This is a genomic window from Arcobacter rhizosphaerae (assembly GCF_049472155.1).
Classification (GTDB): domain Bacteria; phylum Campylobacterota; class Campylobacteria; order Campylobacterales; family Arcobacteraceae; genus Arcobacter_B.
The window spans coordinates 1-48705 of the sequence record NZ_JBMOVW010000012.1 but is presented as its reverse complement, the minus strand read 5'-3'; the positions used below and the strand labels follow the sequence as shown (position 1 = coordinate 48705).

Genomic DNA, 48705 nt, shown 5'->3' with positions numbered 1-48705 from the left:
TTCTTTAGAAATAAAGGATATGATATTTAAAAACATAATGTTAAAGTCTTAAAATTTTTCTAGCGAATATTTAAATGAGAGTTTAAATATAAACTAAAAAACGAAACAATTTTAAAAACACAACTTTTTTATTAGATGTAGCAATATATTTAATAAGATAGTAGCCAAGGAATAATTATTCAAAACGGTGAAGTAATGTAAATTACTTTATCAACAAAAATAAGCTATTAAGGGCTAATGGTGGATGCCTAGACTGTAAGAGGCGAAGAAGGACGTACTAGACTGCGATAAGCTACGGGGAACTGTCAAGAAGTTTTGATCCGTAGATTTCCGAATGGGACAACCCAGCATATAGAGATATATGTTACCTTTCGAGGGGCGAACGTGGCGAAGTGAAACATCTCAGTAACCACAGGAAGAGAAATCAAATGAGATTCCGTTAGTAGCGGCGAGCGAACGCGGATTAGGACAAACCCAATGCTTGCATTGGGGGTTGTAGGACCATAACATGAGACTAAAGAAGATAGAAGAAATAGTTGGAAAGCTATAGCATAGAAGGTGATACTCCTGTAATCGAAATTTTCAATAGCTCTAATGGTATCCTGAGTAGGTCGGAACACGTGATATTTTGACTGAATCTAGGGGGACCACCCTCTAATCCTAAATACTACTTACAGATCGATAGTGAACAAGTACCGTGAGGGAAAGGTGAAAAGTACTCCAGTGAGGAGAGTGAAATAGAACCTGAAACCATTAGCTTACAATCATTCGGAGCCCTATGATTTATCAGGGTGACGGACTGCCTTTTGCATAATGAGCCTGCGAGTTGTGGTGTCTGGCAAGGTTAAGTCAAGTACGAAGCCGTAGCGAAAGCGAGTCTTAATAGGGCGAATTAGTCAGATGCTGCAGACCCGAAACGAAGTGATCTATCCATGAGCAGGTTGAAGCTGGTGTAAGAGCCAGTGGAGGACCGAACCGGTGGGCGTTGAAAAGTCCTCGGATGACTTGTGGATAGGGGTGAAAGGCCAATCAAACTTCGTGATAGCTGGTTCTCTCCGAAATATATTTAGGTATAGCCTTGTGTAGTAGCATATAGGGGTAGAGCACTGAATGGGCTAGGGCTGCTTACCGCGGTACCAAACCCTATCAAACTATGAATACTATATGTGTAATCACAGGAGTCAGGCGTAGGGTGATAAAATCCTATGTCGAGAGGGGAACAACCCAGACTAACAGCTAAGGTCCCAAAGTCATATCTAAGTGGAAAACGATGTGGAGTTACTGTGACAACCAGGAGGTTGGCTTAGAAGCAGCCATCCTTTAAAGAAAGCGTAACAGCTCACTGGTCTAGTGATTCTGCGCGGAAAATATAACGGGGCTAAGATATGCACCGAAGCTTTAGACTCAAGTTTACTTGAGTGGTAGGAGAGCGTTCTATTCAGCGTTGAAGGTGTACCGGCAAGGAGCGCTGGAGCGGATAGAAGTGAGCATGCAGGCATGAGTAGCGATAAAAGAGGTGAGAATCCTCTTCGCCGAAAACCCAAGGTTTCCTACGCGATGCTCGTCATCGTAGGGTTAGTCGGGACCTAAGTCGAGTCCGAGAGGGGTAGACGATGGCAAATTGATTAATATTTCAATACCAACAAATAAGCGCGATGTGGGGACGCATAGAGTTAATCGAGCACACTGATGGAATAGTGGGTCGAAGGACGTAGGCTGTAACTTAGGCAAATCCGGGTTACATGAAGCCGAGATCTTACAGGCTCTTGACACTCTTCGGAGGAGATAGAGAATCGATGATACTGTCGTGCCAAGAAAAGCCACTAAGTATATTATTTGTTGCCCGTACCGTAAACCGACACAGGTGGGTGGGATGAGTATTCTAAGGCGCGTGGAAGAACCCTGGTTAAGGAACTCTGCAAACTAGCACCGTATCTTCGGTATAAGGTGTGCCTACTTTGGTATAGAGATTTACTCTCAAAAGCTAAAGAGGTTGCAACAAAGAGTCCCTCCCGACTGTTTACCAAAAACACAGCACTTTGCTAACACGTAAGTGGATGTATAAGGTGTGACGCCTGCCCGGTGCTCGAAGGTTAATTGATGATGTTAGCATTAGCGAAGCATTTGATCGAAGCCCGAGTAAACGGCGGCCGTAACTATAACGGTCCTAAGGTAGCGAAATTCCTTGTCGGTTAAATACCGACCTGCATGAATGGCGTAACGAGATGGGAGCTGTCTCAACCAGGGATCCAGTGAAATTGTAGTGGAGGTGAAAATTCCTCCTACCCGCGGAAAGACGGAAAGACCCCGTGCACCTTTACTACAGCTTGACACTGTAGCTTGGATATTCTTGTGCAGGATAGGTGGGAGGCTTTGATTCATAGACGCCAGTATATGATGAGCCATCCTTGAGATACCACCCTTGAATATTTGAGTTACTAACTGTGTATAATTATCTTATACCAGGACAATGTCTGGTGGGTAGTTTGACTGGGGCGGTCGCCTCCTAAAAAGTAACGGAGGCTTACAAAGGTTAGTTCATGGCGGATGGAAATCGCCAGTTGAGTATAATGGCATAAACTAGCTTGACTGTGAGACATACAAGTCGAACAGAGACGAAAGTCGGTCATAGTGATCCGGTGGTTCTGTGTGGAAGGGCCATCGCTCAAAGGATAAAAGGTACGCCGGGGATAACAGGCTGATCTCCCCCAAGAGCTCACATCGACGGGGAGGTTTGGCACCTCGATGTCGGCTCATCGCATCCTGGGGCTGGAGCAGGTCCCAAGGGTATGGCTGTTCGCCATTTAAAGCGGTACGCGAGCTGGGTTCAGAACGTCGTGAGACAGTTCGGTCCCTATCTTCCGTGGGCGTAGGAAAGTTGAGGAGATTTGTCCCTAGTACGAGAGGACCGGGATGAACGTACCACTAGTGTACCAATTGTTCTGCCAAGGGCATCGTTGGGTAGCTATGTACGGATGTGATAAGAGCTGAAAGCATCTAAGCTCGAAGCCAACTTCAAGATGAACTTTCCCTGAAGATCCCAGCAAGACTAGCTGGTTGATAGGCTAGGTGTGTAAGCGTTGTAAGACGTTTAGCTGACTAGTACTAATAGATCGTTTGGCTTTTTTTAATAAATTTCTTGGTTTACTATCTTATTAAGTATATATCTGTTGCTTTAAAAAACTTGTTTTTTAAAGGGAACACTACTTAATAAATGTGTGAATTGTTTCACAAAGCGTTTCCTTGAAAAGATGAACATCTTTTTAAGAAGCTCATTTAAGACTTTAACATTATCTTTACACTCATTACCCTAATGTGAGTATAAAGAGTTTATTTGAACTTTTTATACTCATATTGCTGGTGGTTATAGAGAAGTGGAAATACCCAGCCCCATTCCGAACCTGGAAGTCAAGCACTTCATCGCTGATAATACTGCAGGTTTCACTTGTGGAAACGTAGGCCGCTGCCAGCTCTTGAGTTTTATCTAAAAGCTTTTATCTATTTGAACTTCTTTACAGTTCCTTTAGGTAGAAGCTTTTTTTTTAGCCCTTTTATTTATATTTTTCTTTTATTTTATGTATTCTATTACTTTTTTGCCGCACATTATTTTTTCTTCTCCTATATTTAATTTGTGTGTTTTTATTTTATCTTTTATATATATATCAAATTTCATTTTTTTCATTGTAAATAGTCTACATTCATCTTTTTTAAATTCAAATATCATTTTTGAATTACATACTCTTTTGAACTCTTCTATTGTATTAAATCTATTTAATCCTATTTGCATCTGTTTATTTGTATTTACTACACAATGACCTTTTTTTGTAAAATAATTTGGCTCTTTTATTTTGCTACAAGCACTTATTGATAGTGAAGATATTATTAGTATTAAACTAATTTGCATAGTTTTAGATATTTTCATTTATATCACTTTTATAGGAATATTTACTTCTATTTTAAAATCAGTATTATCTATTAAATGATTTTTTATGTATTTTATATAAATAGGTAGAGTTGTTATTTCAAAGCCATTTCCTTCTTTTAAAATCCATTCTTGATGAATGTATCTAATAAAATCTATTATATCTCCATATTTACCATCTAGTTTAAACACAGCACATAAAGTTTTAGGAATAATAAAAGTTGAAATATTAGATTTTATTGAAATATCTTTATCAATAGTTATTGCTGCAATATATTTGCATTTTTCAAGTGGTGTTATTGATGGATTGTCATGATGTAAACCAATTTCTTCATAGTGTAATATATTGTTTTGATATGCTAGTGCTCTTAATTTTTGCCATGTATTTTTAATACTTTTATCATAACCTTTATGTCTAATATAAGCACAATGTATTTCTTGGTTTACTTTAATTTCAAAATCTAAATTTTTTACACTTGTAAACTTTTTAATATTTAATTTATTACTATATTCATTAAATGCTCCCTTTCTCCATTGGGTAGGTGTATATAAAAATCTTTTTTTAAAAGCTTTTATGAATGAAGAATGTGAACTATATCCACATAGTTTTGAAATTTCTGTAATTGTTGAGTGTTTATTGGAAATTAATAAATTTGCCGCTTTTTGTAATCTAATAGAGGTAATTACATTTGAAAAGTTTTCACTTGTTTCTTCTTTGAAAATTCTATGGAAATGAAATTTTGATATTTTGTTTATTTTTGCTAAATCATCAAGAGTTATTTCATGTTCTATATTTTTATAAATATAAGAAAGACTTTTATTTACTATATCTGAGTGTTCTTGGATTGTTTCTTTTTTCATATTATATTATAACAAAAAAATAAGCAATATAAAACAAATATAATGCAAGATAAAATAAAGATATTTTTCTTTGTTTAAAATATAATATAATAAAAAAGGCTTATAATGAGTAAAGAATTTAAAAGATCATATATAAGAGAGATTTTGGATGTAATTAATGATAGTACAATTTCTTTTGCAGGTGGTTTACCTGATGAGAGTTTATTTCCTAAAGATGAATTAATAAAGGCCACAATGCTTGCAATGAATGATACAAAAGCTTTACAGTATTCATCTTCTCATGGCTTAAAGTCATTAAGAGAAAAAATTGCGGCTTTTTATAATGATAAATTAGATTTCCCAACTAACAGTAATGAAATTTTGATAACTAGTGGAAGTCAACAAGCTTTTGATATTATTTTGAAAGCTTTTAATACTAATGTTATCGTAGAAGAGCCATCTTATATTGGAGCTTTAGCTTCATTTAGGGTTTTAAATAAAAAGATAAATTCTTTTTCAAAATTATCTAATTTAAAAAATATGATTGATAGTAAAACAAGTGTTTATTTAATTAGTGACTTTCAAAATCCTTCTACATCTTCATATAGTTTATCTCAAAGACAAACCTTAGGGGCTATTATAAATAAAAAAGATAGTTTTCTTATAGAAGATGGTGCGTACACTTTTTTAGATTTTGATAATTGTTTTAAAACACCAATTTCAAAGAGTGTAAAGAAATCTTTTCATTTAGGATCTTTTTCGAAAATTGTTGCTCCTGGTCTTAGAGTTGGTTGGATTCGTGCAGATAAAAAATTGATTGAAAAACTCTTGTTTATTAAGGAGTCATTAGATTTACATACTGCAACATTAAATCAAATGATTTTAGATGAGTATTTAAAAAGTAATGATATTTTTAATCATATAAAAAAAATAAATTCTATTTATGAAAATAAAATGAATTTTATGGCAAATAGTTTAGAGAAATATATTCCTTCATTTTCTTTTGAAAGACCAAAAGGAGGAATGTTTATTTATGGAAGTTTACTTTGTGATAGTATGGAAGTAGCAAAGAAAGCACTTGAAAAAAATTTGGCTATTGTTCCTGCTGAAGTTTTTTACTTAAATAAAAAAAGTAATGAAATTAGATTAAATTTTACAAATTCTACAAATGAAGAAATAGAAAAAGGAATTAAAATTTTAGCAAAAATAGTGAATAAGTTTAAGATGGAAATAAAATTAAAGTAAGTCAAAAGAATTTTATTTCAAAATTATATTATAGTTTATATTATTTGTCTTGTTTTTTATTATATTTTTATTAGAAAAAGACACTTTTTTACAAACAATTTACAACTTTTATGTATAAAAACTATGTTTTTATATTAAGTTTTACTTAAATTTTAGTATAATTCGGCCTTAATTTAAAAATAAGGACTAGCTTATGAACTTTTTTAAACTAAAAGAGCATAATACAACAGTAGGTACTGAATTTTCTGCTGGTTTTACAACATTTTTAACAATGATGTATATCGTTCCTGTAAATGGTTTTATTTTAGCTGATGCAGGCTTACCAATGGATGCAGTAGTTACTGCTACAGCATTAATTACAATCTTAGCTACACTTTTCTCTGGGCTTTGGTCAAATACTCCTATTGCTATGAGTGTTGGAATGGGACTAAATGCATATTTTTCTTATGGCTTAGTGCTTGGAATGAAGCTTCCATGGGAAACTGCTTTAGGTATTGTTTTTCTATCAGGATTACTTTTTGTAATATTGTCATTAACAAATTTTAGAATTTGGATAATGACTTCAATTCCAATGAGTTTACGTAGAGCTATTAGTGCGGGTATTGGATCATTTATTGCTTTTATTGGTTTAAAACAAATGGGTATGATTAGTGCAAATGAAGCTACACTAGTATCATTAGGTGATTTTTCAAATCCAAATGTACTTTTAGGAGTTCTAGGTTTAATTTTATCTTTCTTATTCTATGCATATAGAATAAAAGGTGCATTTATTTTATCAATTGCTATTACTTCTATTGTTGCTTGGACATTTGGTTTAGGTGACTTACCTAAAACTGTAGTTTCAATGCCTGCTTCAATTGAACCAATATTCTTTAAACTTGATATTATGAGTGCCTTAAGCTTGTCTTTATTACCTGTTATTATCACTTTTTTAATTACTGATATGTTTGATACATTAGGAACTTTAACTGGTGTAGGAACTAGAGCAAAACTTTTTCAAGAAAATAATAAAGAAGATAAGTCTTTACAAAAAACTTTAGAAGCAGATGCTATTGCTACAACAGCTGGATCTATGATTGGTGTATCAACAACTACTGCATTTATTGAAAGTGCCTCAGGAGTTGAAGAAGGTGGTAGAACAGGTTTAACTGCTGTATTTACAGCAATGTTTTTTGTAGCTACATTATTTATGCTTCCTTTATTTAAATCTATTCCTTCTAATGCTATTTATCCTGTACTAGTTGTAGTAGGAGTTTTAATGTTTACAGAACTTGGAAAAATAAATTTTGAAGATTCAGATTTAGCTACAAGTGCAGGAGCATTTTTAATTGTTATTTTAATGCCACTAACATTTTCTATTACAAATGGAATTGCAGCTGGTTTCTTAGTTTATACAATTATCAAAATTGGTAAAAAAGATTTTGAAAGTTTAAATTTAGGTATATTAGTAATTACATTTATTAGTGCATTAGCATTTATTTTATAAGGAATATTTTTTGGAAAAACTTTATTATAGTTATGAGTTGTTTAAAGAAGACACACAGAAGTTAGTTGATAGTTGTAGAGATTATGAACCAGATATTTTATTGGCTGTAGCAAGAGGTGGATTAACACTTTCTCATTTAATGGCACAAGCTTTAGATATGAGAAATTTATATTCATTAAATTCTATTCATTATGAGGGTGATTTAAAATTAGATACTTTTAATATTTTTAATATTCCTGATGTTTCTCATGCTAAAAGAGTATTAGTTATTGATGATATAGTTGATTCAGGTGAAACAATGGAGGAGATTTTAAAAATATTAAAAGAAAAGTTTCCTACAGTTGAATTTAAACTTGCAACTCTTTTTTATAAAAAAACAGCAGTATTACAACCTGACTATACTGTTAGAGAAGCTACTCAATGGATTGATTTTTTTTGGGAAGTTGACGTTAAATAATCCTTTAGGCCAAAAGTTTTATTTTGGCCTAAAAACTATATAAAATATTACTTTTATAAATAAATTATAAAAAATTTAGCTAATTTTTACAAACTTACTAGTATAATCTAAAAAAAAATAATAATGGACATAAACAATGACATTTATTGAATTTAAAAAACTACTTTTAGATGCTGAACTTACAATACCAAAATTTACTGCTTTAATTAAAGTGAGTGAAAAGAATATCCAAGCTTACAAAAAGAAAAAAGAAGTACCAAATGCAATTGCTACTATTGCAGCTTGTTTTGCTAAAATGAACCAAGAAGGTATAGATTATAAAACTTTAATTAATGATTTAGAGTTAAAGAAAAAAGAGAAAAAAGGTGCAGGATTTTCAAAGAAAAAAGAGTTAAAAGATAAAGAACCTCAATAGTACTACTTATTGTTAACATTTTTTTGATATACTTCGCAAAAAATTAAAATTGGGAAGTATATAATGTTAATTAATGAAAATTCAAAAAAATTTCTTGCAATAGCAAGTTTTTTATTTGCATTGGCTATAGCTATAGGTGCCTTTGGTGCACATGGTTTAAAATCTATAGTTTCTGAAAAAATGCTACTTACTTATAATACAGGTGTGGAATATCACTTTTACAATACTTTAGGTCTATTTATAATTGCTATTATCATGAACTTTAAAGAAAATTCAAGAAAGTTACTAATTGCTGCATGGTTATTATTAATTGGTTTAATTATATTTTCATTTTCTTTATACGCACTTGTTTTATTAAATATGCCAATTCTAGGTGCAATAACACCTATTGGTGGGACTCTTCTTATTATTTCATGGTTAATTGTAACTTATTGTATTTTAAAGGAATAAAGTATGACAACAATTGAAAAAATTGAAGAAGTTAGAGATTCTAGATGGTTCTCAAATTTAACTACTATAATTATTATTGCTTATGCTTCAATTTTAGGCTTTAAGACTTTAGATGAAGTTGAAGGTAATTATGATTTATTTTTAAAGTTTGCTGATTATTTTGTAACTATTTATTTTGTGTTTGAATTAGCAATTAAAATGGTTGCTGAAAAAAAAATCATTAACTTTTTTAAATCAGGCTGGAATGTATTTGATTTTGTTATTGTAGTTATTACTCTTTTACCTCTTGAGTCATCGAGTTTTGCTGCTATTGCAAGGCTTATGAGAGTATTTAGAATACTAAGGTTATTTACTGCAAGGCCTGAATTAAAAGCTATTATTGATATGCTTATAAAGGCTATCCCTGCTATCATTGATATTGTTATTTTGATGTTTATAATTTTCTATATATATGCAATTATAGGAAGTTTTTTCTTTGTTGATTTACCATCAGGTTTATGGAAAGATTTTTTAATTTCTATGCTTACTTTATTTAGAGTATTGACTTTCGAAGATTGGACTGATGTTATGTATGAAGCTATGGAAGTTTACCCTTGGGCTTGGGTATATTTTGTATCTTTTGTTATAATTGCTGCCTTTGTATTTTTTAATCTTTTTGTTGCAGTTATTATTGGTGAAATGCAAAAACTTCAAGAAGCAGAGATGAAAGAAGAAATTCATGAAGATAGTAAGAAGTTAGATATTTTACTTGAAGAAATGAAAAGTTTAAAGCAGGAAATTAGTAAATTAAAAGAGCAAAACAAATGAAAAAAACTTTTACGATATTAGGTACAGGTTGGTTAGGCTATGCCCTTGCTAATAAAATGAAAGATACATATAATGTGAAAGTTTCTTTAAAAGATGAACTTAAATATGAAGATATGAAACAAAAGGGCTTTTATCCTTTTGTTTTAAATGAAAAATATTTAAAAAATTTAGATGAACTTTTAATGTGTAATTTTTTATTTATAAATTATCCTCCTTCAAAAATTGATAATTATCTTGATTTTCTTCAAAAGATTTATTCTCATCCAAATATTAAAAATATAGAAAAAATATTTTTTATTAGTTCTACTTCTATTTATCCTAATGTTGAGAATACTTATGATGAAACTTTTGAAATAAAAAAAGAAGAATCAAAACTTGTAGTTTTTGAGGCTGAAAAGATTGCTTCATTAAGTCATATAATATTTAGATGTTCGGGACTTATGGGTTATGATAGAATTGCAGGTAGGTATTTTAGTGGTAAGAGTTTAACAAGTTCTAATAAAAAAATAAATCATGTACATAGAGATGATGTAATAAAAGCCACTTTATTTTCTATAAAAAATGATATAAATGGTATTTTTAACCTTTGTTCACCAATTCATCCTTTGCGAGATGATTTATATGAGTTAAATTCTAAGAAGTATGGTTTTGAAAAACCTATTTTAGAGTATAAAGATAAAAAGGTTTTAAATAGAGTAATAGATGGGAGTAAAATTGAGAGTTTAGGATTTAGGTATAAATACCAAAACCCTATGCAATATCTTTAACCATTTGTATTAAAGGCTCTATCTCCAGCATCACCAAGTCCTGGTCTAATATATTTATTTTCATCAAGTCTTTCATCAATTTGTGCAATATAAATATCTACATCAGGATGAGCTTCTTGAACATTTTTAATACCTTCTGGACAACCTAGAATATTAAGTGAAATAATTCTTTTTGCACCTTTTGATTTTAAATAATCAATACCATCAATTAGTGAACCACCTGTTGCTATCATTGGATCTAATAATAAAACTGTTTTATCTTTAATATCTGGAATATTTTCATAAAATAGTTTACTTAATGCAGTTTCTTCATCTCTTTTCATAGCTAAAAAACCACTTCTTGCATAAGGAAGTGTTCTTAAAATACCTGTAAGCATTGGTTCCCCAGCTCTTAAAATTGGAACTAACACTAACTTTTGAACTTCAATCATTTCAACATCTAATGCACCTTGCCACGTATTGATATTTTGTGTTACTGTTTCAAAATCGCTTAAAGCTTCAGCTGCAATAATTCTTGATATTTCTTCAATTGTTAATCTAAATTCATTTGAAGCTGTTCTTGTATCTCTTAATCTGTTTACTAAATGTTTAACAACAACGTTAGAGCTTTCTTTATACATATAAAATCCCCATTTTTTATTTTTAAAGTTTATATAATACTGAAAAATTACTTATAAATTGCATATAAATTTAATTTTTATTAACTATTAATTTGTTATCATTTCAGGTTAAATTTTTTATAAAGAGGTTTTATGAACGCCACCGATTATAACTTTAGAGTCAAGGATTCAATTTTAGGTTTACAATTTTTATTTGTAGCCTTTGGTGCACTTGTGCTTGTTCCTATTTTAACAGGACTTGATCCAAGTGTTGCACTTTTTACAGCTGGTATTGGTACATTAGTGTTCCAATTTGTTAATAGAGGAGCTATTCCTCCTATTTTTCTAGCTTCTTCTTTTGCTTTCATTGCTCCTATTTCCCATGGAGTTAAAACTTGGGGTATTGCTGCTACTATGTCAGGACTTGTTGCTGCTGGGTTATTATATGTATTTTTAAGCTTTTTGATTAGACTTAAAGGAGATAACTTTTTACATAAATTGCTTCCTGCTGTAGTTGTAGGGCCTGTTATTATGTCAATAGGGCTTATTTTATCTCCCGTTGCTGTTAATTTAGCTATGGGTAAAACAGGTGATGGGAGTATTGTCTTAGTAGATTTTAATACTGCTATTATCATTTCAATGGTTTCTCTTTTAGTTACAGTTTTTGTATCTTTATTAGCTAAAGGAATGTTTAAGTTAATTCCTATCTTATGTGGTATAGTGGTTGGTTATGCTTTATCTTTATTTTATGGAATAGTTGATTTTTCTGCTTTTGAGAAAGCTGCTTGGTTTGCTATCCCAAATTTCACGGCTCCTGAGTTTAATTGGCAAGCTATTATTTTTATTTTACCTATTGCTATTGCTCCTGCTATTGAACATATTGGTGATATGTTAGCTATTTCAAATGTAACTAAGCAAGATTACTTAAAAAAACCAGGATTAAAAAACACACTTTTAGGTGATGGTTTAGCAACTTCAGTTGCTTCATTATTTGGTGGTCCACCAAATACAACTTATTCAGAAGTTACAGGTGCTGTAACTGTTACAAAGGCATATAATCCAGCTATTATGACATGGGCTGCTATTTGTGCTATTGCATTAGCATTTGTTGGTAAGTTAGGTGGTTTACTTGCTACTATTCCAACTGTTGTAATGGGTGGAATTATGCTTTTATTATTTGGAATTATTGCAACTTTAGGTATTTCTACATTAGTTAAAGCAAAAACAGATTTTACATGTCCTAGAAATATGGTAATAGTTTCTATGATTTTAGTATTCTCTATTGGAGGTATGACTTTTAATTTTGGAGATGTTCCTTTCTCTGGTATTGGACTTGGTGCTATTGTTGGTATCTTACTAAATCTTATTCTTCCACAAGCAAGAAAAGAAACAACTGAATAAAAACTAAATACATGGCTAGATTATTAGCTATGTATTTAAAACTTTTTATATTTATAATCAAAATCTTTCCCTTTCTTTGTTATAATTTCCTTTTATATTTTGAAAAGGGAAGATTTATGGCAAAAGCTAAAGAACATCAATTTGATATTTCAGCGAAACTTGATATGCAAGAAATGAAAAATGCAGTTATTCAAGCTCAAAAAGAAATCGATAATAGATATGATTTTAAGGGGATCACAAAAGAAATAGATTTTAATCAAGGTGCTAAAACATTAACACTTACAAGTGCAAGTGATAATAAAATCGATGCAATGAAAGATATCTTAATTTCTAAGATGAATAAAAGGGGTTTATCTATCAATTCTTTAGAAGAATTAAAAGCAGAAGACTCAAGTGGTGCAAATAGAAAATTTACATATAAAATCATTGATACTATTGAAAAAGATGAAGCAAAAACTATTCAAGCAGAGATTAAAAAGCTAAAATTAAAAGTAACAGCTGTAAATCAAGGTGATGAAATAAGAGTTACTGGGAAAAAGATTGATGAATTACAAGCTGTAATGAAGCATTTAAAGGGCTTAGAATTAAAAGCTCCATTAGTTTTTGATAATTTTAGATAAGTTTTTGAAATTTATGTGTAATTAATCTGAAATTAATTGTAATTTATATATAATTCTAATGTTAAAAGAGATGGATGATAGAAGACTCCTGAAAAATAGTTTTGAAATTAAGTCTTAACCCTTAGTTTTCTGTTAATAAACTTAATATTTTAATCCACTTCTATCTGTCTTTTTTGCTATTGTAATGAAGTGGGCTATGTAAAAAATAGTTGTAGTTTTTTTTATACTTTTACTACAACACCAAATAGGTTATTATATAAATACTTTATATGAATTCTTCTTTCTTTTGTAGTGACCTAATACTCTTTAATATACCGCCTTACATAGTCTTTACTTCATTTATATGAAGGAACTACCTTGGAACTTTTAATAATTAAATCTATATCTGTTGTTGTACTAGTTTTATCTTTAAGTTTTATAGCTGAAAAATTAAGTCCAAAAATTTCAGGTATTTTATCTGGATTACCTGTTGGAAGTTCAATCACACTTCTTTTTTTTGCAGTTGAAAATGGAGTTGATTATGTTACAAATGTTGCTTTATATAATATACATGGTCTTTTTGCAGCATTGGCTTTTTGTATAGGATATTATATTAGTACTTTTTATAAAGGAAAACTTGAAATTACAGCTAGTATTTTAATTTCTTTTTTCTCATATATTTTAATTGCATATATAATATCATTTATTCCTCCTCATATAGTTTTTACACCTTTAGTTGTTATTTTATTAATGTTATTATCATCTATTTATTTTTCAAAAAAAGAGAATCATGGAATAGAAAAAAAAGATAAAGTGTCTTTTAGTGATTTATTATTTAGATCAGTACTTACAATTGGAATTTTTTTAATTGTTTCAAGTCTTCCTAAATATGTAGATCCAAATCTTGCAGGAATCTTTTCAGCATTTCCTACTATATTGTTACCTTTATTACTAATAATTCATTTTAGACATAGTAACTTACAAGCAAGAACAATAATTAAAAATACACCTTTTGGTTTAAGTTCTGTTGTTATTTATTCTCTTGTAGTTTTTTTTACTTATGAAATTTATGGAATAATGGTTGGAACAATATTAGCTTTAATTGCTTCGGTGACTTATATATTAATTCAAACAAAAATAATGAGAGCTTTAAAATTAATCTAATTTACAATAAATAAACAAATTTATATTATAATATCTCTTATATATATACAGAGGATTTATATGAAAGTATTATTATTAGAAGATGATTTTGCATTAAGTGATTTATTAAGTGATCATTTAGAAGATAAGGGATTTGAAGTTACATTATGTACAAATGGTGAAGAAGCTTTAGAGTATTTAATAGATGAAAAGTTTGATTTTGCTTTACTTGATATTAATACACCTATTATGACTGGTATTGAAGTTTTAAAAACAATTAGAGAAGATTATAAGAATAGTACTCCTGTAATAATACTTACAGCTTATCAAGATACTAAACATTTAAAAGATTCTTTTGAAAATGGTGTTGATGATTATATAAAAAAACCTTTTGATTTAGAAGAATTAGATCAAAGAATTATGAAATTATGTAGACACTTTTCAATTGAACAAAATAGTAATATTGAAATTTCTAATAAAATATTTTTTGAACCTGATTCTTGTATGATTTTATCTAATGGGGATAGTATTAGTATTGCTCAAAAAGAAAGAGATATATTAAAATATTTTTGTACTCATAAAAATAGAGTTATTTCAAGTGATGAATTACTTCAAAATATATGGGCTTATGAAGATATGCCAACAGATGCAACAATTAGAGTTTATATAAAAAACTTAAGAGAAATAATTGGAAAAGATAAAATAAAAACTATTAGAGGAATAGGGTATAGATTTGAATAAAAATGAGAAAAAAGCCCTTATAAGTTTTCTTACTATTTATATAGGTTCTGCAATATTTTTAATTAGTATTATGCTTTATTTATATTATAACAATGAAGTTCGAATGCTAAAAGAAAGCTGTAGTATGGAGATTACTAGTGCTTCTATGGAAATAAAAAGTGAAATTTTAGATAGTTATATGAAAAATAAAAGGTTTATTCCAAAAGAGTTTGCTAGTGAACATGTACGATATGCACTTTATGATAAAAATAAAAAACTACTTTATTCAAGTTTACAAGGAGAAAGATATGTTGACTTATCAAAAAGTAAATATGTAAAAGATATTTATGATTTTTATATTATTAAGCTTAATGAACCCTCTGTACCTACTGAATACATAGTTATGGAATCTTGCCGAGAATATCAAAATACAAATAAATTAAAAATATATATATTAATAGTTTTAATTCTAAGTGCTGTATTTATTGGTTTAATAGCTTATTTTTTAGCAAAAATATTATTAAAACCTGTTCGAGAGAAAGTTGAACATTTAGATAGGTTTATAAAAGATTCTGCTCATGAACTAAATACTCCTATATCAGTTTTACTTACGTCTGTTTCTATGTTAAAAAAAGGTAAGAAACCTGAAAAAATGATGAAATATATATTAAGTAGTTCTAAGCAAATTTCTCAAATATATAATGATATTCATTTCTCTGCTTTTAATGCTTCTAATGAGGACGTGATTGAAGAATTTGATTTAAAAGACTTGGTTCAAGAAAGTGTAGATTATTTTAATGATATTTCTATTACTAAAAATATTGAAATCAAAGCTTTTTTAGATGATTGTACTTTATTAATGGATAAAACAAAAACACAAAAAATTGTAAATAATCTTATTTCAAATTCTGTAAAATATAGTCACAATAATTCTATAGTAGAAGTAAGTTTAAAAAATAATATCTTAAGTGTAAAAGATTATGGTATAGGTATTAGTAAAAAAGAGAAAAAAGAGATTTTTAAAAGATATAAAAGAGGTAGTAATAATATAGAAGGTGGTTTTGGAATAGGTCTTGATATAGTAAAACGAATATCAAGTGAATATAATTTAAAACTATATTTAGATTCTACACTTGATGAAGGAAGTACTTTTTATATTGATTTTTCCTCTGTTATTATTGGTGCAAAGTGTGATATAAACGATAAAGAAAATTAAAAGCTTTTTCTTATAAAAACAATAAACTATAAAAAAGAGATAAAATGAATAATATTATAAAAAATTTTAGAACAAGTAATTTAAAAAATACAAATTTTGTTCACCCTTTAAAACTTACTTATAATCAAAATGGCAAAGACAAAGTGTGGGAAGCTGTTAAAAGTCATGATAGTGTAGCTGTATTATTGTATCATGAGGAAAAAAATGCTTTTTTGATTGTGAAACAATTTAGACCACCTGTATACTTAAATGATAATTCAAAATTGTGTACCTATGAACTTTGTGCTGGAATTATAGATAAACAAAAATCTCTTAAAGAGATAGTAAAAGAAGAGATAGATGAAGAATGTGGTTACAATGTAGATATAAAAAATATACAAAAAATTACATCTTTTTATACAAATGTGGGAGTAAGTGGTTCTAAACAGCATTTATATTTTTCAAAGATAAACAATTCTATGTTTGTGCATAAAGGAGGAGGTATAAATGATGAGCAAATTGAGCTTATGTATCTTTCTTTGGATAAAATTGATGAATTTATTTTTGATGAAACTAAAGCTAAAACACCTGGGCTTATGTTCTCTTTTTATTGGTTTATAAAAAATAAAAATATTTTAGGAGTAAAATGAAAAAGATAGTTTTATATATTTTATTTATTTTTCCTTTTAGTTTATTTTCAAAAGAGTTAACACTTCAAGATAATAATACTTTTATTACAAAATATGAATATGGAAAAATGTTATATAATAATCCTCGTGGAATAGGGTGTAATACTTGTCATGGAGATGATGCAAAAGGTAAAAAAATAGTTACATTTTCTCATATTTATAGAAAGAAAAAATATGAATGTGATTTAGTAGCCCCAAGTATTAAAAAAGCTGATTACAATGCTTTTTCTAAGAAAATTAATTCAAAAAGAAATCCCTCTAAAAAATTTGCTAAAGAACAAGTTTGTGAAAAATTGATTTATTATGCAAATGTTATGCCAACTTATTTTTTAGTTGAAGAAGAAATTGCAGCTATTTATTATTATGTAAAAAATCTTAAGTAAGCTCTATCTAGATAGAGCTATACCAAAACCAATTCTATTTATTTTTTTATCATAATCTATTAAACTATCTCCATAACCTGTGAACATTTGAACAAATCCATAAGAATTTGATGAAGAAATAAAACTAGGTAATGGGAAAGTCCAATCAAGTTGAACAGCTCCTTTATTTTCAGAATTAAATTTCATATTATTTCTTACCATTAATTCAAAAACATGATCTTTATAAGGGTAAAGTAGCTGTAAATCTCCATATCCATAATAATCTTCAATATCAGGATTATCATCATCTGTTTTTTCTGGAATTCTATACCATACTCTTGGTACTACAAATAGTTTAGATAGTTGTAAATAACTTTCTAAATAAATCCTATTCCATGATCTTGACTCTGGTTTATCTCTACCATTTGATTGATGATTAAGTGCAAGTTTAAAACCTTTTAGTGTTTCACTATTTTTATATGGGAATTGAACAAAAATTTCAGGTTCATAGTTTGTTTCTCTAAAAGGAGCAGAATCAGCTGTTGTTTGCCAAAAAGATTTTTGAGTATATGCAAAAGATATTGATTCATCTAAGCCAAAAAAATTATATGTTATTGGTTTTTCAATACTAAATTGAAATTTAGTTTCTATTCTTTCTCTATCACTTTTTCTATCATCATCAAATGTAACAGGAAGTAAGTAATTCATTTTATAAGGATATAATCCAAAATTTTTTGTAAGAATTTGTTTTATTGCTTTATTTGCTTCTTTATCTTCTGTTTTATTTATTACATCTTCATAAAAGTCAGTTTTTAATTTTGTAAAAGTTTGTACTTTGTACTCTTGATTTTTTGATAAATCTACTAAGTAAACATCACTTTTATTTGAAAGTTCAAAGGCTTTTTTGTACATAAGCATTGCATTTTCATAGTCTTTGTTTTTTTCATACATCTGCGCTTTTTTATAAAGCTGTGTAGTTTCATTTCCAAACATAAAACTAAGAAAAAAAATAAGTAGCACTTTAATTTTTAACATTTTATCTCTTTTTTTGTTTTTTAGAATTTTACTATAATAGTTATTATGATTTAATTTTAAAGAAAAATAAAATTGAAAATATAGATTTTCGCAGGATAAAAGAGAGATAATGATATAATCCCTAAAAATTTAATAAAAGGTTATTATATGCTTGTTGCACCTTCGATTTTATCTGCTGATTTTGGAAAATTAGATGAAGAAATAAAAGCAATCTGTGATAGTGGATGTGATTTAATTCATGTTGATGTAATGGATGGACATTTTGTTCCGAATATGACAATTGGTCCTGTTGTAGTAAACCCTGTAGCTAAAGCTGCAACTAAACCTCTTGATGTTCATTTAATGGTTGAAAATAATACTTTTTTTGTAGAGCTTTTTGCTTCTTTAAAACCTGAATATATATCTTTTCATATAGAGAGTGAAAAACATCCTCATAGATTAATTCAAAAAATTAGATCTTATGGAATAAAACCTGCTATAGTTTTAAATCCACATTCTACTCCTGAATCAATAGAATATTTACTTGAAGATTTAGATATGGTTTTATTAATGTCTGTAAATCCAGGTTTTGGTGGACAAAAATTTATTAATTCTGTAATTGAAAAAACGAAAAAATTAAAAGAGCTTATTAACAAAAGAAATCCTGACTGTTTAATTCAAGTTGATGGTGGAGTAAATGATAAGAATATTCATGAATTAAAAGATGCAGGAGTTGATGTAGTTGTTGCTGGATCTTATGTATTTGGAAACGAAGACTATTCAAAAGCGATTAAAAGCTTACAGGTTTAAAAATGAGAGTTAAAATTTGTGGAATTACAAATCTTGAAGATGCTTTAAATGCAATAGATGCAGGAGCTAATGCTCTTGGTTTTGTGTTTTATGATAAATCACCTAGATATATAGAACCATTTGAGGCAAAAAAAATTGTGGATAAACTTCCTCCTTTTATTCAAACAGTAGGTCTTTTTGTAAATGAATCTAGTAGTTATATAAATCAGGTTTGTAGTAATGCAAAAATGCAATTAGCACAAATAATCGATGATGAAAATTATACAGAAAAAGAAATTTTAGAAGTTAAATATATTGAAGTAATAAGAGCAAAATCTAAAAAAGATTTAGAAGAATTAAATAAAAATAAATATTATTTAGTTGATGCTTTTGTGGAGTCTTTTGGGGGAGTAGGAAAAAGAGTGGCTTTAGATTGGTTTGATAATTTAGATTGTTCTAAATTAATTTTAGCTGGTGGATTAAAAGAAGATAATCTTTTAGAATTAAAACCTTACAATTTTTTTGCTATTGATGTAAGTTCTGGGGTAGAAGCATCAAAAGGGAAAAAAGATAAAGAAAAAATGATAAATTTTATAAAAGTGTCCAATGAAATCTAGAAAAAGACTAATCCCTAAACCATCATTTAAACTAGAAAACATTATTCAAAAATTAGAAAGAGAAAAAATAGAATATAATGAGTTTTTAGAGTTATTAAAAAAAGCAACAGATACTTTTTTTGAAACACCTGATTTAGAGTTTGAACTTCTTTTATCAAATGGTTTACCTTTAGAATTAGATGTTGATAATAATATTTATTTAAAAACTCTTCATTCTAAAATCAGTGAACAAACTTTTTGTATTGTTGATATTGAAACAAATGGTTCATCTGTAAAAAAAGGTGCACAAGTTATTGAAATAGGTGCTGTAAAATATAAAAATGGTGAAATAATAGATAAATATGAATCTTTGGTTTATGCAAAAAAAATACCTGAATATATACAAGAAGTAACACAAATAAATCCAAAAATGTTAGAAAACTCACCTGTAGTTCAAAAAGTATTAAAAGAGTTTAAACTTTTTTTAGGTGATGACTTATTTGTTGCTCATAATATTAAATTTGATTATGGATTTATTTCTGATTCTTTTGAAAAATATGATTTAGGAAGATTACAAAATAGAAAACTTTGTACGATAGATTTAGCTAGAAGATGTATAGAGTCTGAGAAATATGGATTAAGAGCATTAAAAGAGACTTTAAAAATTGATGTAGATAATCATCATAGAGCATATTATGATGCTTTAGCTACAACATATATTTTAGAAGAGTGTATTAAGAATTTAAAAGATAAAGATATTTCAAGTGAAGAGTTGATAAACTTTTCTAAAAGTTCAAAAGTAAAACAAAAAGATAAAACAAAAAAAGAAAAGGAATAATGTATGTTTTCTCAAGAAATTTATTTAAAGGCACTTAATTATGCCGCAAAAGCACATGGTGAACAAAAAACTCCAAAAGGCTATCCTTATGTAACACATGTTACAAGTGTAGCTATGGAAGTGATACACGCTTGTGAAAAATCAGGACTTGATGAAGAAAAATCAAATTTAGCAATAATTTGTGCATTACTTCATGATACAATTGAAGATACTGATATTACTTACGATGAACTATATACTGATTTTTCACCTGAAGTTGCTGATGGAGTTGAAGCTTTAACTAAAGATAAAACTTTAGAAACGAAAAAACTACAAATGCAAAATAGTTTAGAAAAGTTATTAAATCAACCTTATGAAGTTCAAATGGTAAAATTAGCAGATAGAATAACTAATTTATCAAAGCCTCCTAAACATTGGAATAATGAAAAGAAAAAAAAGTATTTAGACGAAGCAAATTTAATTTTATCATGCTTAAAAAATTCAAATATTCATTTATCTCTTAGACTTGAAGAAAAAATAAAAGATTATGAAAAATATATGGATTAATTTAAAATTATAAGTATAGAAAAAGGGAAGTGATTTATCACTTCCCTTTTTTATTTAAAATAAAAATTTTATTATGAAGCTTGAGCTGCTTCAGCTTCTTGTGCGTACTTATAACCTAAATCATAAGCTTTATTATTAATATCATGTACTTTTGCAGGTACTTTAGAAAGCATAGTTTCTCTTAACTTTTCTTTTGGAATAGTTTCACCTGTAAAGTAGTTTGCCATTGCTAATGCTAGTACTGATTGAGTAATAACATTACCAACTTCTTCTTTAGCAATAGTAATAATTGGAATTTCAATAATATTCCAAATTTTTCTATCTTCATCACTAGGTCTTACTAGGTTTGGTTCAATTACAATAGTTCCACCTGGTTTAACACCACTTTTGAATTGATTATATGATACGTTTGCAACTGATAACATAAAATCAATTTCACCTTCATTTGCATAAGGGTATAAAATTTCTTCATCTTGTAAAGTGATATCAACAACTGTTGGTCCACCTCTTACTTGAGAAGTATATGTAGCAGTTTTTAAACCATAACCACCATCATTAATCTTAGCAGCTGCGAAAATCGCACCTGCAAGAAGAACACCTTGTCCACCAACTCCTGTAAATCTCATTAAAGTTCTATTAGCTGCCATGATGTTTCTCCTTATAATTGTACTGCTGTTTTAGTTCTGTGAGCTTCTTTTACTTTTTCATAAGCTTCACAGTACTCTTGTGCTTCAGTATCATGTTTTAAGATACCTGTAGGGAATAATCCTGTTTGTTCTTCAGGCTCTAATTTATCAAACTTAGCTTTTCCAATTGAGATAGATTTAATCCACTCTAAGTTAGCCATTGCTGTAGCCATTTTATTTTTTCTTCCTAAGTTAACATGACAGTTAGAGAATACTTCAATAAATGAGAATCCTGTATGTTGGAAACCTTTAACTAAAACTCTTTCAAGTTTTTTAGGATCTAACATAGTTTCTCTTGCTACAAATGACGCACCAGCTGCTTCAACTAATTTACACGCATCAAATGTTGGATCAATATTACCTCTACTCATTGTAACTGTCCACATACCTTGAGGTGTAGTAGGACTTGTTTGAGAGTTCGTTAATCCATAAATAAAGTTATTGATAATAATGTAGTTAAGATCAATATTTCTTCTTGATGCATGAATTGTATGGTTACCACCAATCGCAAGACCATCACCATCACCACCAACTACAATAACCTTCTTTTCAGGGTTAGCTAATTTAATACCTGTTGCATAAGCTAATGTTCTACCGTGTGTAGTGTGAACTGTATTACAGTTAATGTAAGAAGAGAATCTTCCTGAACAACCAATACCTGAAACAACACAAACATCATCCATGTTCCAACCAGTTTTTTCAATGGCTCTAATTACAGATTTTAAAATAACTCCATCACCACATCCCCAACACCATAGTGTTGGCATTTTGTCTGTTCTTAAATATTCATCATAATTAAATGCCATGATTACATTCCTTTCACTTTTTCAATAATTTCTAGTGGAGATAATGGTCTACCATTTACTTTAAATAATGTATCAAAATCAGATCTTCCTGAAACTCTTTGTACTTCATCAGCAAATTGACCCATATTTAATTCAGTAACAAGTACTTTATCAAATTTACCCATTAGTTCTTTAATTCTTTCAGCAGGACTTGGCCAGATTGTAAGTGGTCTGAACATACCTACTTTTAGACCTTCAGCTCTTAATCTATTGATAGCTTCAGTTACACCTAGTGATACTGAACCATAAGCAATAATCATAATATCTGCATCTTCTAACATATACTCTTCATTTAATTCTAATTCATCAGTATGTGCATCAACTTTTGTAAATAATCTTTTCATTAAAGCATCACAAGTATCTGCATCTTCTGTTGGATGTCCTGTTGGTCCATGGTGTAATCCAGTAAAGTGGAATCTATATCCTTCAAACATTGGGTTTAATACAGCTGGTTCATCTGGTCCAACTCCATAAGGTTTATATTCTTTTGGATCACCTTCGAATTTTTTTCTTGAAATTTTTGAAGCTTGTACTTCTTCTAAGTCAGGAATCGTAGCTCTACCACTCATGTGACCTATTGTTTCGTCTAATAAAACAAATACAGGTTGCATAAATCTATCTGCTAAATTAAATGCTCTTACAACTTCTGTATAACACTCATTTAAGTTACCTGGACATAATGTAATAGATTTTACATCTCCATGCGTAGGATTTTTAGCTTGTAGTAAATCTCCTTGAGCAACTCTTGTAGGTAAACCAGTAGATGGACCACCTCTCATAACATTTACAACAACTAAAGGAACTTCAGAAATATATCCAACTCCTAAGTTTTCTGCTTTTAATGAAATACCAGGACCAGATGAAGCAGTCATAGATCTTTTTCCTGACATTGCTGCACCTAATGCAGTACAAATACCAGAAATCTCATCTTCCATTTGAATACAGGCTTTTCCTCTTGCTGGAAGTGCAGAAGATAATACGTGCATTATTTCACTTGAAGGAGTAATAGGGTACCCACCAAAAAACTCAAGATCTGAGTCAAGTGCAGCTTTAGCTGCTAATTCATTACCTGTTGAAATTAGTTCTCTTGCCATTAATTATCCTTACGCCTCATCTTCATCTAAAATTCTATAGTTGTTTTTAATAACTCTTTCTTTTCTATCTTTTGCCTCATCTGTTAATTTAGCAAATTTAAACTCTTTTCTATCTGCTACATAAATAGCAAAATCTGGACATGCAAGTTCACAGTCAGTACAGCCAATACATGAATCAGGATGAACAACTTTAATCATAGAACCTAAAGTTGAAGTAACCTCTTGTCTCATAGCAAGAACACCAGCTGGACAAACAGAAACACACTTATCACATGCTTTACATCTATCTTCATTCACCCAAACAGGAGTGTTTGCAGGAGCTTCCATATTAGACATAATTTCCCCTTATTATTTTTTGTTTATCAATAGTTGATTAATTTTCAATTATTATTGTTGAATGATAACCTATATAACATCTAATAATTAATTAAAACTGGTATTTTAAATTCTTAATTTCTCTATTGTTACATTTTGCTACACGAATTTTTCAAGTGTATAAATAGTGTCTTCAAAACTATATTTAACCTTAATTAAAATAGCTAATTTAACGTTAAAAGATAGGGTTAAAATAGATTTAAAATTTATATATGAAACTTTTGCTATAATAACTAAAATAATAAAGGACAAATTTGGTTTTATATCAACCTAAAGATGGCTATTGCTATAATAGTGATACACATTTTTTATATAATTTTTTATGTAATAATTTAGCAAAATTTAAAAATGTAAAAGGTGAACTACTTGATATAGGTAGTGGTAGTGGAATATTGGGATTACTTGTTTCAAGGGAGTATAGTAGACTTTCTTTACATCAGTGTGAAATACAAAATGTGTTTCAATTCTTCTCACAAAAAAATGCACAAAATAATAATTTAGATGCTCACATGTATAAAGGTTCTTTTTTAGAAATAGATTTTGATAAGAAGTTTGATATTTGTGTTTCAAACCCTCCTTTTTATCATTCAAATGTAATAAAAAGTGAGAATAAAAATATAAAAATTGCTAGATATAATGATTCAATGCCATTAGATTCTTTTATTTCAAAAGTTTCTTCAATATTAAAAGATTCAGGACAGTTCTTTTTTTGTTACGATGTGAAACAGATTAACGAGATACTAATTACATTAAATAAATACAAATTAAATGTTGAAAGTTTACAATTTGTTCATCCAAAAAAACAAAAAGAAGCAACATTAATTTTAGTGTATGCACGAAAAAATTCAAAATCATTGACTAAAATTATGTCACCTTTATTTGTCTTTGATGAGAATGAATTTACAAAAGAAGTAAAAGGTATTTATGAAAAATCTTCAACACATAGTATAAAGGCTGATTATGAGTAATATTTTAAAAAAAGAAAATTTTGATTATTCTTTTAATCCTAGTGGATGTGATACATGTGGTGGTAAATGCTGTATTGGTGAAAGTGGTTATATTTGGATTAATAAAACAGAAATAGAAAAATTAGCTAAACATTTAAATATAAGTATTGAAGATGTAGGACAAAAGTTTTTACTTAAAATAGGATATAAATACAGCATAAAAGAGATACAATTAGAAAAAGATAATTATGCATGTGTGTTTTTTGATTTAAATAAAAAACAATGTAGTATTTATGAAGCTAGACCTACTCAATGTAGAACATTCCCTTTTTGGGATTATTTTAAAGAAAATAAAGAAGAGGTTTTTAAAGAGTGCCCGGCAGTAAAAAATATCTAACTTCTTTTGTTTTAGCATTTACCTTATTAGGATGTTCTGCTCAAACAAAGAATTTAGATATTAAAATAAAAGATAATCCAAACTATATTACTGTTAAACATAAAAAGTTTATATTGGAAGACCAATACATTATATATGCATTAGAAAATGAACAACAAAAAAAATTTGATGTAGCAAGAAATACTTATTATAATCTTTTTTCTAAAACTAATAAATATGAATATTTAGTTAAGTTTTTATCTTTAAACTTTATAATGAATGATTTTAATACAATAAAGAAATATGCTAAAGAAAACATAATAGAGGGGATAAAAGAAGAAGAACAAATTCTTAGGTTATATATTTTAAGTTTATTTAAATTAAAAGAGTACGATTCTTCAATTTATCATGCAGAAAATTTAGTAAATAAGTTTTATAAAGATGTAAATCTTGAATTATTAGCGACAATTTACTTACAAAAAAAAGAGTATAAAAAAGCTTCAAATAGTTTTCATAAAGCATATTTATTAAATAAAAACTCTAGGACTCTTTTATCTTTAAGTAATATAGATTTCTTTTATTTAAAAAAAGAAAAAGAAACAATAAATTTACTTGAAGAGTATTTAAAAAACAATGATTCAAATTATGGAATTGCTATTCAACTTTTATCTTTTTATGAAGTACAAAAAAGTAATGATAAAGCAATATCTTTACTTAAAAAAATGTATTTTAAAAATAAAAACAAAGAACTTTTAAAAAGAATTAAAATTTTACTTTTAAAATATTTAACAAAAAAAGATTCTAATGAAGCAGTCGAATTTTTTGAAAAAAATGAAAAAGAACCACAAGTTTTACTTGCTTTATATAGGCTTACTAATAAACCTCATAAAGCACTAGAAGTATTAAATAAATTGTATTCAAATACTAATAATTATGATTATTTAGCTCAAATTGCCATTTTAGAATTTGAGTTAGCAAAAGATAAATTGTCAGTATTAGAATCAGTAATAAAAAAGTTTTCAAAAGCATTAGAAAAAGTAAATAATCCTGTTTATCAGAACTATTTAGCTTATTTATTAATTGATTATGACAAAGATATTAAAAAAGGAATATTATTAGTTAATAAAGCTTTAGAAAAAGAACCTGATAATATAGCTTATATTGATACTTTAGCATGGGGTGAGTATAAGTTAAATAATTGTAATAATGCTTATAAACAAATGAAAAAAGTTGTTGATAAATCAGGTTTAGAAGAAAAAGAAATAAAATTTCACTGGGAAAAAATTAAGGAGTGTATTAAGTGATTTTAGATGAAATAAATGAAAGAACAAGAGTTGATTTAGAGAAAAGAAAGAAAGATTTACCATTAGATTTATTAGGTAGAAGTCTTTCTTCTAATCCTTTTACGCCAAGAGATGTTAAACCTTATTTAACTGCAACTAAAGAAGAACCAATTAGAATAATTGCTGAGGTTAAAAAAGCAAGTCCTTCAAAAGGTATTATTAAAGAAGATTTTGATCCTCTTTGTATTGCTCAAGCTTATAGTAATAGTGGAGCTAATGCAATTTCAGTTTTAACTGAACCACATTATTTTCAAGGTAATTTAGAATATTTAACTCAAATTAGAAGATATGTTCCAACACCACTTTTAAGAAAAGATTTTATTTTAGACAAATATCAAATTGTTGAAGCTTTGGTATATGGGGCTGATTTTATTTTGTTAATTGCTAAATCTTTAGGAACTAAAGAGTTAAAAGAACTTTATGATTATGCTTTACATTTAGGTTTAGAAGTATTAGTAGAGATTCATGATAAAGAAGATTTAACAAAAGCTATGAAATGTGGAGCTAATATAATAGGTATTAACCATAGAAATTTAGAAACTTTTGAAATGGATATGGAACTTTGTGATAAATTAATTCCTATGATACCAAATGGCAAAATTATTGTTGCAGAATCAGGAGTTTCAAATACAGAGACAATTAATAGATTAAGTGAAATAGGAGCTGATGCTTTTTTAATTGGCGAACATTTTATGAGAGTACCTTCTATTGAAGAAGAACTTGAAAAATTTAAAAAAGTAAAAAACTAAATCTTATCGTAAATAAAAAAAGAAAGACTTTTATGCCTTTCCTTTTTTATACAATTAAAAAATTTTAACTAAATTATTTTTAATTTATTTAAATAAATAATCACATCTAACTTTCAATCCTTTTTTTTAAACTGATTTCTTTACTACTAAAATAGCTTCATTATATAAACAAATAACAAAAATAATATTTATTTAAGCAAATAAAATAATTTATACCAATATTAAAAAGAATAAATACTCTAAACAAATAAAAAATAAAATAATTTATTCTAAAGTATTTTTAAAGAATTTATTAGTTAGAATTCGACATTAAAAAATAATGGAAGGCCTTATAAGTTTGAATAATTTGATTTTAAATGAGTTTTCATCTTCTGAAATATGTGGAAAAGATTACAAATATGAAGATATTTATTTACTTATTGAACAAGAAATAGATAAAGAGTTTAGTGTAACTCAAGATTCTACAGATTGGAAATATGTTTATAATGAAACATTATCATTACTTGAAAATGAAACAAAAGATTTAAAATTAGCTTCATGGTGGATTTTTTCGGCTTGGAAAGAACATTATTGGGAAGCTTTAGAACTCAATTTACCTGTGTATTTACAATTTATTCAGAAGTTTGGAATTGCATTGTTTCCTAAGTCTCTTAAAGGTAAAGCTAATATCCTTTTTTGGTTAGAAGAGCAACTAACAAAAGAACTATTAAGTGAAGAAAATAAAAAAAAATCAATTAATTATGTTCTACTTTTTGATTTGTTTAATAAGTTAAAAATAGAGTTAAATAAATTATTAGATAGTGACAAAATAAAATTTAAAAAAATAATAGAATTTTTAAAACCTTTTCATGAAGAAGAACTTTTACGAATCGAAAAAGAAAATATAGAAAAACAAAATATTGTTGAAAGTGAAGTTGAAAAAAAACAAGAAATTAATCAATCTAGTTCTAATAAAGAAGAGTTATTTAATGCAAATATTTCAAAAGAAACAGATTTTAAAAAATTATTAATTGATATAAAAAAGAGTTTATCTTTACTTGGAAAGCATTATAGAGAAATTGATATTAAAGATATTAGAGCATTAAGAATTGCTAGATTTTTATCTTGGTTTGAGATTGATGAATTACCTTATGCAGAAGGAAAAAAAACTTTTTTATATCCTCCTTCTGAACTAGAAATTGATGAGTTAAATGAATTAATAAAAGAAGAAAATTATAAGTTTGCAATATCTTTATTGGAAGAAATTATTGAAGTTTGTCCTTTCTGGTTAGATGGTCATTTCATTGCTTATGATATTTATACAAAGATAAATTCTACAAGAAATGCAAATGAAGTTAAAAATTCTTTAGTTAGTTTTGTAAAAATAAATGAAGGTATTTTAGATTTTTATTTTAATGACAATACTCCTTTTTGTTCTAATAAGACAAAAAAATGGATAATGGATGAATTATGTAGTTCTAATATTGAAGAAAAAAAAGAAGATAGTTCTAGTGATGAAAAAGAAAAAGAGTTAGAAAAAATCTTTGAATTAGCCAATAATGATAAATTAAAAGAGGCTATGGACAAAATGCTACAAAACTATAATAAAGCAACTATAACAGAAGATAGGTTTAATTGGAGATTAGCCCATGCTCAACTTGCTGTAGACTTTGATAAAAAAGATATAGGCTTAGCATTACTTGAAGAACTACAAGAAGATATCGAAAAATTTAATCTTGATGAATGGAATCCCAATCTTTCATCAAAAGTTTATACATTGATTTTAAATTCTTACTCAAGTGTTGATATTCCTTATGAAAAATTAGAGTTGATATATAAGAAACTTTGTAAAACTGATATTAATAGTGCTTTTGAAATAAATTTAAATTAGGAGAAAAAATGAACAAACAATCAGAGTCACCAAAAGAAAGAATTAATGTTACCTATAAGCCAGCAATAGGGGATGCTACAGAAGATGTAGAAATTCCATATAAAATGACTTTATTAGGTGAATATAATCCAAATGAAGAAAAAGTGCCAGTAGAGGAAAAAAAAGCTATTAAAATTGATAAGTCTAATTTTAATGATGTTTTAAAAGCTCAAAACTTGTCTGTAACTTTTAATGTAGATAATAAATTGGTTGAAGATGAAAATGCATCTTTAAATGTAGACTTAAAAATTAATAGTGTTAAAGATTTTTCACCTGAAAAAATCGTTGAAAATGTTCCAGAAATGAAAGTTTTAATGCAGTTAAGACAATCGTTAATGGCTTTAAAAGGTCCATTAGGAAATGTACCTGCCTTTAGAAAAGCAATAGAAAGTGCAATTTCTAGTAAAGAAGAAAGAGATAAGTTAATGTCTGAGCTTAACTTAAACTCAAAAGAATAATCAGAAAAGGAAACTTATGTCGACTGAACAAAATTTAGCTCAAAATTCTGCTAGTGTTGAAGCAACTCTATTAGATAGTATTGTAGCTCAAACAAAATTAACTCATGAAGATGAAACGTATGATGTTGTTAAAACTGGTGTTGGAGCATTAATTGAAGAATTGATTAAATCAGATAGTGAAGATGAAAAAGTTAATAAATCAATTATTGATAAAATGATTGCAGAGATTGATGATAAAATTTCTGAACAAATGGATGAAATTTTACATCATAAAGATTTTCAATCTTTAGAATCAAAATGGAAAGGTCTTTCAATGTTAGTTGAAAGAACAGACTTTAGACAAAATATTCAAATGGAAATTATAAATGTTTCCAAAGAAGAATTAATAGAAGATTTTGAAGATAGTTTAGATATTACTCAAACAGGACTTTATAAGCACATATATACAAGTGGTTATGGTCAATTTGGAGGAGAACCTGTAGGTACAATTTTAGCTGATTATGAGCTTTCTCCTTCAAATGTTGATATTAAGTTTTTGAATAAAGTATCTTCAATTGCAGCAATGGCACATGCACCTTTTATTTCAGCTGCAGGCCCTAAGTTTTTTGGTTTAGATAGTTTTGAAGGACTTCCTGATTTAAAAGATATTGAAGATGTAATGAGTTCACCACAATTTGCAGCATGGAGAGGTTTTAGACAAAATGAAGATTCTAAGTATGTAGGTTTAACATTACCAAGGTTTTTACTTAGAGCACCTTATGATCCAGAAGATAATCCTATTTCTAATTTTGTATACAAAGAAAATGTATCAAAAAGTCATGAAGATTACTTATGGGGAAATACAGTTTATGCATTTGCTAGTAAATTAACAGATAGTTTTGCAAATTATAGATGGTGTACTAATATCATTGGACCTAAATCAGGTGGAGAAGTTAGAGATTTACCTGTACATACTTTTGAGAGTATGGGTGATATTGAAATGAAAATACCAACAGAAGTTTTAGTTTCTGATAGAAGAGAGTATGAGTTATCAGAGCAAGGGTTTATTCCTTTAATTATGAGAAAGGGTAGTAACTCTGCTGCTTTTTTTGCAGCAAGTTCAACTCAACTTCCTAAAATCTTCCCTGATACACCAGAGGGAAATGAAGCAGCATTAAATTATAAATTAGGTACTCAATTACCATATTTATTTGCAATAACAAGAATGTCTCACTATATCAAAGTACTTCAAAGAGAACACATTGGTTCTTGGAGAGAAAGAGCAGATTTAGAAAGAGAATTAAATAAATGGGCTAAGCAATATGTTGCAAATCAAGAAAATCCAAGTGCAGAGATTAGAAGTAAAAAGCCTTTTAAAGGAATTTCTATAGAAGTTGAAAATATTGATAATGATCCAGGTTGGTATAAAGTTAGAATTTCATTAAGACCTCATTTTAAATATATGGGTGCAAGTTTTGAATTATCTTTAGTAGGTAAATTAGATAAAGAATAATGAAAAAATTTAAAGGTAGTTTATTTGAGAGATTAAATTCTGATTTTGATTATAAACAATATGAGACAAACGAAGAAGCTATTTATAGTTCAGTAGCAAATAACTTGTCTCGTATTTTTTCAACAAATGCAGGTAGTTGTGAAATTGCCTCTGATTATGGAAGACCTGATTTAAATAATATAAGTTTAAATATGAAAGACTCTATTGAGAAAATAGAGTACTTTTGTGAATTAAGTATTAAGAAGTATGAACCAAGACTTTATAAAACAAAAATTGCAGTATCACGGGAAAAGTTAACTATTAATCAAATGAATATTTTTATTGAAGGATATTTGATAGTTGATGGTAAAAGCAAAAAAATACATTTTAAAGCAGATTTATTAAAAAATGGAAAAGTGAAAATATATTCAGATGATATTTAATGATTATTATAAAAAAGAATTAATAGCTTTAAGAAGAGATGGTTCAGCATTTTCAAAAAAAAATCCTGGATTATCTTCTTATTTATCAAAGGAAGGGCAAGATCCTGACGTTGAAAGACTACTAGAAGGATTTTCTTTTTTAACAGGAAGACTTCAGCAAAGGTTGGATCAAGAACTTCCAGAAGTTGCCCATACTCTTGTTGAGTTACTTTGGCCAAATTACACAAGACCAATGCCATCTTTTAGTATTATTCAATTTGATTCTGTAAATGATTCTACTACAAACACTTATGTAAAAAAAGATACAGAAGTTTTAAGTAAAATTAAACCAGATGCTATTCAGTGTAAATTTAAAACAGTATATGATACTTTAGTTATGCCTTTTGACTTAAATACTGTAAATTATTATGTTCATGGTAAAAAAAGTACTTTAGAATTAAATATGAAAATGACTGCTTCTGGAAATTTAAATGATTTGATTTTCAATAATCTTAGAATATATTTAAGTGGTTCAAAATTTGTTTCACAAGATTTATATTTATATCTTACTAGGTTTATTGAAAGTATTGAAATTATAATAAATGATGAAAATAAAAGAAAAATATCTAATTTAAATATTCCAAAAAATTCAATAAAATCTATTGGTTTTGATTCTTCTGAATCTATGCTTCCACAACCTTTAAGTATTTTTGATGGTTATAAATTATTACAAGATTTTTTTTGTTTTAAAGATAAATTTTTATTTGTTGATATTTTAAATTTAAATAAGATTTCTTCTTTAGATAGTGAAGTTTTATCTAAAAGTAATAGTTTTACAATTAAAATTAATTTTTCTAAAAAAATGTCTAAATCAAATCAACAACCAACAAAAGAAAACCTATCATTATATTGCACACCTATTGTAAATTTATTTGAAGAAGATTCTGTACCAATTAGGAAAAATTTAGAGTATTCAGAATTCCTTGTTTTACCAGCAGACTTGGATAAAAATCATAGTGAAGTTTTTTCAATAGAGCAAGTAAGAGGATGGATATCAAGAAAAAATGCTTATAGAAATTATCTTCCTTTTGAGTCTTTTGAACACCTTGATGATGATAATGAATATTATTCAGCAAGAACAAAACTTTCTAATGATGGAGAACGAACAAATACTTATTTAAGATTTTCAAGTGCTATTGATACAGAAGATACAATTTCTACTATAAATAGTACGGTTTCTGTAAAAATATTATGTACAAATAAAGATATCCCTAGTTCACTTTTTCTTGGAGATATTTGTATCTCAAATACTTTATCAAATACTGGTACTTTAAGTTTTAGAAATATTACTATACCTACTGTTAGTTATCCTCCTCCTATATCAGGAGATTTTTTATGGAGAATAATTTCTAATATGTCTTTAAATTACTTGTCTTTAAATGATATTAAAACATTTAGAACAATTTTAGAAACTTATGATTTTTTTGGTGCTTATGATGTAAAACAAAGAGATAAAACTTCTATGATTCTAAAAGGTATTGAAAGTATAAGTTATGAAACAACAGAAATGATTGATAAAGGTTTTCCTATTAGAGGAATGCACGTAAAACTAGAAATTGATCCTACTAAGTTTTCTTGTTTAGGGGAAGCATATCTTTTTTGTTCAGTTCTAAATGAATTTTTTGCACTTTATAGTAATATTAATTCTTTCCATAAATTGTCTGTAGATATTCAAAATGAAGAACTATTTATGTGGAAACCTAAAATGGGTTCTATAGAGCTTATTTAAAGTGTGATAAAAATGCAGTTAGAAATTATTAATAAAAAAATTAATGAAACTATTAAGCAAATAACATTACCTCAGGGAATAAGGATTACTTGTTTATATTTAAAAAAGTTTTATCCAAATGAGAAGTTTGAAGATTTATATGAAAATATTGTATTTAAATCAAATACAAGTTTATCTTTTCAACGTTCAGAAATTCATAATATAAACTTTTTAGAATATGATAATAAAGTAAAAGCAGAAATAACCTTGAACTTTTTAGGAATTTTTGGAAGCTCTTCTCCTATGCCTAGTCATTTAAGTGAAATGGTTTTAGATAGCATAGATTCAGATATGATTTTATATGATTTTTTAAATCTATTTAATCATCACTTACAAAAATTCATTTATCCTATTTGGGAAAAACACAGATATTACATTCAGTATAGACAAGATTTAAATGATAGGTTTTCTAAATATATATTGTCTTTACTAGGTTTATATTCTAAAAGTAAAACAAATAGTTTAAATTTACAAAAGCTTATACCTTATATTGGATTACTAAGTATGAAACAAAAGTCTTCGGGGTCTTTAAAAGCAATACTAAAACAATATTTAAATTATGAAGATATTGATATTGTTGAGTGTATTCCTACTAAATATGAAATTCCAGCTTGGCAAAATTCTGTATTAGGAGAGGTTAATATGTCTTTGGGAAAAGATTTTTTAATAGGAGAAGAGATAATTAGTAAAAATACTAAGTTTCAAATCTTATTAAAAAATGCAAAGGCAAAAGATTTATATGAATATAGTTTATTAAGTAAAAAAACAGATCAAGTAAAAGAATTGGTATCTTTTGTTTTAAATGAACATTTAGAACATGAGATATGTTTAGATATAAAAAAAGAAGAAAAAGATATTTTTTCTTTGGATGAAAACAATAGAAAATATTTGGGTATTAATTGTTGGATTGGTGACTCAAATTATGATGAAAAAATTATTTTAGCACAAAAAGGTTAGCGATGAAATTAGAATTAAAAGATTTAATTAACTCTTTAGATATAAATACGAAAAAGTATTTAGAACAAGCAGCTCAAAGATGTATTCAAAGAGGTGGAGATGAGATAATAATAGAAGATATTTTGTATAAAATGCTTGAAAATAGTTCAAGTATTTTCAACCTTGTATTAGAGCATTATAAAATTGATTCTCAAGAAGTTTTTAATGCTATTCAAGCAGGTGCAAAAATGTCAACAACAGAAAGTACAAATCCTATATTCTCAAAGTTATTAGTTAAGTGGCTTGAAGATTCTTTTCTAACTGCAAAAGTTTCTTTATCACAAGATGAAATAACTGAATCAGCATTAGTATTATCTTTATTTGATAATTCTATTAAATACTCAAATACTTCTTATTTTAAAGAATTAAATAAAATAGATTTTAAAGAAGCAAAAGATTTGATAATTGGTTTAAATAAAGAAATGATAAATAAAATATCATCATTAAATTCTTCAAATAAAGTACTAGATAAAGATAATTTAGAATTAGATAAATATACGACAGATTTAACACAACTAGCAAAAGAAGGTAAGATTGATCCTGTTCTTTGTAGAGATGATGAAATAAAACAAGCAGTTGATATTTTACTTAGAAGAAGAAAAAATAATCCTATTATGGTTGGAGAAGCTGGTGTAGGTAAGACGGCTGTTGTAGAGGGCTTAGCTCTTAAAATAATTCAAAAAGAAGTACCTATTGAATTATATGAAGCTAAAATATTATCTCTTGACATTGGTGCTTTACAAGCAGGAGCTAGTGTAAAGGGTGAATTTGAAAGAAGATTACAAGCTGTAATAAAACAAATACAATCAAAAACGCAATTTATTATACTATTTATAGATGAGGCACATACTTTAATAGGAGCAGGGGGAAATGAAGGTGGATCAGATGCTGCAAATCTATTAAAACCAGCCTTAGCTAGAGGAGAGTTGAGAACTATTGCTGCTACTACATGGTTGGAGTATAGAAAATATTTTGAAAAGGATCCAGCTTTATCAAGAAGATTTCAAAAAATTAATTTATTAGAACCTTCTGTTGAAGAAGCAATTACTATTTTAAGAGGTATTGCATCAAAGTATGAAGATGTTCATAATGTATATATTGAAGATGAAGCTCTAAAAGCAGCAGCTGTTTTATCTGCTAGATATATAACAGGTAGACAATTGCCTGATAAAGCTATTGATGTTTTAGATACTGCTTGTGCAAATGTAAAAATTAGTAAAACAAATCTTCCTTATGATTTACAAAAAATTAATACAAAAATTATAGAAAAGCAAAGAGAAATTGATTCTTTAAGTAGAGATAGTGATAATTATGTAAATGACTATAAAGAAAAAATTTTAATTTTACAAGAAGATATTAGAGAATTAGAAATTACTAAATCAAAAATTGAAAACATTTGGCAAAATCAAAAAGAGTTATTATTAAAACTTGAAGAATCAGTAGATAAGGATGAAGTAAAAAGTTTAAATAAAGAGTTAAAAGAACTTCAGAGAGATATTAGTTATATTTATAAAAATGTTACTAAAGATCAAGTTGCAGAAGTTATCTCTTCTTGGACTGGAATTCCTTTAGGTAGTATGGTTCAAGAGCAAATAAAAACTGTAATGGAACTTGAAAATAAAATGAAAGAAAGAGTTATTGGTCAAGATGAACCAATCTCTTATTTAAATACATTTTTACAAATATCAATTTCAGGGCTAAAAAATGAAGAGTCTCCTGCAGGTGTATTTTTACTTGTTGGTCCAAGTGGTGTTGGAAAAACAGAAACAGCAAGAGCTATTGCAGATTTAATGTATGGTGGCGAGAGATTTATTACAACAATTAATATGACTGAGTTTCAAGAAAAACATACAGTCTCAAGATTGATTGGATCTCCTCCTGGATATGTTGGATATGGTGAAGGTGGACAATTAACTGATCCTGTAAGAATTAAACCTTATTCTGTTGTATTGTTAGATGAAATTGAGAAAGCACACCCTGATATATTAAATCTTTTTTATCAGATTTTTGATAAAGGTATTGCTAATGATGGAGAAGGAAGAGTAATTGATTTTAAAAATACAGTAATAATAATGACTTCAAATCTTGCGACTGAACAAATTACAAAACTATGTATTAATAATGAAAATATAACTATGGATGAAATTACTAAAGAAATTACTCCTATTTTATCTTCTTATTTACAACCAGCTTTATTAGGTAGGATGAATGTAATTCCTTACTTTAATTTAAAAAATGAAGCTTTAAAAGATATTACAAAGCTTAAGTTAAAAACTATTGAAAAACAGTTATTAAAAAAAGATATTCATTTAAAAGTAGAAGAAAAATTACTAGATTATATAGTGTCTTTAAGTAATACAGTTGATACTGGTGCTAGAAATATAGATTTGATTATAAATAATAACATAATGCCAAAACTTTCAAAATACATTTTAAATGCAAGTTTAGAGAATAAAAAATTATCAAAACTAGTAGTTTCTATAAATAAAAATGACGAATTAATTATTGAAAATAAATAAAGGAAGTATTTATGAAGAGATTTAGAAATGTAATAAGTTTATTATTTGTAGTTTTATTTTTTAATGCTTGTGCAAGTTTTCATGAAGAGTATAAGCCTTTGTATCAAGCAAAACCTGAAATAGAATCATTAAAAAAGAATTAGTTCAATGAAATTAATATTTGATATTATTAAAACGGGAAGGGAGTTCCCTTCTAAAAAAAATTATCATTTTAATAAGACTAGTGGAATTATAGGAAGATCAGAAGAAGCAAATTGGCAATTACCTGATTCAAAGAGTTATATTTCAAATACTCATGTTGAAATCGAATATAAAGATGGTATGTATTTTATTAAAGATATAAGTACAAATGGTACTTCTTTAAAACATCCATATAGAAAATTACCTAAGAATATGTCTATAAAGATAAATTCTACTGATATTTTTATTATAGGTGAATATGAAATTCAAGCTAGGTTTATGGACAATGACTATAGTCAAGATGATATTTTAAGCTACAAACCTGAAAATAGTGTGCCTTTAAATCAAATAAGTAGTAAAAAAATATCAAATGAATTAATACCCGATGATTTTCTACTTGATGATGAATCTGTAATGAGTAATTCTTTTATGGTTGAAGAAGAAATAAATTATGACAATAATGTATTGAATATATTTGAAGAAGATAATACAGTAGAACATATTGATGATTTATATGATTTTGAGAAAGAACCTTTAAATTTTGACAATGCTCATAATATTGAATCAGTTACTAATGAATTAAAACATGAACATATTGTTATTCCAACTTTTGAAGAAAAAAAAGTAGAAAAAGTAGAAGATAGGATAATCCAAGAGTCTTTATCTCCCGTAGATAATAGTAAAGATAATGATATAGAAACAAAGGTAATAGAAGAAAAAAATATTATTCAAGAAGCAGATTTTACAGGTGAAAACTCTGCTTTATGTGTTTTAGAAGAAAAGTTAGGAATTAAATTTAGTAACTTAAATAATGAAGAAAGAGATAAGAGACTAAATGAAATAGCAAATATAGTTATTAACTCTTTAGATGGCTTAAAAGATTCTCTTGAAACAAAAGATAAAATAAAAAAAGATTTATTAATAGATGATAAAAATACTACTGTTAAAGATAATAATCCAATAAGAATGGGACAGTACTCTTTGAGTATATTAAATGAAGTATCTAATAATAGTATAAAACTATCAGAAGCAGTGAAAAAATCATTTAATGAATTAAATATACATAATGTTGCTTTACATAGAGCAAGTAAAAATTTGATAAATATTGCAGTGACAAAATTTTCTCCTAAGAGTTTAGAACATCATTTTGAAACAACTGGAGTCTTAAACAATTTTGTCCCTAAAAAGTATCAAATGTGGGATTCTTATATAGAAATGTTTAATGAGTTAAATGAAAAACCTGATTTTGGAATAAATTTAATCGCTAAAGATTTTACAAATGAATATAAAAATATTGAATATACAATTAAATTGACATCAGTATAAAGGAATAAAATGAAATTTATATTAAAAACTGTAATTACAGTAATAATTGCCATTGGACTTGTTGGGTGTTCTTCAAAGCCTACACATTTAGAGTTAGTAGTTAATTCAACAAATGATTTAAATCCAGATATCAATAATGTTTCTTCACCTTTAATGTTAACTTTTTATGAATTGGAATCAGCAGAGAATTTTATGAAGTACGATTATTGGACATTAATGCAAGAATCTGGAAAAAATTTAAATAGAGATTTAATATCTCAATCAAAACATGTTATTACTCCTCATCAAAAGCAAACATACAAAATAGTATTTAACGATAATGCAAAGTTTTTAGGTGTAGTAGGACAGTTTAGAAATATAAAAAATAAATGGAAGCATGTCATAAATTTGGAAGAAGACACATATAATTTTAGTGAGTTAGAAATTCATAAATATAGTATAGAAAGAGTAGAATAATGCAAAATCAAGTAGTTTGGCGAGAAGGTTTATTTATTAGACCACAACATTTTCAGCAAAATGATAGATATTATAATTATGAGTTGATGACTAGAAGTTTATATTCAAGAGAAAATAGTTGGGGTTTATTTAATTTATCTTTTGATGAAAGTTTATTAAATACAGGAAAAATATCTATAAAGCATGTATCTGGAATAATGCCTGATGGAACACTTTTTGATGTTAGCTCTAAAAATCAGTTATTGACATTTGATGTAAATCATACACATAGTAATAAGGTAATTTATTTAGCTTTACCCATCTTTATTGAAGATGGGGATAGTGTACATTTTGAAGATCAAAAAAAGCTATTAACTAGATATACTGCAAAAGTAGCTAATAATATACCTAATACTAATGCAGGAGAACTAAGTAATTCTGATATTTTACTCGCACAGCAAAATTTTAAATTAGTGACAGAAGATGATTTAAATGATAGTTTTATCAGTATTGAAATAGCGAAAATAGGTAATATTTCTACAAGTGGAATAGTTTCTCTTGAAGAAGATTTTGTACCAACATATTTACACTTAAATAACTCAACAAGATTACTTTCTCAAATTAAAGAGTTATTGAGTATGATTTCTTATAGAGCTAATGTAATTGCTGATAATATAAGTGATTCAAGACTTCAATCAACAGAACTTGGTAATTATTTAATGCTACAATTACTTAATAGAACAGAAAGTAGATTACATTATTTTTTAACACAAGATAGAGTTCATCCTGATAAAGTTTTTTTAGAGTTAAGTTCTTTAGTTGCAGAACTTTCAGTCTTTATGAAGAAAGAAAGAAGAATTGCTGAGTATATAACTTATAATCATTTAGAGCAGTTTTCAAGTTTTTTAAAAATTATAGATGATTTGAAATCAATGTTAACTATGGTTTTAGAGCAAAATAGTGTGGCCTTAAAGATTGAAAAAAGAAAATATGGAATATATATTGCTCCTATAAAAGATAAAAAACTATTAGAAAGTTCAACATTTATTTTTGCTGTTTCTGCTGATATTTCAGAGAATAAGATAAGAGAAGCATTATTATCAAGCCTTAAATTAGGTACTATAGAAACTATTAAAAATTTAGTTAATTATCATTTAGTTGGTTTTAAACTTAGAACTTTGTCTTCTGCACCTAAAGAAATTCCTTATAAAGTCAACTATTTATATTTTAGTATAGAATTATCAGAAAAGAATAGAAAAGAGCTATTGCAATCTTCTGGTTTTGCATTTTATTTACCAAATGATATACCGAATATAAATTATTCTATTTGGGCAATTACAAATGATTAAAGAGAAATAAAATGAGTAATAAAACAATACTAATTTCCAATGATTCTTCTGAGAATACATTAACTAATTTTAATCAAGTTGATGTTAGTCCTTATGATAATTTTGATAGACAAAGTAGTACTTTTAAAAGAAACAAAGCTTATACTAGAATGAATGATTATGAAATAAGTTTTAATCCTTTTTTGAGTGCTTCTTCTCATTTATTTAAGTACACACTTGATATTTTGGAATCTAGTGAAGATTTAAATGCTGATGAGGTAAGAAATGAATTAATAGCAAAAATAAACTTATTTGATGAAAATGCTTTAAAGTTAGGTATTGAAAATACTGAAATGTTAGTTACAAGATATATTTTATGTACTGTAGTTGATGAGTTTATGAATAGTAGTAGTTTAGGATCAAATAACAATTGGTCAAATAATAGTGTTTTACGTATTTTCCATAAAGAAACTTATGGTGGAGAAAACTTTTTCCATTTATTAGATAAGTTTTTGAAAACACCTGCTAAGTATATTCATATTTTAGAACTAATGTATATATGTATTGCTTTGGGTTTTGAAGGTAAATATAGAGTAATAAATAGAGGTCAAATTGAACTAAATAATGTGAAAGACAGTTTATTTAGGCAGATAAAAATTGTTCAAGGTAGAGATCCTTTTCCTTTCTTTATAAAACAAGAAGCTTCAAAAAATAAATTTAGATTATTTAATAAAATATCATATCCAATTTTATTTTTAGGAGTTTTACTTTTGGTTTTTAGTGTGTATGGAATTTTAACATTTACTTTAAATGAACATAATAGTAAATTTATAGAAATGATAGAAAATAAAAAAATTGAGAAGAATAGTTTAGAGGTAGAGAAGTAAATGAAAAAAAGTATTTTTAAGACAGTTACATTTTGGATACTTTTAATTGCAACTTTAAGTTCTTTGTTTATAATTTTTGCAACACCATATCTTTTCGATTCTTTTAAAGATTTAAATTTTAGATTACTTATTGCTTTTAGTATATTTTTTGGAAGTATTATTATAGTTTTATTAACAATCTTATTAAAAAAAGAAGAAACCCAAGAGTCTTTAAAAGAAAAAAAAGAACAATATGAGTTAAAAAAAGAACATGAAAAAGTTGTAAAACTAAAACTTAAAGAGTTAAAAAGTAGTTTTAATGAAGCTATTAAGATTATTAAAAAGTCATCTTTATATAAAAGTAGAAGAAAAGCAAAATATGAGTTACCTTGGTATTTATTATTAGGAAATACTAATGAAGGAAAAACTACACTTTTAGAATCATCTGGATTGAGCTTTCCTTTAAATATAGATTACAATGAAAATCAAATAATTGAAGAAAAAAACACGAGTTCTTTTCAATGGTATTTTGCAGAACATTCTGTTTTTATTGATATCCCTGGAAATTATGTTGAACAAAAGCAGAACCCAGAAGATAATATAATATGGAAAGAGTTCTTGAAAATTTTTGTAAAAAAAAGATGGAGAAGACCTATTAATGGGATAATATTACCTATTAGTGTAGAAACTATCTTTAATAAAACAGAAAAAGAATTAGAAGTTTATGCAAAAGATTTAAGAGATAGATTTGATGAATTATCTGTTGCTTTTATGTCAAGTATTCCCATATATTTGATTATTACAAAAAGTGATAAGATTGAAGGTTTTAATGAATACTTTTCATCATTATCAGAAGAAGAAAAAAATGAAATTCTAGGAATCACTTTTGATAGTGAAAATGAGAATATTGATACAAATGTAATAAAACCTCATTTAGAAGATTTATTAAAAAGATTAAATAGTTCAGTTTTAGAAAAAATACATTTTGAGTGGGAACCTCAAAATAGAGCTAGAATATTCTCTTTTTGTGAAAACTTTTCTAATCTATTTGAAAGAGTTAATTTATTTGTTGATATGTGTTTTTCTCAAACAAGATATAGAAAACCATTATTATTAAGAGGAGTTTATTTTACAAGTATTCCAGGAGAGAATAACCCTCATGCTTTAATAAGTCCAGAAACACTAAGTACTTCAAGACATAATACAAAAGGTTTATTTATAAAAAAACTTTTAACTGATATTATATTTCCTGAATCAGATATGATAAAAATGGATGAAAAATATGAAAGAAAAATCAAAAAAAATCAGTACATTACTTATGGTTTATCATTATTTTTTGTAGCATTTTTCAGTTTTTTTATTGTAAAGGATTTTATTAATCATAATAATTTACTTCATAAGTTAGAAAAAAATTATGAATATTATTTAAAAGAAAAAGATAAAATTGTACCTTCTGATAATTTTGAAGATATTTTAGAAGTTTTAAATAAACTTGATGATATTAAAAATTATAATTTAAAAAATACATCAGATAGTTTTTGGAACATACTATTTTATAAAGTAGAAGAGAGAAATAGTAAACTTTTAAAGCAGTATCATACTGACTTAGTAAAACTACTTCTTCCTAGAATTGAGCATTTTATACAAAAAAATATAAACCATGAGTTAAAAGATTTTGATAAAACATGGGATAATACAAAAGCTTATATTTTATTAAAAGATATAAAAAGAAGAAATGAAAATATAAATTTCTTAAAAGAATATATGTCTATATATTGGAATAAAAAGTATCCAAATATGCCAAAAGTACAAGCTAAATTAAATAAACATTGGTCAAATCTTTTAAGTTTAGGTTTCAATTCATATAAGATAGATTTAACTACTTTGAAAATGGCTAGAAAAAGATTAGTTAAATATGGTTCAGAACAGTTGACTTATAAAGGAATAAAAAATAATATAGCAAAAATGAATTTGAAAGATTTTACTTTTGCACAAGTTTTAGGAAATAATATATCTTCTTTTAATAACACAAATTATGTGATTCCAGCCTTATATACAAAAAAAGGTTATAAGATTATGATTCAAGAAGGAAGAAATTTAACAAGTAATATTTTACTTAACAATTGGGTAATAGGTGAACGAACAGATTTAAATGTAGTAGAGATAAATGAATATTATAAAAGAATATTAGCATTTTATTTTGCTGATTATAAAAACTATTGGAATAATGCTTTATCAAGACTTAATATATCAACATATAAAAGAATTTTAGGTTTAAATAATCAATTAGCACTTTTAAGCTCATCAAATTCACCAATTATTGCTGTTTTAAAGGCCTTAAAAGAGAATACAGAGTTATATACTCCCTCAGAGGAGCTTAAAATGAACTCAAATAGTAATACTACTAATACAGTTGTTAATAAAGTAGTAACAGGACAAATAGCTAAAACAGTTACTAAAAAAGCACTTAATAGTTCAGATAAGTTAGTTGATAATACAAGTATTAAAAATCTAAGAACTTTTTTTAAACCTTATAATGATTTAGTAGATAAAAATGAACAACCTACAGTTGTTTTAAAAGAAGCTAACAATAGTATAAATCATATTTATCAAATAATGACAGCTATTCAAGGAGCTGTTTCTCCTGAATATGATTCTTTTAAGATTGTAACTGATAGGGTAAATGGAAGAATTAAACCTATTGTTACTTCTTTAAACTCTTTACCCTTATATGTTAAAAAATGGTATAAATCTGTTCAAAAAAGTAATTGGAAATATATTCTTGCTAATAGTAAAACTTATTTAAATAAAAGATATTTAGAAGAAGTTTATACATATTATACAAATAGATTAGAAAATAAGTATCCTCTGAAAAAAAATGAGTCAAATAACTTTGTTAAACTTGATGACTTTAGCGATTTCTTTAGAAAAAATGGAATTTTAGATAGTTTCTATAAAAACTATTTATCTTCATTTGTATCTATAAATAATAATACTTTAACATATAGATATAAAAATCTAGATGGAAGTATTGTAAACATAGATAGAAGTATAATTCAGTCAATTATAAAATCTTATAAAATCAGAAATGTATTTTTTAGAAATAATGGCACACTAGGCTTTGATGCTTTAATAAAACCTTATGATTTAAGTAGTAACTTGGCAACAGTATATTTAGTATTTGACGATAATACTTTGTATTATGAACATGGACCAATATTAAATAAAAAAATAGTTTGGCCTTCTCAAAATTTAAATAATATTGTTAAATTTAAGTTGTTTGATTTAAATAATAGCCTTGTTACTCAAAAATATATTGATAATGAATGGGCTTTATTTAAATTAATAGATGATTTTACTGTTGTATCAAAAACTAGAAATGAGGCTATTTATAAATATAGTTATGAAGATTATAGTTCTTCATTTTTAATTAAAGGTGCTGTTGTAAATATGTTAAATAAACATAGCACTTTATCAAACTTTCATCTAAATAAGGGCTTATAATGTTTAAAAGTTTTGCATTCACTCATCCTGGGCATATACGTAAGGTTAATGAAGACTCTTTTTATATTTCAGATGAAAAAGGTTTATGGATAGTTTGTGATGGAATGGGTGGACATGATGAAGGAAATTTTGCAAGCCATTTAATTACAGATATTTTTGAACAACTAGAATTAAAAGGAACATTAGAGGAAAAAATATCTTTAATGAGTAAGCAATTACAAGTAATACACTCTATCTTACAAAATAAAGTAGATAAGTTAGGAAAAAATATTAAAATTGGAACGACACTTATGCTTTTATGTATTGAAGGGAATAGAGGAGTTTGTATTCACTCTGGGGATAGTAGATGTTATAATTTACGAGGTGAAGTTTTAAGTACAGTTACAAAAGACCATTCTATTGAAATCGATGATTTTTATGGATATCGAAAAGTTTTAACTTCTGCAATATCTGCACCTGGTGATTTTAATATAGAAGTTACTAGATTTATAGTTGATCCTAATGATGTTTATTTATTATGCAGTGATGGTTTATATGATAATATTTCAAGTTTAACTATAAAATCTTCAATGGAAGAGCTATCTCTTGAAAATGGAATTAATAAATTAAAATTTAATGTTTTATCTTCAACTGCTGATGATAATATTACTGCAATAATGGTTGCTCATAAATGAATATAATTAAAGATATTACAACAAATAGTATATCTGAAAAAAGCAATATTAAAAATTTAAAGAGTTTTAACAAAAGATATTTTTATTTTAATCAAATAGCTAAAAGTGATTTAAGTATTGTTTATGATGGAATTGATATATATAATGAGTATTTTAAAAAAGATTCAAATATAGTTATAAAAGTACCAACTAAAGAATTACTTAAAATGAAAGATATCTCAGCTTTTGTTTTTTCAGAATACTCTTTTTTAAGAAGATTAAATTCGGATAGTATTGTAAGAGTTCTTGATTATGGAATTGATAAGAAAAAGAAAGTACCTTTTTTAGTTTTAGAAAAAATTGAAGGACAACTTTTAAGTGAAGTTTCTATCTTCAATTTAACAAAAAAAGATAAAAAATCAATATTTAAATCTTTACTAAATACTTTATCTTATATTCATTCTAAAAATATTGTTCATGCAGATATCTCTCCTAGTAATATAATACTTAATAAAAATTTTGAACCTATAATTTTTGATTTTGGTATTTCTCAAAATATAGAAACTAATGATGAATTTTCTTTAGAATATTCAAAAGTTAAAGCTTTTAATCCTAAATATGCTGCTCCTGAATTATTAGTTGATAAAAATATTAAACCAAGTGTTTCAACAGATATATTTTCATTGGCCTGTGTAATGTATGAGATATTTACAAACGAAGCTTTATTTATAAATAGTTCTAAGGAATTATTTGATTTACCTATAGAAAAAAGAAATTTATCAAAAATTCCTTTTTTTTTAAGGAAATGGTTTAAGAATTCATTAAGTTTAGACGTAAAATCAAGAAAAATCCAAAAAAAGTATCAAAAACTATTATGAAATAAATATTTATTAAATTATAATTTGATAAAATAAAAAACATTTTAACAGAAGGATAAAGAAAAATGAATAATCCAATATTTATTTCGATAAAAGGTAGTACACAAGGTTTAATTACAGAAGGTACATTTACACCAGAATCAGTAGGTAACTCATACCAAAAAGGGCATGAGAATGAAGCATTAATAAAAGGTTTTGCACATAACATTAATATACCAAGAGATCCACAGTCAGGACAACCATCAGGACAAAGAGTACATGAACCATTAGTAATATCAAAACTATTTGATAAATCATCACCATTATTATATAACGCATTAACAAAAGGTGAGACATTAACAGAAGTAGAATTAAAATGGTACAGAACAAGCTATGCAGGGAAACCAGAGCATTACTTTTCAATCGTATTAGAAGATGCAGTAATCGTAGATATAGACGCATACATGGATAATGAAGAAGGACAAGCAAAAACACAAGTAGCACCTTTAGAAAAAGTATCATTTGCATATAGAAAGATTACATGGAGACATGAGACAGCAAGTACATCAGGAGAAGATGACTGGAGAATTGGTGTAGGATTAAATGCCTAAACATAAATAAAAATAAGGAGGGAACTCCTTATTTTTTATATATCAAAAAGTAATAGAAAATAAAAAAAAGATAAAAATAAGAATAAATAAAATAATAAAAGTAGCGAGAAAAAATATTATTTTTTAATATATAAGATAAAAAGAAGTATAAAAAAATAAGTAAGGCTAAAAATTGTCCGAAGAAATAAAAAAAAGAATAAATGAGATAGAAAATAACTTACAAGAAGAAATAGAAGAAGCATTTAGTTTAAAAGAGTTAAGAAAAGAAGTAAACCAAGAAATAAGCTGTAGACTAAAACTATTAAATTATAAAGAAAATGAAATAATAGGATTAGGAATATTAGATGGAAGCTATAGTGTATATAAACTAAAAGGGAAAAGTCAAGTAAATAAACCCTATAGCTTTGAACTAATATTTGTAAGTGATGAGTTTATAAATATAGAAGAACTAGTAGATACAGATGTAGAAATAAAACTACAAGATGAAATAAGTCCTATAATAAAAAAAACAATATATGGGAAAATATATAAAGCAAGTGAAGATAGTATAGTAGCAAGAAAACATCTATATAAAATAGAAGTAGTATCACCTCTATATTATTTAGGATTAAATAATAGATATGAAATATATCATGAAAAAAAAACAAGTGATATAATAAAAGAGATAATAAATAGATATAACCAATTATTAAACCTTCAAATAGATATAAAATTAGATTTATTAAAAGCCCCAATAAGAGAGTATACAACTCAATATAATCAAAGTGATTTAGAATTTATACAAATGCTTTGTGAAGAAGAAGGATATAGCTTAATAATAGACTATAGCTCAAATGATCCATATAAACTAATATTGTGTGAATTAAATGAACATGTAATAGTAAATACATACTCTTCAACTTGTTCTTTTAATCATAGTAAAGAGTTTAAAGCAAGTAATCATATAGAAGACTATTATGATAAAAATAAACCAAGCCAAGAATATAAAACACAAAGTGGAGCAAATATAGTAAGCTCAATAAAAGATAATGAATCAACATCACAATTAAGAAATGATATAAAGAAATATACATTAAGAGATAAATTAAACTTGTTAGATGAGAGTTACTATAAAGATTTAAATAGATATACAAAAATAGATTCTCAAAGAGAATATGTACAATCAAATATAATAGAAGGAAGTTCACAAGAGTTAAATATAGAAGATAGCTTGTGTATAAGATTAGAAGATGAGAAAGCAAATAAAAAGATAGATAGTATCATCATAGAAGTAGAATATAAAGGACATTTCCCAAATGCCCTAGATGAATATAGACAAAATATAAATGAACAAGTAAAACATCAACTGCAATATGAAGTAGAATTTAAAGCCATACCAAAAGATATAGAATATAAACCCGAAAAAACGATAAAGAAACCAAGAATAAACTCAATATTAACAGCAAAAGTATCAAATGGGAATTCAAATACAAAAGATTATGATAATAGTATAGATGTAGATGAAGAAGGAAGAATAAGAGTACTGTTTGCATTTGAAGAGAATCAAATAACATCAACATACCTAAGAGTATCAAATATACAATCAGGGAATGGGTATGGGAGTCAATTTATACCAAGAGTAAATCAAGAAGTAATAGTAGGATTTATAAATGGGGATCCAGATTGTCCTATAATAATAGGAAGTTTGCATAATGGGGAGAATAAGAAGGCATATAACTTGCCAGAGAATAAGACACAAAGTTATATAAGAACAAATTCAATGCCACAATATGAGGAGACAAAAGGGTATAATGAGTTATTATTTGAAGATAAAAGAGGAGAAGAGAGAGTATCAATAAGAGCACAAAGAGATTTAAATTTCCATGCTTTAAATAATCAGAATATACAAATAGAGAATAATTCAAAGACCATAGTACAGAAAGATAAAGAGGAGACGATACAAGAGAATTCAAATTTAACAGTAGGGAAAGATTTAAATGAGAATGTAAAGTATAATCATATTTCGACGATACAGAAAGAAAAACTTACTTCTGTTTTGGAAGATTAT

47 protein-coding genes and 2 rRNA genes are annotated in these 48705 nt (G+C 27.0%); 41 read left to right on the top strand and 8 right to left on the bottom strand.

Annotated features, from left to right (window positions below; genetic code table 11):
- Positions 1-217: 217 nt before the first annotated feature.
- A 23S ribosomal RNA gene (locus tag ACH5BH_RS13780) occupies positions 218-3130 on the top strand.
- A gap of 226 nt (positions 3131-3356) precedes the next feature.
- Positions 3357-3472, top strand: a 5S ribosomal RNA gene (gene rrf, locus ACH5BH_RS13775).
- Positions 3473-3568: 96 nt separating this feature from the next.
- Here rrf and ACH5BH_RS13770 read toward each other — a convergent pair.
- Together ACH5BH_RS13770 and ACH5BH_RS13765 are read right to left on the bottom strand one after the other, a co-directional pair.
- Complete coding sequence (locus ACH5BH_RS13770; RefSeq protein WP_423298753.1) at positions 3569-3922, bottom strand: hypothetical protein; 354 nt, start codon at positions 3920-3922, stop codon at positions 3569-3571.
- Positions 3923-4783: an AraC family transcriptional regulator gene (locus ACH5BH_RS13765; RefSeq protein ID WP_404308356.1), complete on the bottom strand. Its 861-nt coding sequence runs from the start codon at positions 4781-4783 to the stop codon at positions 3923-3925.
- A gap of 105 nt (positions 4784-4888) precedes the next feature.
- Here ACH5BH_RS13765 and ACH5BH_RS13760 point away from each other — a divergent pair, with 105 nt between their 5' ends.
- From ACH5BH_RS13760 to ACH5BH_RS13730, 7 genes are all read left to right on the top strand, one after another.
- Positions 4889-6007 (top strand): aminotransferase-like domain-containing protein, encoded by a 1119-nt coding sequence (locus tag ACH5BH_RS13760; protein WP_423298752.1) that lies wholly within the window; start codon positions 4889-4891, stop codon positions 6005-6007.
- A gap of 193 nt (positions 6008-6200) precedes the next feature.
- Complete coding sequence (locus tag ACH5BH_RS13755) at positions 6201-7493, top strand: NCS2 family permease (RefSeq protein WP_423298751.1); 1293 nt, start codon at positions 6201-6203, stop codon at positions 7491-7493.
- A gap of 10 nt (positions 7494-7503) precedes the next feature.
- On the top strand, positions 7504-7950 hold the full coding sequence (locus ACH5BH_RS13750) for a phosphoribosyltransferase (RefSeq protein ID WP_404308350.1): 447 nt from the start codon (positions 7504-7506) through the stop codon (positions 7948-7950).
- A 136-nt stretch (positions 7951-8086) separates the two neighbouring features.
- The gene (locus tag ACH5BH_RS13745; protein ID WP_404308348.1) at positions 8087-8365 is read left to right on the top strand and encodes a hypothetical protein; all 279 of its coding nucleotides are present in this window, start codon (positions 8087-8089) and stop codon (positions 8363-8365) included.
- 63 nt (positions 8366-8428) lie between these two features.
- Positions 8429-8815 (top strand): DUF423 domain-containing protein, encoded by a 387-nt coding sequence (locus ACH5BH_RS13740; RefSeq protein WP_404308346.1) that lies wholly within the window; start codon positions 8429-8431, stop codon positions 8813-8815.
- A gap of 3 nt (positions 8816-8818) precedes the next feature.
- Positions 8819-9622: an ion transporter gene (locus ACH5BH_RS13735; RefSeq protein WP_404308344.1), complete on the top strand. Its 804-nt coding sequence runs from the start codon at positions 8819-8821 to the stop codon at positions 9620-9622.
- The gene (locus ACH5BH_RS13730) at positions 9619-10389 is read left to right on the top strand and encodes a Rossmann-fold NAD(P)-binding domain-containing protein (RefSeq protein WP_423298750.1); all 771 of its coding nucleotides are present in this window, start codon (positions 9619-9621) and stop codon (positions 10387-10389) included. Before ACH5BH_RS13735 ends, ACH5BH_RS13730 begins: the two co-directional genes overlap by 4 nt.
- On the opposite strand, the gene upp is transcribed toward ACH5BH_RS13730, so the two are convergent.
- Positions 10386-11009 (bottom strand): uracil phosphoribosyltransferase, encoded by a 624-nt coding sequence (gene upp, locus ACH5BH_RS13725; RefSeq protein WP_404308340.1) that lies wholly within the window; start codon positions 11007-11009, stop codon positions 10386-10388. The two genes, ACH5BH_RS13730 and upp, sit on opposite strands and share 4 nt — an antisense overlap.
- Before the next feature lie 132 nt (positions 11010-11141).
- On the opposite strand from upp, the gene ACH5BH_RS13720 reads away from it, so the two are divergent.
- The 7 genes from ACH5BH_RS13720 (at position 11142) to ACH5BH_RS13690 (ending at position 17118) form a co-directional block, all read left to right on the top strand.
- Positions 11142-12389 (top strand): uracil-xanthine permease family protein, encoded by a 1248-nt coding sequence (locus tag ACH5BH_RS13720; protein WP_423298749.1) that lies wholly within the window; start codon positions 11142-11144, stop codon positions 12387-12389.
- 116 nt (positions 12390-12505) lie between these two features.
- On the top strand, positions 12506-13009 hold the full coding sequence (locus ACH5BH_RS13715; protein WP_404308337.1) for a YajQ family cyclic di-GMP-binding protein: 504 nt from the start codon (positions 12506-12508) through the stop codon (positions 13007-13009).
- 357 nt (positions 13010-13366) lie between these two features.
- Positions 13367-14152: a hypothetical protein gene (locus ACH5BH_RS13710; RefSeq protein WP_404308335.1), complete on the top strand. Its 786-nt coding sequence runs from the start codon at positions 13367-13369 to the stop codon at positions 14150-14152.
- 60 nt (positions 14153-14212) lie between these two features.
- Entirely contained in the window at positions 14213-14872 is a 660-nt protein-coding gene (locus ACH5BH_RS13705) for a response regulator transcription factor (protein WP_404308332.1), read from the top strand.
- Positions 14865-16067: a sensor histidine kinase gene (locus ACH5BH_RS13700; RefSeq protein WP_423298748.1), complete on the top strand. Its 1203-nt coding sequence runs from the start codon at positions 14865-14867 to the stop codon at positions 16065-16067. The genes ACH5BH_RS13705 and ACH5BH_RS13700 overlap by 8 nt, the downstream gene beginning before the upstream one ends.
- 44 nt (positions 16068-16111) lie before the next feature.
- Entirely contained in the window at positions 16112-16696 is a 585-nt protein-coding gene (locus ACH5BH_RS13695) for an NUDIX hydrolase (protein WP_423298747.1), read from the top strand.
- A complete protein-coding gene (locus ACH5BH_RS13690; RefSeq protein ID WP_404308326.1) occupies positions 16693-17118 on the top strand; it encodes a c-type cytochrome in 426 nt (141 codons plus the stop codon). The genes ACH5BH_RS13695 and ACH5BH_RS13690 overlap by 4 nt, the downstream gene beginning before the upstream one ends.
- Positions 17119-17121: 3 nt before the next feature.
- Here ACH5BH_RS13690 and ACH5BH_RS13685 read toward each other — a convergent pair whose 3' ends face one another.
- Positions 17122-18132, bottom strand: coding sequence for a phospholipase A (locus ACH5BH_RS13685; protein ID WP_423298746.1), 1011 nt, complete (start codon positions 18130-18132; stop codon positions 17122-17124).
- 147 nt (positions 18133-18279) lie between these two features.
- Here ACH5BH_RS13685 and rpe point away from each other — a divergent pair, with 147 nt between their 5' ends.
- From rpe to ACH5BH_RS13665, 4 genes are read left to right on the top strand one after another with little or no spacing between them, the layout of a single operon-like run.
- Positions 18280-18921, top strand: a complete 642-nt coding sequence (rpe, locus tag ACH5BH_RS13680; RefSeq protein WP_423298745.1) for a ribulose-phosphate 3-epimerase — start codon at positions 18280-18282, stop codon at positions 18919-18921.
- A gap of 2 nt (positions 18922-18923) precedes the next feature.
- The gene (locus ACH5BH_RS13675) at positions 18924-19517 is read left to right on the top strand and encodes a phosphoribosylanthranilate isomerase (protein WP_423298744.1); all 594 of its coding nucleotides are present in this window, start codon (positions 18924-18926) and stop codon (positions 19515-19517) included.
- A complete protein-coding gene (locus tag ACH5BH_RS13670; protein WP_423298743.1) occupies positions 19507-20334 on the top strand; it encodes a 3'-5' exonuclease in 828 nt (275 codons plus the stop codon). The genes ACH5BH_RS13675 and ACH5BH_RS13670 overlap by 11 nt, the downstream gene beginning before the upstream one ends.
- 3 nt (positions 20335-20337) lie before the next feature.
- Positions 20338-20880 (top strand): HD domain-containing protein, encoded by a 543-nt coding sequence (locus ACH5BH_RS13665; RefSeq protein WP_404308316.1) that lies wholly within the window; start codon positions 20338-20340, stop codon positions 20878-20880.
- Positions 20881-20951: 71 nt separating this feature from the next.
- Here the strand turns inward: ACH5BH_RS13665 and ACH5BH_RS13660 are convergent, their stop codons facing one another.
- The 4 genes from ACH5BH_RS13660 to ACH5BH_RS13645 are packed head-to-tail and all read right to left on the bottom strand — an operon-like array spanning position 20952 to position 23841.
- Positions 20952-21527, bottom strand: a complete 576-nt coding sequence (locus tag ACH5BH_RS13660) for a 2-oxoacid:acceptor oxidoreductase family protein (RefSeq protein ID WP_404308314.1) — start codon at positions 21525-21527, stop codon at positions 20952-20954.
- A gap of 11 nt (positions 21528-21538) precedes the next feature.
- A complete protein-coding gene (locus tag ACH5BH_RS13655; protein WP_404308312.1) occupies positions 21539-22372 on the bottom strand; it encodes a 2-oxoglutarate ferredoxin oxidoreductase subunit beta in 834 nt (277 codons plus the stop codon).
- Positions 22373-22374: 2 nt separating this feature from the next.
- On the bottom strand, positions 22375-23505 hold the full coding sequence (locus ACH5BH_RS13650; RefSeq protein WP_423298742.1) for a 2-oxoglutarate synthase subunit alpha: 1131 nt from the start codon (positions 23503-23505) through the stop codon (positions 22375-22377).
- A gap of 9 nt (positions 23506-23514) precedes the next feature.
- Positions 23515-23841, bottom strand: coding sequence for a 4Fe-4S dicluster domain-containing protein (locus ACH5BH_RS13645; protein WP_404308308.1), 327 nt, complete (start codon positions 23839-23841; stop codon positions 23515-23517).
- Between the two features lie 293 nt (positions 23842-24134).
- Here ACH5BH_RS13645 and ACH5BH_RS13640 point away from each other — a divergent pair, with 293 nt between their 5' ends.
- The 21 genes from ACH5BH_RS13640 to ACH5BH_RS13540 form a co-directional block, all read left to right on the top strand.
- The gene (locus ACH5BH_RS13640; protein WP_423298741.1) at positions 24135-24848 is read left to right on the top strand and encodes a tRNA1(Val) (adenine(37)-N6)-methyltransferase; all 714 of its coding nucleotides are present in this window, start codon (positions 24135-24137) and stop codon (positions 24846-24848) included.
- Positions 24841-25224 (top strand): YkgJ family cysteine cluster protein, encoded by a 384-nt coding sequence (locus tag ACH5BH_RS13635; RefSeq protein WP_423298740.1) that lies wholly within the window; start codon positions 24841-24843, stop codon positions 25222-25224. The genes ACH5BH_RS13640 and ACH5BH_RS13635 overlap by 8 nt, the downstream gene beginning before the upstream one ends.
- The gene (locus ACH5BH_RS13630; protein WP_423298739.1) at positions 25200-26507 is read left to right on the top strand and encodes a tetratricopeptide repeat protein; all 1308 of its coding nucleotides are present in this window, start codon (positions 25200-25202) and stop codon (positions 26505-26507) included. The genes ACH5BH_RS13635 and ACH5BH_RS13630 overlap by 25 nt, the downstream gene beginning before the upstream one ends.
- A complete protein-coding gene (gene trpC, locus ACH5BH_RS13625) occupies positions 26504-27295 on the top strand; it encodes an indole-3-glycerol phosphate synthase TrpC (protein WP_404308300.1) in 792 nt (263 codons plus the stop codon). The genes ACH5BH_RS13630 and trpC overlap by 4 nt, the downstream gene beginning before the upstream one ends.
- Before the next feature lie 337 nt (positions 27296-27632).
- Positions 27633-29165 (top strand): type VI secretion system protein TssA, encoded by a 1533-nt coding sequence (tssA, locus tag ACH5BH_RS13620; RefSeq protein WP_423298738.1) that lies wholly within the window; start codon positions 27633-27635, stop codon positions 29163-29165.
- Positions 29166-29173: 8 nt separating this feature from the next.
- A complete protein-coding gene (gene tssB / locus ACH5BH_RS13615) occupies positions 29174-29662 on the top strand; it encodes a type VI secretion system contractile sheath small subunit (RefSeq protein ID WP_404308296.1) in 489 nt (162 codons plus the stop codon).
- A gap of 16 nt (positions 29663-29678) precedes the next feature.
- Positions 29679-31154 carry a type VI secretion system contractile sheath large subunit gene (gene tssC / locus ACH5BH_RS13610; RefSeq protein ID WP_423298737.1) on the top strand — a complete coding sequence of 492 codons (1476 nt, stop codon included), beginning with the start codon at positions 29679-29681 and terminating at the stop codon, positions 31152-31154.
- Positions 31154-31576 carry a type VI secretion system baseplate subunit TssE gene (tssE, locus tag ACH5BH_RS13605; protein ID WP_404308292.1) on the top strand — a complete coding sequence of 141 codons (423 nt, stop codon included), beginning with the start codon at positions 31154-31156 and terminating at the stop codon, positions 31574-31576. The genes tssC and tssE overlap by 1 nt, the downstream gene beginning before the upstream one ends.
- Complete coding sequence (tssF, locus tag ACH5BH_RS13600) at positions 31566-33344, top strand: type VI secretion system baseplate subunit TssF (RefSeq protein WP_423298736.1); 1779 nt, start codon at positions 31566-31568, stop codon at positions 33342-33344. The genes tssE and tssF overlap by 11 nt, the downstream gene beginning before the upstream one ends.
- A gap of 12 nt (positions 33345-33356) precedes the next feature.
- Positions 33357-34340: a type VI secretion system baseplate subunit TssG gene (gene tssG / locus ACH5BH_RS13595; RefSeq protein WP_404308288.1), complete on the top strand. Its 984-nt coding sequence runs from the start codon at positions 33357-33359 to the stop codon at positions 34338-34340.
- 2 nt (positions 34341-34342) lie between these two features.
- Positions 34343-36898, top strand: coding sequence for a type VI secretion system ATPase TssH (tssH, locus tag ACH5BH_RS13590; protein ID WP_423298735.1), 2556 nt, complete (start codon positions 34343-34345; stop codon positions 36896-36898).
- An 11-nt stretch (positions 36899-36909) separates the two neighbouring features.
- Entirely contained in the window at positions 36910-37041 is a 132-nt protein-coding gene (locus ACH5BH_RS13585) for a hypothetical protein (protein ID WP_404308284.1), read from the top strand.
- 4 nt (positions 37042-37045) lie between these two features.
- On the top strand, positions 37046-38404 hold the full coding sequence (gene tagH / locus ACH5BH_RS13580) for a type VI secretion system-associated FHA domain protein TagH (RefSeq protein ID WP_423298734.1): 1359 nt from the start codon (positions 37046-37048) through the stop codon (positions 38402-38404).
- Positions 38405-38413: 9 nt separating this feature from the next.
- Positions 38414-38860, top strand: coding sequence for a type VI secretion system lipoprotein TssJ (gene tssJ / locus ACH5BH_RS13575; protein WP_423298733.1), 447 nt, complete (start codon positions 38414-38416; stop codon positions 38858-38860).
- Complete coding sequence (tssK, locus tag ACH5BH_RS13570) at positions 38860-40188, top strand: type VI secretion system baseplate subunit TssK (protein ID WP_404308278.1); 1329 nt, start codon at positions 38860-38862, stop codon at positions 40186-40188. Before tssJ ends, tssK begins: the two co-directional genes overlap by 1 nt.
- Positions 40189-40199: 11 nt before the next feature.
- The gene (icmH, locus tag ACH5BH_RS13565) at positions 40200-41054 is read left to right on the top strand and encodes a type IVB secretion system protein IcmH/DotU (RefSeq protein WP_404308276.1); all 855 of its coding nucleotides are present in this window, start codon (positions 40200-40202) and stop codon (positions 41052-41054) included.
- Complete coding sequence (gene tssM / locus ACH5BH_RS13560; protein ID WP_423298732.1) at positions 41055-44537, top strand: type VI secretion system membrane subunit TssM; 3483 nt, start codon at positions 41055-41057, stop codon at positions 44535-44537.
- Entirely contained in the window at positions 44537-45211 is a 675-nt protein-coding gene (locus ACH5BH_RS13555; RefSeq protein WP_423298731.1) for a PP2C family protein-serine/threonine phosphatase, read from the top strand. The genes tssM and ACH5BH_RS13555 overlap by 1 nt, the downstream gene beginning before the upstream one ends.
- Entirely contained in the window at positions 45208-46068 is an 861-nt protein-coding gene (locus tag ACH5BH_RS13550) for a protein kinase domain-containing protein (protein WP_423298730.1), read from the top strand. Before ACH5BH_RS13555 ends, ACH5BH_RS13550 begins: the two co-directional genes overlap by 4 nt.
- 65 nt (positions 46069-46133) lie before the next feature.
- A complete protein-coding gene (locus ACH5BH_RS13545) occupies positions 46134-46658 on the top strand; it encodes an Hcp family type VI secretion system effector (protein WP_404307916.1) in 525 nt (174 codons plus the stop codon).
- A gap of 172 nt (positions 46659-46830) precedes the next feature.
- The coding region (locus ACH5BH_RS13540) for a type VI secretion system Vgr family protein (protein WP_423298573.1) at positions 46831-48705 on the top strand (1875 nt) is incomplete at its 3' end.

Coding starts and splice junctions, on each gene's coding strand:
- tssK (WP_404308278.1), top strand. CDS start 38,860: ATGCAAAATCAAGTAGTTTGGCGAGAAGGTTTATTTATTAGACCACAA.
- ACH5BH_RS13705 (WP_404308332.1), top strand. CDS start 14,213: ATGAAAGTATTATTATTAGAAGATGATTTTGCATTAAGTGATTTATTA.
- ACH5BH_RS13735 (WP_404308344.1), top strand. CDS start 8,819: ATGACAACAATTGAAAAAATTGAAGAAGTTAGAGATTCTAGATGGTTC.
- tagH (WP_423298734.1), top strand. CDS start 37,046: ATGAAATTAATATTTGATATTATTAAAACGGGAAGGGAGTTCCCTTCT.
- ACH5BH_RS13740 (WP_404308346.1), top strand. CDS start 8,429: ATGTTAATTAATGAAAATTCAAAAAAATTTCTTGCAATAGCAAGTTTT.
- ACH5BH_RS13745 (WP_404308348.1), top strand. CDS start 8,087: ATGACATTTATTGAATTTAAAAAACTACTTTTAGATGCTGAACTTACA.
- ACH5BH_RS13690 (WP_404308326.1), top strand. CDS start 16,693: ATGAAAAAGATAGTTTTATATATTTTATTTATTTTTCCTTTTAGTTTA.
- tssC (WP_423298737.1), top strand. CDS start 29,679: ATGTCGACTGAACAAAATTTAGCTCAAAATTCTGCTAGTGTTGAAGCA.
- ACH5BH_RS13665 (WP_404308316.1), top strand. CDS start 20,338: ATGTTTTCTCAAGAAATTTATTTAAAGGCACTTAATTATGCCGCAAAA.
- ACH5BH_RS13655 (WP_404308312.1), bottom strand. CDS start 22,372: ATGGCATTTAATTATGATGAATATTTAAGAACAGACAAAATGCCAACA.
- ACH5BH_RS13685 (WP_423298746.1), bottom strand. CDS start 18,132: ATGTTAAAAATTAAAGTGCTACTTATTTTTTTTCTTAGTTTTATGTTT.
- tssJ (WP_423298733.1), top strand. CDS start 38,414: ATGAAATTTATATTAAAAACTGTAATTACAGTAATAATTGCCATTGGA.
- tssH (WP_423298735.1), top strand. CDS start 34,343: ATGAAATTAGAATTAAAAGATTTAATTAACTCTTTAGATATAAATACG.
- tssM (WP_423298732.1), top strand. CDS start 41,055: ATGAAAAAAAGTATTTTTAAGACAGTTACATTTTGGATACTTTTAATT.
- tssG (WP_404308288.1), top strand. CDS start 33,357: ATGCAGTTAGAAATTATTAATAAAAAAATTAATGAAACTATTAAGCAA.
- ACH5BH_RS13720 (WP_423298749.1), top strand. CDS start 11,142: ATGAACGCCACCGATTATAACTTTAGAGTCAAGGATTCAATTTTAGGT.
- rpe (WP_423298745.1), top strand. CDS start 18,280: ATGCTTGTTGCACCTTCGATTTTATCTGCTGATTTTGGAAAATTAGAT.
- ACH5BH_RS13635 (WP_423298740.1), top strand. CDS start 24,841: ATGAGTAATATTTTAAAAAAAGAAAATTTTGATTATTCTTTTAATCCT.
- tssF (WP_423298736.1), top strand. CDS start 31,566: ATGATATTTAATGATTATTATAAAAAAGAATTAATAGCTTTAAGAAGA.
- ACH5BH_RS13650 (WP_423298742.1), bottom strand. CDS start 23,505: ATGGCAAGAGAACTAATTTCAACAGGTAATGAATTAGCAGCTAAAGCT.
- ACH5BH_RS13555 (WP_423298731.1), top strand. CDS start 44,537: ATGTTTAAAAGTTTTGCATTCACTCATCCTGGGCATATACGTAAGGTT.
- ACH5BH_RS13760 (WP_423298752.1), top strand. CDS start 4,889: ATGAGTAAAGAATTTAAAAGATCATATATAAGAGAGATTTTGGATGTA.
- ACH5BH_RS13755 (WP_423298751.1), top strand. CDS start 6,201: ATGAACTTTTTTAAACTAAAAGAGCATAATACAACAGTAGGTACTGAA.
- ACH5BH_RS13730 (WP_423298750.1), top strand. CDS start 9,619: ATGAAAAAAACTTTTACGATATTAGGTACAGGTTGGTTAGGCTATGCC.
- ACH5BH_RS13675 (WP_423298744.1), top strand. CDS start 18,924: ATGAGAGTTAAAATTTGTGGAATTACAAATCTTGAAGATGCTTTAAAT.
- ACH5BH_RS13645 (WP_404308308.1), bottom strand. CDS start 23,841: ATGTCTAATATGGAAGCTCCTGCAAACACTCCTGTTTGGGTGAATGAA.
- icmH (WP_404308276.1), top strand. CDS start 40,200: ATGAGTAATAAAACAATACTAATTTCCAATGATTCTTCTGAGAATACA.
- ACH5BH_RS13545 (WP_404307916.1), top strand. CDS start 46,134: ATGAATAATCCAATATTTATTTCGATAAAAGGTAGTACACAAGGTTTA.
- ACH5BH_RS13550 (WP_423298730.1), top strand. CDS start 45,208: ATGAATATAATTAAAGATATTACAACAAATAGTATATCTGAAAAAAGC.
- ACH5BH_RS13695 (WP_423298747.1), top strand. CDS start 16,112: ATGAATAATATTATAAAAAATTTTAGAACAAGTAATTTAAAAAATACA.
- ACH5BH_RS13770 (WP_423298753.1), bottom strand. CDS start 3,922: ATGAAAATATCTAAAACTATGCAAATTAGTTTAATACTAATAATATCT.
- ACH5BH_RS13765 (WP_404308356.1), bottom strand. CDS start 4,783: ATGAAAAAAGAAACAATCCAAGAACACTCAGATATAGTAAATAAAAGT.
- ACH5BH_RS13585 (WP_404308284.1), top strand. CDS start 36,910: ATGAAGAGATTTAGAAATGTAATAAGTTTATTATTTGTAGTTTTATTT.
- ACH5BH_RS13660 (WP_404308314.1), bottom strand. CDS start 21,527: ATGGCAGCTAATAGAACTTTAATGAGATTTACAGGAGTTGGTGGACAA.
- tssB (WP_404308296.1), top strand. CDS start 29,174: ATGAACAAACAATCAGAGTCACCAAAAGAAAGAATTAATGTTACCTAT.
- ACH5BH_RS13670 (WP_423298743.1), top strand. CDS start 19,507: ATGAAATCTAGAAAAAGACTAATCCCTAAACCATCATTTAAACTAGAA.
- ACH5BH_RS13715 (WP_404308337.1), top strand. CDS start 12,506: ATGGCAAAAGCTAAAGAACATCAATTTGATATTTCAGCGAAACTTGAT.
- tssE (WP_404308292.1), top strand. CDS start 31,154: ATGAAAAAATTTAAAGGTAGTTTATTTGAGAGATTAAATTCTGATTTT.
- upp (WP_404308340.1), bottom strand. CDS start 11,009: ATGTATAAAGAAAGCTCTAACGTTGTTGTTAAACATTTAGTAAACAGA.